General features: G+C 55.6%; 47 protein-coding genes and 4 pseudogenes (1 of these 51 running past the window's edge). 31 read left to right on the plus strand and 20 right to left on the minus strand.

Annotated elements, in window-relative coordinates; all coding sequences use genetic code 11:
* Together Poly41_RS34530 and Poly41_RS29655 are read left to right on the plus strand one after the other, a co-directional pair.
* A pseudogene (locus Poly41_RS34530) lies at positions 1-334 on the plus strand (OmpH family outer membrane protein); the annotation flags it as partial.
* Positions 335-1,049: 715 nt separating this feature from the next.
* A complete protein-coding gene (locus Poly41_RS29655) occupies positions 1,050-2,627 on the plus strand; it encodes a carbohydrate porin (protein WP_146531001.1) in 1,578 nt (525 codons plus the stop codon).
* Between the two features lie 618 nt (positions 2,628-3,245).
* Here the strand turns inward: Poly41_RS29655 and Poly41_RS29660 are convergent.
* On the minus strand, positions 3,246-3,614 hold the full coding sequence (locus tag Poly41_RS29660) for a hypothetical protein (protein ID WP_146531002.1): 369 nt from the start codon (positions 3,612-3,614) through the stop codon (positions 3,246-3,248).
* A 193-nt stretch (positions 3,615-3,807) separates the two neighbouring features.
* On the opposite strand from Poly41_RS29660, the gene Poly41_RS29665 reads away from it, so the two are divergent.
* From Poly41_RS29665 to Poly41_RS29680, 4 genes are all read left to right on the plus strand, one after another.
* Positions 3,808-4,329, plus strand: a complete 522-nt coding sequence (locus Poly41_RS29665; protein ID WP_146531003.1) for a TetR/AcrR family transcriptional regulator — start codon at positions 3,808-3,810, stop codon at positions 4,327-4,329.
* A gap of 210 nt (positions 4,330-4,539) precedes the next feature.
* On the plus strand, positions 4,540-6,048 hold the full coding sequence (locus tag Poly41_RS29670) for a DUF1254 domain-containing protein (RefSeq protein ID WP_231616055.1): 1,509 nt from the start codon (positions 4,540-4,542) through the stop codon (positions 6,046-6,048).
* A 102-nt stretch (positions 6,049-6,150) separates the two neighbouring features.
* Positions 6,151-8,541: an arylsulfatase gene (locus Poly41_RS29675; protein ID WP_146531005.1), complete on the plus strand. Its 2,391-nt coding sequence runs from the start codon at positions 6,151-6,153 to the stop codon at positions 8,539-8,541.
* Positions 8,542-8,642: 101 nt separating this feature from the next.
* On the plus strand, positions 8,643-9,578 hold the full coding sequence (locus Poly41_RS29680) for a DUF1254 domain-containing protein (RefSeq protein WP_231616056.1): 936 nt from the start codon (positions 8,643-8,645) through the stop codon (positions 9,576-9,578).
* A 686-nt stretch (positions 9,579-10,264) separates the two neighbouring features.
* Here the strand turns inward: Poly41_RS29680 and Poly41_RS29685 are convergent.
* Positions 10,265-11,599, minus strand: coding sequence for a carcinine hydrolase/isopenicillin-N N-acyltransferase family protein (locus Poly41_RS29685; protein WP_146531006.1), 1,335 nt, complete (start codon positions 11,597-11,599; stop codon positions 10,265-10,267).
* Positions 11,600-12,047: 448 nt separating this feature from the next.
* Between Poly41_RS29685 and Poly41_RS29690 the strand changes: the two are divergent.
* A pseudogene (locus Poly41_RS29690) lies at positions 12,048-12,797 on the plus strand (reverse transcriptase domain-containing protein); the annotation flags it as partial.
* 86 nt (positions 12,798-12,883) lie between these two features.
* Here Poly41_RS29690 and Poly41_RS29695 read toward each other — a convergent pair.
* The 4 genes from Poly41_RS29695 to ltrA all read right to left on the minus strand — a co-directional run bounded on the left by Poly41_RS29695 (position 12,884) and on the right by ltrA (position 16,827).
* Positions 12,884-14,401 (minus strand): arylsulfatase, encoded by a 1,518-nt coding sequence (locus Poly41_RS29695; protein WP_146531007.1) that lies wholly within the window; start codon positions 14,399-14,401, stop codon positions 12,884-12,886.
* Positions 14,398-14,871, minus strand: coding sequence for a DUF4345 domain-containing protein (locus Poly41_RS29700; protein WP_197231826.1), 474 nt, complete (start codon positions 14,869-14,871; stop codon positions 14,398-14,400). Before Poly41_RS29700 ends, Poly41_RS29695 begins: the two co-directional genes overlap by 4 nt.
* 89 nt (positions 14,872-14,960) lie before the next feature.
* Complete coding sequence (locus Poly41_RS29705; RefSeq protein ID WP_146531008.1) at positions 14,961-15,203, minus strand: hypothetical protein; 243 nt, start codon at positions 15,201-15,203, stop codon at positions 14,961-14,963.
* Between the two features lie 307 nt (positions 15,204-15,510).
* The gene (gene ltrA, locus Poly41_RS29710) at positions 15,511-16,827 is read right to left on the minus strand and encodes a group II intron reverse transcriptase/maturase (protein ID WP_146531009.1); all 1,317 of its coding nucleotides are present in this window, start codon (positions 16,825-16,827) and stop codon (positions 15,511-15,513) included.
* A gap of 443 nt (positions 16,828-17,270) precedes the next feature.
* On the opposite strand from ltrA, the pseudogene Poly41_RS35220 reads away from it, so the two are divergent.
* From Poly41_RS35220 to Poly41_RS29725, 3 genes and pseudogenes are all read left to right on the plus strand, one after another.
* A pseudogene (locus Poly41_RS35220) lies at positions 17,271-17,474 on the plus strand (AAA family ATPase); the annotation flags it as partial.
* Between the two features lie 219 nt (positions 17,475-17,693).
* The gene (locus Poly41_RS29720) at positions 17,694-18,377 is read left to right on the plus strand and encodes a ThiF family adenylyltransferase (protein ID WP_231616057.1); all 684 of its coding nucleotides are present in this window, start codon (positions 17,694-17,696) and stop codon (positions 18,375-18,377) included.
* 43 nt (positions 18,378-18,420) lie between these two features.
* A complete protein-coding gene (locus Poly41_RS29725) occupies positions 18,421-18,888 on the plus strand; it encodes a hypothetical protein (protein ID WP_146531011.1) in 468 nt (155 codons plus the stop codon).
* An 814-nt stretch (positions 18,889-19,702) separates the two neighbouring features.
* Here the strand turns inward: Poly41_RS29725 and Poly41_RS29730 are convergent.
* The 8 genes from Poly41_RS29730 to Poly41_RS29765 all read right to left on the minus strand — a co-directional run bounded on the left by Poly41_RS29730 (position 19,703) and on the right by Poly41_RS29765 (position 28,449).
* On the minus strand, positions 19,703-20,101 hold the full coding sequence (locus Poly41_RS29730; RefSeq protein WP_231616058.1) for a carboxypeptidase regulatory-like domain-containing protein: 399 nt from the start codon (positions 20,099-20,101) through the stop codon (positions 19,703-19,705).
* A gap of 26 nt (positions 20,102-20,127) precedes the next feature.
* Positions 20,128-21,153 (minus strand): DUF1559 domain-containing protein, encoded by a 1,026-nt coding sequence (locus Poly41_RS29735; RefSeq protein ID WP_146531012.1) that lies wholly within the window; start codon positions 21,151-21,153, stop codon positions 20,128-20,130.
* Positions 21,154-21,229: 76 nt separating this feature from the next.
* On the minus strand, positions 21,230-22,864 hold the full coding sequence (locus tag Poly41_RS29740; RefSeq protein WP_146531013.1) for a permease: 1,635 nt from the start codon (positions 22,862-22,864) through the stop codon (positions 21,230-21,232).
* Positions 22,861-23,211, minus strand: a complete 351-nt coding sequence (locus Poly41_RS29745) for a hypothetical protein (protein ID WP_231616059.1) — start codon at positions 23,209-23,211, stop codon at positions 22,861-22,863. Before Poly41_RS29745 ends, Poly41_RS29740 begins: the two co-directional genes overlap by 4 nt.
* Positions 23,212-23,408: 197 nt before the next feature.
* The gene (locus Poly41_RS29750) at positions 23,409-24,350 is read right to left on the minus strand and encodes an AAA family ATPase (protein ID WP_146531014.1); all 942 of its coding nucleotides are present in this window, start codon (positions 24,348-24,350) and stop codon (positions 23,409-23,411) included.
* Entirely contained in the window at positions 24,347-26,653 is a 2,307-nt protein-coding gene (locus tag Poly41_RS29755; protein WP_146531015.1) for a transglutaminase-like domain-containing protein, read from the minus strand. The genes Poly41_RS29750 and Poly41_RS29755 overlap by 4 nt, the downstream gene beginning before the upstream one ends.
* Entirely contained in the window at positions 26,634-27,929 is a 1,296-nt protein-coding gene (locus Poly41_RS29760) for a DUF58 domain-containing protein (protein WP_231616060.1), read from the minus strand. Before Poly41_RS29760 ends, Poly41_RS29755 begins: the two co-directional genes overlap by 20 nt.
* A 52-nt stretch (positions 27,930-27,981) precedes the next feature.
* Positions 27,982-28,449 (minus strand): DUF2946 family protein, encoded by a 468-nt coding sequence (locus tag Poly41_RS29765; protein ID WP_146531016.1) that lies wholly within the window; start codon positions 28,447-28,449, stop codon positions 27,982-27,984.
* A 331-nt stretch (positions 28,450-28,780) separates the two neighbouring features.
* Between Poly41_RS29765 and Poly41_RS29770 the strand changes: the two genes are divergently transcribed.
* From Poly41_RS29770 to Poly41_RS29840, 15 genes are all read left to right on the plus strand, one after another.
* On the plus strand, positions 28,781-29,212 hold the full coding sequence (locus tag Poly41_RS29770; RefSeq protein ID WP_146531017.1) for a DUF2946 family protein: 432 nt from the start codon (positions 28,781-28,783) through the stop codon (positions 29,210-29,212).
* Between the two features lie 431 nt (positions 29,213-29,643).
* Positions 29,644-29,991: a class III signal peptide-containing protein gene (locus tag Poly41_RS29775; RefSeq protein ID WP_231616061.1), complete on the plus strand. Its 348-nt coding sequence runs from the start codon at positions 29,644-29,646 to the stop codon at positions 29,989-29,991.
* Positions 29,992-30,079: 88 nt separating this feature from the next.
* Entirely contained in the window at positions 30,080-30,505 is a 426-nt protein-coding gene (locus Poly41_RS29780) for an A24 family peptidase (protein ID WP_146531018.1), read from the plus strand.
* A gap of 19 nt (positions 30,506-30,524) precedes the next feature.
* A complete protein-coding gene (locus Poly41_RS29785) occupies positions 30,525-30,989 on the plus strand; it encodes a hypothetical protein (RefSeq protein ID WP_146531019.1) in 465 nt (154 codons plus the stop codon).
* Positions 30,986-32,029, plus strand: coding sequence for a TadE/TadG family type IV pilus assembly protein (locus tag Poly41_RS29790; protein ID WP_231616062.1), 1,044 nt, complete (start codon positions 30,986-30,988; stop codon positions 32,027-32,029). The genes Poly41_RS29785 and Poly41_RS29790 overlap by 4 nt, the downstream gene beginning before the upstream one ends.
* Positions 32,030-32,105: 76 nt before the next feature.
* A complete protein-coding gene (locus Poly41_RS29795) occupies positions 32,106-33,878 on the plus strand; it encodes an RcpC/CpaB family pilus assembly protein (protein ID WP_146531020.1) in 1,773 nt (590 codons plus the stop codon).
* 299 nt (positions 33,879-34,177) lie between these two features.
* Entirely contained in the window at positions 34,178-35,353 is a 1,176-nt protein-coding gene (locus Poly41_RS29800) for a pilus assembly protein TadG-related protein (RefSeq protein WP_146531021.1), read from the plus strand.
* Positions 35,350-36,588, plus strand: a complete 1,239-nt coding sequence (locus tag Poly41_RS29805) for an AAA family ATPase (protein WP_231616063.1) — start codon at positions 35,350-35,352, stop codon at positions 36,586-36,588. The genes Poly41_RS29800 and Poly41_RS29805 overlap by 4 nt, the downstream gene beginning before the upstream one ends.
* Before the next feature lie 5 nt (positions 36,589-36,593).
* Positions 36,594-37,994, plus strand: a complete 1,401-nt coding sequence (locus Poly41_RS29810) for a CpaF family protein (protein WP_146531022.1) — start codon at positions 36,594-36,596, stop codon at positions 37,992-37,994.
* Positions 37,991-38,884, plus strand: coding sequence for a type II secretion system F family protein (locus tag Poly41_RS29815; RefSeq protein ID WP_146531023.1), 894 nt, complete (start codon positions 37,991-37,993; stop codon positions 38,882-38,884). The genes Poly41_RS29810 and Poly41_RS29815 overlap by 4 nt, the downstream gene beginning before the upstream one ends.
* Positions 38,881-39,804, plus strand: coding sequence for a type II secretion system F family protein (locus Poly41_RS29820; RefSeq protein WP_146531024.1), 924 nt, complete (start codon positions 38,881-38,883; stop codon positions 39,802-39,804). Before Poly41_RS29815 ends, Poly41_RS29820 begins: the two co-directional genes overlap by 4 nt.
* Entirely contained in the window at positions 39,801-40,136 is a 336-nt protein-coding gene (locus tag Poly41_RS29825; protein WP_197231829.1) for a DUF192 domain-containing protein, read from the plus strand. Before Poly41_RS29820 ends, Poly41_RS29825 begins: the two co-directional genes overlap by 4 nt.
* A 152-nt stretch (positions 40,137-40,288) precedes the next feature.
* On the plus strand, positions 40,289-42,295 hold the full coding sequence (locus Poly41_RS29830) for a type II and III secretion system protein family protein (protein ID WP_146531103.1): 2,007 nt from the start codon (positions 40,289-40,291) through the stop codon (positions 42,293-42,295).
* Between the two features lie 7 nt (positions 42,296-42,302).
* On the plus strand, positions 42,303-42,860 hold the full coding sequence (locus Poly41_RS29835; protein ID WP_146531026.1) for a hypothetical protein: 558 nt from the start codon (positions 42,303-42,305) through the stop codon (positions 42,858-42,860).
* The gene (locus Poly41_RS29840) at positions 42,860-43,591 is read left to right on the plus strand and encodes a tetratricopeptide repeat protein (protein WP_231616065.1); all 732 of its coding nucleotides are present in this window, start codon (positions 42,860-42,862) and stop codon (positions 43,589-43,591) included. Before Poly41_RS29835 ends, Poly41_RS29840 begins: the two co-directional genes overlap by 1 nt.
* A 118-nt stretch (positions 43,592-43,709) precedes the next feature.
* On the opposite strand, the gene Poly41_RS34535 is transcribed toward Poly41_RS29840, so the two are convergent.
* Positions 43,710-43,865 carry a hypothetical protein gene (locus Poly41_RS34535; protein ID WP_197231849.1) on the minus strand — a complete coding sequence of 52 codons (156 nt, stop codon included), beginning with the start codon at positions 43,863-43,865 and terminating at the stop codon, positions 43,710-43,712.
* Between Poly41_RS34535 and Poly41_RS35840 the strand changes: the two are divergent.
* A pseudogene (locus Poly41_RS35840) lies at positions 43,833-44,078 on the plus strand (ATP-binding protein); the annotation flags it as partial. The gene Poly41_RS34535 and the pseudogene Poly41_RS35840 sit on opposite strands and share 33 nt — an antisense overlap.
* A gap of 52 nt (positions 44,079-44,130) precedes the next feature.
* Here Poly41_RS35840 and Poly41_RS35555 read toward each other — a convergent pair.
* From Poly41_RS35555 to Poly41_RS29870, 5 genes are all read right to left on the minus strand, one after another.
* Complete coding sequence (locus Poly41_RS35555) at positions 44,131-46,059, minus strand: alpha-L-fucosidase (protein WP_146531028.1); 1,929 nt, start codon at positions 46,057-46,059, stop codon at positions 44,131-44,133.
* A 46-nt stretch (positions 46,060-46,105) separates the two neighbouring features.
* Entirely contained in the window at positions 46,106-48,247 is a 2,142-nt protein-coding gene (locus tag Poly41_RS29855) for a beta-N-acetylhexosaminidase family protein (RefSeq protein WP_146531029.1), read from the minus strand.
* 60 nt (positions 48,248-48,307) lie between these two features.
* A complete protein-coding gene (locus tag Poly41_RS29860) occupies positions 48,308-49,774 on the minus strand; it encodes an alpha-L-fucosidase (RefSeq protein WP_146531030.1) in 1,467 nt (488 codons plus the stop codon).
* 126 nt (positions 49,775-49,900) lie between these two features.
* Complete coding sequence (locus Poly41_RS29865; RefSeq protein ID WP_231616066.1) at positions 49,901-52,723, minus strand: glycoside hydrolase family 95 protein; 2,823 nt, start codon at positions 52,721-52,723, stop codon at positions 49,901-49,903.
* A gap of 128 nt (positions 52,724-52,851) precedes the next feature.
* Positions 52,852-53,181, minus strand: a complete 330-nt coding sequence (locus Poly41_RS29870) for a hypothetical protein (protein WP_146531031.1) — start codon at positions 53,179-53,181, stop codon at positions 52,852-52,854.
* A gap of 688 nt (positions 53,182-53,869) precedes the next feature.
* Here Poly41_RS29870 and Poly41_RS29875 point away from each other — a divergent pair.
* The 5 genes from Poly41_RS29875 to Poly41_RS29895 all read left to right on the plus strand — a co-directional run.
* On the plus strand, positions 53,870-54,721 hold the full coding sequence (locus Poly41_RS29875; RefSeq protein WP_146531032.1) for a hypothetical protein: 852 nt from the start codon (positions 53,870-53,872) through the stop codon (positions 54,719-54,721).
* A 124-nt stretch (positions 54,722-54,845) separates the two neighbouring features.
* Positions 54,846-55,091: a hypothetical protein gene (locus Poly41_RS29880; protein WP_146531033.1), complete on the plus strand. Its 246-nt coding sequence runs from the start codon at positions 54,846-54,848 to the stop codon at positions 55,089-55,091.
* Between the two features lie 385 nt (positions 55,092-55,476).
* A complete protein-coding gene (locus Poly41_RS29885; protein ID WP_231616067.1) occupies positions 55,477-56,034 on the plus strand; it encodes a response regulator in 558 nt (185 codons plus the stop codon).
* Between the two features lie 35 nt (positions 56,035-56,069).
* Positions 56,070-56,459 (plus strand): flavodoxin family protein, encoded by a 390-nt coding sequence (locus Poly41_RS29890; RefSeq protein WP_146531035.1) that lies wholly within the window; start codon positions 56,070-56,072, stop codon positions 56,457-56,459.
* Between the two features lie 63 nt (positions 56,460-56,522).
* Positions 56,523-57,671, plus strand: partial view of a Gfo/Idh/MocA family protein gene (locus Poly41_RS29895; RefSeq protein WP_146531036.1) — the 5' portion only. Its footprint extends 222 nt past the window's final position; the window shows 1,149 of its 1,371 coding nt (coding positions 1-1,149); it begins with the start codon at positions 56,523-56,525; its stop codon lies off the right edge, out of view.

Raw genomic sequence — 57,671 nt, forward strand, 5'->3', positions numbered from 1 at the left:
GAATTTAGAATCACAATTGCGGTTGCCCCGGGTTCACAAACATAGAGAGCTGAGTGAAGCCGAGGCCAGAATCTATTACGACAGTTATCATCAAATTGCTGCCGCGTTGCGGGCCGTCGCGACCGATAATAACATCCAGCTCGTGCTAAATTTTAGCAGCGAAGAAATGGATTTGGAGCAAAACGATTCCGTCTTCCGTGGTGTCATGAGGAACGTCGTCTATCACGACAGCACAATTAACATGACCAACACCGTGATGCGGTATTTGGAAGAACAGACGAACACGTCGCAAGATGCAACCATTGTCAACACGTCGTCGAACATGAACCGTTGACCCCATTTGCGAAAAGCTCTTGAAGCAATCCGCTTCGCCGCTTCAGTGTGATCAGCGCTGTAAGTTAGCAGATTCAGCGCAGTTTTTTTGGCTCATCCGGCGGAAGCGTGCGCAGGAGGTTTTCGAGGCATCTCTCCGGTGTCCCATCATTGCTGGCAGGAGCTATTTTCACTGGTTATCGTGCAGTTTCCGGGAGAAACGGAGTCGAGCTCTGCAGAGGTGCAACTTGACAAGGGATATCCCGGTCGATGGTGCGCCAAGGGTGCTACCGGTTCCCGGCGGACGACCGTCCGTCGGGGACTCTTTTCTAAGACATCATTGGACACCGGAGCCATACCTCCAAAAAAACCTCGAGTCTGGGTTCCGCGCGCTTCTGTCGGATGAGCCGTTTTTTGTCGGGTAGTCCTCGATTTCGGGAAGTGTGCATCGAAGCAATCCCGCGGACTCGCGTCGGTCGATGACAGAGATTAGTGCCACCCATCAATCGAGGGGCCGCTCATCGAGCCAATTGATAACCTTCTCCGCCAATCAGAGACGGATTTGGTGGGTGGCACCGCGACAGGAATGCTAGCTAACCATCGTGGGCTGCTGCGACGATTGGTGATCTTGACCTTTCTGGTCCGAATTGCGTACCGAATGTACTTCGCGGTAGACGGGATTTTCCCAACTTTCGAGTAGCTAGCCACACGAGGCGGCTATACCCGAGATCACGACCTTGCACGCACCTCTCGACCGACGAGCCCCATCTTGCGCGCTTCGCGATTGGCTTCCCAGCTGGCGTGGCCTCGCTGCCGGTCTGCAACAATCGGCTGCTATCATCCCGTCGCCCCGCTGGATGTGTCTCGTTCTGGCGATCACGCTCGCGACCACCGGCTCCGCGCAAGAGGACTCCGCCGCCGATTTTCGGTTGGAGCTCGACCGAATGCGTGAGGACTACGAGACGCGCATCGCACGGATCGAGGCGGATCAATCCAACTTCTCAACTCAGAGACGAACCGAGAGCAACATCGATGCCCAAACTGAGGCATTTCGTCGGCAACTGGAGCTGCGAGTGCCGGGCTATACTGCGCTGCCTGAGAGCACCGAGCAGGCGTTACTATCCGAAATCCGCGACCGACAAGTCCTGCAAAACCTGTTCACATTCCACGGGTATGCACGGAGTGGCTTCGGAAGCAGCGGCAGAGGCAGCGACCAAGAAGTGTTTCAGGCACCCGACGCCCCAACCAAATACCGCCTGGGTAACGAAAACGATACCTATGCCGAGCTAGCGCTCGAGCGATCTCGCGAACTTGAAAGCGGCGTGATGGTGCGGGGCGAGCTGATGCTGGCGATGCAAACGCTTCAAAACTCGACGTTCGATCCGTCCGACAACTTCTTGCTGAGACAGGCATACCTCGAGATGTGGCGATTGCCGATGGTTCCTGAATGGAAGTTCTGGGCCGGAAATCGCTACTACGATCGTCACGACATCCACATCATCGACTACTTCTTCCTCGACATGAGTGGCTACGGGGGCGGAATTCAAGATATCCCTTTCCACGGCGCCAAGTTGGCGGTCGCCTACCTCGGTGGCGCTCTCGAGTTCCCAGTCACCGACCAAGGACGTATCGCCGACCACAACGTTGACGTCCGAATCTACGACATCCCTGTTCCGACCGGCAATATGCTGCTGTGGGGCGCCGGTTCCTACGAATCGGGCGGCACGGCAACGGACAACAGCAATACAGAGAATGTCAAACGTGGGTACGCCGTCGGTGCGATCCATGTTACAGAAGAACTTCTTGGCGGATTCGCAAAGTCTTCCGTCCAGTGGGGTCGCGACTCGTCGGCTAACTTCTCGTCGTCAGTCAACATGCCGTTCACCGATTTCAATCTCGACTCACAACTGCTGTTCACCAACACCGTGACCGTGCATCTATGTGACTGGTTTACGATGCAAGCGATCGGAATCTACCGGCGCACCACTGCGCCGGATCAAACCGACCCCAAAACCGAATGGGTGTCGGGTGGCTTGCGTCCGATTGTCCACCTGACTCAACATGCCGCCGTTGCTGTTGAGTACGGCGTTGACTTTGTCGAGAGTGGTCCGTTGCAAGTGGAAGGAACGGTGCAGAAGCTAACGTTCAGCCCCATGCTGAGAGCCGACACCAACTTCTTCTCGCGTCCGGAATTGCGAGCCTTCGTCAGCTTTGCCTGGTGGGGAGACGAATTCCGTGGTCTAGTCGGCGGCCCGACATACATTGACGAAACCAATGGCGCGTCTTTTGGCGTCCAAGGCGAACATTGGTGGTAACGGATTTGCTGCGAACAGGCGGCGCTCTCGTACGAAAACAACCGCAGCATCTTAAAAACCATCGCGGTACGCCGAGTAACCGAAGTCCACGGAAACGTCATCCACGACACCTTGGCTTAACGCAGATATAAGAAACGCGGTTGAGCACGTCAGGGGAAAACCTGCTGTACCCATTCCGATGGAAACAGCGATTCATTTTTAATGCCGGCGTCGGCCGTGTCGGAGTGAATCGAGATTGTTGACCAGAAACGCCGGTTCGGTACATCGAATGCGGTTCGGATGCATTAAATAGAATCCGGTGAGGGGGGCTCGCCCAGCTGGATCCGGGACAGAGCCATCCTGCGGCAAGAAAATTCACCTCGCCCGCCACATGCATTCTTACCCCAAGCGCATGGAGACATCGGAGGGCTTCCCAGCTTGATGCTGTCCATACTCTGTCCCTGTCAATTGCTCACGATGGTTAACCAACCACATCCATAGGAAGCCGCTTCCTGTGCTCTCCCGTTCGCTCAAAAATATCGGTGCGGTTCTGAGCATCGATTGGGCGTTGAGTGCGAGGGAAGGCAAAGGAAAGGCTTTCTTGAAGAACTCCTTCGGAGAGCAGTGCGACGCAATTCCCTACAGCGGTATCTTCAAAATACCGATTGTTGAATGTGCACGGTACCTGGCGAACCGGAGTACATAGCGTGAACGCGTCCCGACGATGCTGCCGTACTTGAAAATCAGAGTTTCTGCGCTGCGTGAATCGATTCGTGAATAAGGGTTTGCTGCTCCGGTCGATGAAGCCGGAACACTTTGGGTGAGGGCCATTTCGGCGCGTCGGTGCAGGAATTCTGACGACACCGACGCGTGTTTCACCCCGACCGAACTCTGTTCGGTCGATGCAACCGCCTTCACGAAGAAGACCGCAGAACTCGCGTCGGTCGCGTTGACCGAACGCACGAAGCGAAAGAGCCGAGGTGTATCCATCCAAATTTCATCAAGCATCGTGCGCCCTACACGCCACTGAACGCGAAACAAGTATCATCCCAATCCCCAACGACGGCACTCGCGAGGACGTTGGGCACGATGAGCTGATGGCCTGACCCGATCAATGACAAAGAAGGGAATGTAATTCCTCGGTTTTGGCGGCGAGCCGGGCCCGTAGATTTCTGATGCGCAGACTGTAGAATATGACGGTATGTCAGAAACAAAGTCATTAACCATCCGTCGTCGCAACGACCCACAGGATCGTTCTGTGCTGCGAAAGTCGGAACGGACTCGGCAGTCGATTCTCAATGCGGCGGTTAAATTCCTGTCGACCCATCCGTTTCGCGATCTGACGGTGGCGCATTTGATGTCGCTGGCCGGAACGAGCCGATCGGCATTCTATCAGTACTTCGGGGATCTCCACGATTTGATGGAGACGCTGATGCAAGGACTGGAAGAGGACATTTTTCACGTCGCCGCACCCTGGTTTCAGGGTGATGATGATCCAACACCACTTCTCGAACAGACGATGGCCGGTTTGGTGCAGCTCTGCTACCGGCAGGGCTCCATCCTGCAGGCCGTGGCAGATGCCGCACCAATGGATGAGCGGTTGGAAAAATCGTGGATGGATTTCCTCACAGCCTTTGACGATGCCGTCACCGATCGAATCGAGGAGCATCAGGCAATTGGTATGATCGAACCGTTTGATGCCCGGCCTGTAGCAATCGCCTGAATCGCATGGATGCGTCGCTGCTTATTCACCACTTTGGGCGTCGGCCGAGATCCCAACAGCAACCAGTCCGCGAGGCGATCGTGCGGATATGGACATCCACACTGTACCCAGAACTGATACGGAGCGGTTCTGCTGCTTCACGCTCCAGAGACCGCAACAAGTCAACCGCAAGAAAAGCATAGCAACCGCACCCGAATGAAAGGTCAAGCCATGAATCTTCGAGTCACAACGTCGTTTGTCATTGGGCTGTTAATCGCTGACAACGTTTGTCAGGCCCAGCCTCCCCAAATGAAGATGACCACAAGGATTCCGCCAGGAATCGCCACGCCGGACAAGCTCGAAACGCCCGTGGGAACGCTGCGTTCGGTGGACGGTGTTCCTGATGCAGAGACGACCCAGCGGGTATTTGATAACCTCGATTTTCAACGCGCGACGCAGGCCTATCTGTCGACCATCCAAATCTCCTCAATGAACGGGATGCGGAAAGGGTTGCTTTCTTTCGGCCCGGCGAATCGCACCGCTTTGCTGTTTGAAGATCTGATGGATTCCAAGGCACTCTGGCTGACCCCGAACACTGTCTCTGTCTATATGGCGATGTGGTTGGAATTGGGCGATGAGCCGATGGTGTTGGAGACGCCTCCCAACGTGTTGGGATTGATTGACGATGCGTGGTTCAAATACGTGGCAGACTTTGGAAACGCCGGCCCCGACAAGGGGAAGGGCGGAAAATTCCTGATCCTGCCGCCCGGGTACAAGGGCGAAGTACCGGAGGGTTACCACGTCGCTCGCTCGGAAACGCATGGCAACTGGGTGTTGTGGCGGGGCTTTCAGGTTGACGGTTCCACCAAGTCGGCAGTGGATGCGACGAAGAATCGGTTTCGAGTCTATCCGCTTTCTCAAAAAGATGATCCGCCCGCGATGAATTTCCTGAATGTCTCTGGCAAATTCCACAACACGATTCACCGCATGGACTACGGGTACTGGGAAGAGCTCAATGAAGTGATACAGCGTGAGCCGGTTGATGCATTGGATCCCGAGATCCTCGGTTGGCTGGCAACGATTGGGATTGAGCACGGGAACGCTTTCGATCCTGATCCACGGATGAAAAAGATTCTCACCGATGCCGCGAATGTTGCGGCTGTGACTGCCCGAGCGTTAACGGCGCGTCCGCGAGACTCGCGACTGTACGTGTATCCCGGAGAGCGAGTTTGGACGAACCCTTTCATCCAGGGCCGTTATGACTTTTTGCTTGACGGTGTTCGCCTGATTGACTCGCGGATTTATATGCATTTCTACGCGACCGGTATCACGCCGGCGATGTCAATCAAGAATGTCGGCAAGGGTTCTCAGTACCTGATCGCGTACCTGGACAAAAACGGCAACGCCTTGGATGGCAGTAAGACGTACAAGATTCATTTGCCGCCCAACGTGCCAGCGAAAGACTTCTGGTCGTTCACGATTTACGACACTCAAACTCGATCGATGTTGCAGACCGACCAGCAGTTCCCTGGTCTGGACAACAACCAGGAAGGATTGAAGAAAAACGCTGACGGTTCCTACGACATCTACTTCAGCCCGAAGCCTCCGGAAGGATTGGAGAACAACTGGATTCAATCTGTGCCTGGCAAAGGGTGGCACACCATCTTTCGCCTCTACGGTCCTCTGGGACCCTTCTACGACAAGACTTGGAAGCCCAGCGATCCGGAAGTGGTGGAGTAATCGTGGCTGGGGCTTCTAGCCCCAGTATTCAAATTCAATCTCCTGCGGCTGGAAGCCAGGCCACTTCAACCCGGGACCCTATTCTTCACTGAGGACAAAAAGATGAAACAACAACTCTTCACACCCGTTCTGTCAGTTGCCGTGTTTTTGCTGGCTTACAACATCCAGTCTGCAATGGCACAAGATGACACGTCAACGGCCTACAAGATGGATCGAACTGTTCTGCCGATTCAACCACCTAAATATGCACCCATTGAGGTCTTTGACGCGAGGGACGCCACCAAGCCTCCGATGTTTCAAATCAAACCACCCGAAGGCGCTCCCAACGTCGTCATCGTTTTGATTGATGACATTGGTTTTGGTGCGACAAGTACTTTCGGTGGAGCCATTGAAACCCCCACATTTGATCGTTTGGCCAAAGGCGGATTGCGGTTCAACCACTTCCACACGACGGCTCTCTGTTCGCCCACGCGAGCCTCGTTGCTTTCCGGTCGGAATCATCACGAGGTCAACGTTGGCTGCGTGATGGAAATCGCCACTGGCTTCCCGGGCAATCAGGGCGAGCGTTCCAACGATGCTAAATATTTTGCGGAAACCCTTCGGCACAACGGTTACAGCACCGCTGCATTTGGAAAGTGGCACGAAACACCGACGTGGGAAGTCTCGGTTTCCGGACCGTATTTCCGCTGGCCGACGCATTCTGGCTTTGACAAGTTTTATGGCTTCATCGGTGGCGAGACCAACCAGTGGGACCCCGTGATTTTTGACGGAGTCACGAAAGTCGAAAAGAAGGACGATCCCGAATATCACTTCACCGCAGACATGACCAATGAAGCCATCAACTGGATGAAGTTTCAGCAGGCGATGACTCCAGACAAACCCTTCTTTATTTACTACGCACCGGGAGCCGTGCATGCCCCGCACCATGCGCCAAGAGAATGGATCAAGAAGTACGACGGGAAATTTGATTCCGGCTGGCTCAGGTATCGCGAAGAGACGCTTGCTCGCCAGAAGGCGATGGGCATCGTACCGCAAAATACGAAGCTGGCACCGATGCCAGAAGACATCAAGGATTGGGAAAAGCTAAGCGACAAGGAACGTGAACTCTTCGCGCTGCAAATGGAAGCGTTTGCCGGTTTCACTGAACACACGGACCACGAAGTTGGGCGACTGGTCGATGCGATCGACGACATTGGAGCATTGGACAATACGCTGTTCATCTACATCATGGGCGACAACGGCTCAAGTGGCGAAGGTGGCCTGGAAGGAACTTACAACGAGCTCGTCCATCTGAACGGCATCTTTGATGCTGAGACCGTGGACAGCATGCTGGCCCGCGCCGATGACTGGGGCGGACCCAATTCATTCCCGCACTTTTCGGCTGCATGGGCGGTAGCAACAGACGCACCCTTTACCTGGACCAAGCAGATGGCCGCCGATTTTGGTGGCACTCGCAATAGCATGGTCATGCACTGGCCAAAAGGATTTGAGTCCAAAGGCGAAATTCGTGCGCAGTGGCACCACGTCAACGACGTCGCAGCGACCGTTCTGGAAGCGGCGAAACTGCCCCAGCCAACGATGGTCAATGGTGTCAAGCAAAAGCCGCTGTCGGGCGTCAGCATGCTGTATGCGACGGATGACGCGAAAGCAAAAGACCGGCATACGACTCAGTACTTTGAGATGTTTGCGAACCGGGCAATCTATCACCAAGGCTGGCTGGCTCGCGCAGTTCATCGCGCCCCATGGAATAACACACCATTCCACACTTTGCAGAATGACGTCTGGGATCTCTACAACACCACGGAAGATTTCAGCCTGACAAACAATCTGGCCGACAAGCATCCTGAAAAACTGAAAGAGATGAAGGAATTGTTCAAGAAGGAGGCCATCGCCAACAGCGTCTACCCTTTGGATGATAGAGCTTATGAACGCTTCAACGCCGCCATCGCTGGTCGCCCGGACCTGATGGGCGATCGAACCAGCCTGACCCTTGGCCATGGCATGACGGGGATCCTGGAGAACACGTTCATCAACGAGAAGAACACGTCCAAGACGATCGTCGCAAACGTTGACCTGAGGGGAAATGATCGCGGAGTCATTCTTTGTCAGGGCGGCAAGTTCGGCGGCTGGGCTTTGTACATGGATCAGGGCAAGCCTGCCTACACCTACAACTGGTTTGGCTTGAAGAGTTATACCGTCGCATCCAGCAAAGCGATCGATAAAGACAAGGCCGAGATCAAATTGGTCTTTGACTATGAGGGCGGCGGTACCGGACGAGGAGGCCAGGCGACGATCTTTGTCGATGGTGAAAAGGTCGCGGAGGGCCGGATCGACAAAACCCAGCCAGCGGTTTACTCCGCCGATGAAACGGCAGATGTTGGCATCGACGAATCAACGCCAGTGGCTGACAAGGTCTTTGAGGATGTTGAGGACTCGGAGTTCACCGGTCGGGTCAACACGGTCACGATCAGCATACCGAAAAGGGAGAAGTAGAAGACGTGAACGATGTATGAGGGGCATGAAGCATGACCCTTGATATTCGTCGTTGATTGACTCGCTCGGCGGCTGTGAACTCCCGCCGAGTTGATAAAACGATGATCCCTAAAGTCGGCAACAACGCCGATTCAGTGGCGGGGAGCTTTTTCGGCAACAGAATGGATCGTTCGGTGATTGAAATGCAACGACTCTTCCTAGCAATCGTGTCGTGTGTGGCGCTGACTGGATTGACCGATGCGGCCAACGTCCTGGGGCAGGAGCTTACACCGGTGGAGGCTCAGACGATTGCTCGTGAAGCAACCATTTACGGTTACCCGATCGTAGAAAGCTATCGGACGCTGCATGCCTTTGCGATCGATCGCGAGGGCGACGAATTCAAAGCGCCACTCAATACGCTCAAGCACGAGGCCAACGTCTTTACTCCTGCTGAAAACGGTGTGGTAACAGCTAACGCCGATACGCCCTATTCATTCTTGTGGATGGACTTGAGGGATGAGCCCGTCGTGCTTGGTGTGCCGGCTATGGAGGAGGGACGTTACTATTCAATCCAATTGACAGACCTCTTCAAATTCAATTTCGATTACATCGGTTCCAGAGTGACCGGCAACAGCGCTGGGCAATACTTGATCGCGGGTCCAAGTTGGACGGGAGAGACGCCTGCGGGCATTAGCAAAGTCATTCGGTGCGACACCGAATTTGCATTTGCCATCTATCGCACGCAATTGCTCGGGCCTGATGATCTTGAGAACGTCAAGGACATTCAGAATCAATACACCGCAACGGCATTGAGTGAGTACGCAGATAGAGCGAAAACGGACGATGCGCCGGATACTGTTTTCTCAACTCCCATGCCCGCCGAAGACTCGGATCTCGCGTTCTTTTCAACACTCAATTTCGCGTTGCCGTTCTGTCCGTCTGATGAATCGGAACAGGAACTCATGACGCGACTGGCGCGGATCGGAGTCTCTCCGATTCCTATAGGAACTGCTTCAGTGATTGCCACTCGGTTGGTTATCCATCGCATAGGAATGTAGCGTGGAGGGACGTAGCGATCAGGGCCAACCCGCAAGCCCTGTAAGAGCATACGATGGTGACAGCGACCGAGCAAGCAAGTTGCGTAGCTGGTAGAAACAATCCGTTCAATCAACACGAATTCCGCGAACCCAGGGAAAGAGCGCAATACGAAGACCAACAAGGAGGATAAAGACCAAAGCAGTTACGGCAAACCCAAACGCCGCCACGCCACTACGTTGTGAGAGAACGAGATAGGAACCGGTCCACAGTGGCCATGGGGCACGGTATCGGCGTCGATAGTTCCCAGCCGGACTTTCTCACCTCGCCACGATCATCGAATCGCATCTGCTGACCGCAACTCGCTCCCGAAACCACGTAAAGAAATGCCCAACACGACAATGTAGAAGAAACTTTGAAAAGCAGCCAGTCGCCACTGGTCAAACCACGGACTTCAAAGTCGGCCGCCATGACCCAGTAGCTGAGATTGTTGTTGATGCAATTAAACGCTCGATCGGCGACTTGGGTTCATGGCTTGGTTCGACCGAGTCCTGTTTCTCACTCACCCAGTTCGACCAAATGACTCTCAAAATGGTTCAATATGCGATCAACCCACTTAGCCGTTTGTGCGGGCGGTTCAATCCCCTGAAAAGCGCAAAACGCATTGGTGAAACTTAACGTGTGCTCTCGCGAAGTGTCGCGGTTGTATTCAAAGAACTTGCGGTGGATCACGCCACGATCGGGCGTCTGGACAGAAATACATCGCGGGCGATCGATTCACCCTAAAATCAATGCCATCAAATTCAATTCTGCGTCGTTGCGTGTGTAGCCGAGTTTCAAAATGGATGACTCTAGTTTCGGTGTCGAAAACAACGCTCCACTGTGTGCGGAACTCACCTTCTCGATCCGGGACTGGGAACTTGGCTTTCTTGAGTGTATCGAAGGCAAACTCCACCGGGTTTTCGATTTCGTGGGAGCGCGTTCCCAAGACTTCCCGCAGGATGCAATAGCGTTCCAGAGAACGAGTCCAATCGTCTGGCTCAATCTCAAGTTGCCTCCAGCGATCTGTTGCCGGAATTCCAGGCAGTTTGTTCTGGACAGTCCCATAGGTTTGGTTGGATTCAGCAAATGTCGAGTTAGTCAATACGCACGAATCTGCTCCTCCAATCGAAATAACCATTCGACCGTCGACCCACTCGACGATTGCCGTTTGTCCGGTCGCATCAGCGAAAAGGAAATGGCTGAATCCATCCACGGTAAAACGTTGACTGCGACGGCAGACGTCTCCGACGTCTGCACAGGTATCGAGAATGAATTGAAGCCAAACTGTCGATTCAATGTGGGGTCGACCAGCGACATTTGGCGTCCTCGTTTCCTTCAGCTCCATCGTTGCTACGGAGAGACCTTCGGTGTTCATTCCCGCGCTAACCATTTGGAAGCCGGGTAAGTTAAACGTCACGCTACCGTACCTTGACGTCCAACGCTCTAGCTCGGAAGCTGGGTCGGCGCTCCATCCCTGCATGAAATTTGAACGCCATGCACGCTTTGTTGCCACGGGATGATTAATGAATAGAAGTCCGTCTTCAATCTCTTGCGGGTAATCAAAGTTGTGCGCAAGGATTGTTCGGTTTTCGGTCTTGAAGGCAAATGTCGAGCATTCAGCGTGAGCACGTGTCGCAACATGTCCGAGTGCGACGTAAAGAAACCATAGGGCTACGTTGTGTCGAAGTAAATGAATTACGTGGAAAGTCTCCCATCTGGGCGAACGCCGGACAGCACCGAGGACGCAAGAAAGACTCTTCCATTGCCAAACCGCTTGGATCGCGTCCTTCGCTGCAGTACGCCCAACGATTGGCGTGATCTTGTGGGGTGAAAGTCCCCTGTACTTAGTTCCGGTTTTCTTTATGGGAGTCATGATTCCAAATGGATAGCTCGTAAAGAACAGTACGAGGCGAGGGCAACTGTGGCGAGGTGACAGACCGTGGAGAGGAAGCCTGCGAATGTCTGCGTAAGTGCCGACCTGTTTGACGCCGTCGGACCACATTCAATCGCCAAGACCTGCGTTTGTGACGAACAGAAACCACATAGAGGCCGACGGCTCCAGATGAGCTGGCTGCTGACAGCGAAATCGAACCGGAAGAGTGAGCGGAGGTAGATGTGGCACTTGGGCAGAGACAGATCACGTGTTTCTAAGGCACAAGCAGCCTTGAAACGTCCCTTATTTGGGGAGGGCTCAAAGCGTACCCGTGAGTAGGGCTTGCCCGAAAGGCGATCCCGGATGCGGTAACGCACCTCCGTGCTGCGAGCAGTCAGCAAACGTCATAGTACCGATCTGCCAATCTCCAATGGCAACGGGAAGGACTGAACGTCACAAGACAAGGAACAAACCACCGATGACCTCAACCAAGCCGAACGACACGTATCGCCAACTCAACTTCTTTGAAGAAGAGCAAGACGATGCATCGCAAAACATCCCGACGGGTGATTCGACAATGGCGGTCATCGAGAAGTCAGCCTTGGGCGACGACCATTACGAAAACTCTTTGATAGAAGAAATTGTCAGCGATCTCAACCTGGAAACCGCTTGGGCACGAGTCAAAGCCAACCGTGGAGCCCCAGGCCCCGACGGAATAACGGTGGACGACTTTCCCGAATGGTTCCGCCCACGTGGGCAAGAGATTCCTAGACAATTGCTTGATGGTACTTACCAGCCTTCACCGGCACGGCGAGTCACCATCGATAAAACCGGTGGCGGCACGAGAAATCTCGCAATTCCAAACTTGATCGATCGTGTTATCCAACAAGCTACCGTTTTAGTCCTCACACCGATCTTTGATCCAGACTTCTCTAAATCGAGCTTCGGTTATCGACCTTACCGCCCGGCTCAAGGTGCAGTCAGGCAAGTTCAAACGATCATCCGCAGCGGTCGCCGCTGGTGCGTCGATATGGATCTTTCGAAATTCTTCGACCGAGTCCAACATGACGTACTTATGTCTCGCGTGGCCCGCAAGGTCCGCGATAAGCGACTGCTGAAACTGATTGGGCGCTACTTGCGAGCCGGAGTCATGGTCGACGGTATTTGCCACCCTAGCAACGAGGGAACGATGCAAGGTGGTCCGCTTTCACCCTTACTTTCCAACATCTACTTAGATGACTTGAACAAAGAACTGGAGAAACGCGGGCTGCCATTTGTGCGATACGCTGACGACTTTGTGATCTTCACAGCGTCCGAAGTGGCCGCACATCGCGTGTACGCCAGCAACGCACAACACAAACAGGGAAAGCGTCCGGAACTTCTTCATCCTGATTTCACGGCGGTGGCTGCAGGTCAACGGCGGCTGTCCATGTCCTCGAGAGACCGCTCAAGCTGGGCTTGGTTGGAGACGGGCGAAACTGGAGGCCATTGCTGGAAGGTGGCCAGGTGCTGCTTCACAATCGCCTGTGCTGGGCCGAAGGCCCACATCTTGTTACCCAGCCAATTCACATACATTCCAGACTCCTCGGCGGCTCGTTCGAATGGATCTCTGCGAAGGTTGAAAAGCAGCGGAGCGTTGAGGCGTTCCTTTGCGCCGCCCCAACCGTGTGGCTGGACGATGAAATGGGCCTTCCAGTCACCGTAGCGCACCGCCTGCAACTGGGTGCGTTCGTAGTAGATGATCTCCTCACGGCTGGACTCGCCTTTGCCAAGGAGTAGATCCAATTGGTTGTAGCCGTCGAGGTGGGCCTTGTGGCCCTGGTAGCCTTTGAGCAATTGCTCCTTCAGATCACTTGGTCCGCCGGCTGCAGCCACCAAGGTCGGCAGCCAGTCCTTTCCATCAAACAAACCGTTGTTCATAATCCCCGGTTTGATCTTGCCGGGCCACGAAACAATCATGGGCACCCTGACGCCGCCCTCCCAGGTGGTGCCCTTCTCGCCTTTAAATGGCGTCATGCCGCCATCGGGCCACGTCATGATTTCCGGCCCGTTGTCAGACGTGAAGACGACGATGGTGTTGTCTGCCACACCCAAATCCTTCAGCGCCTCCAGGATCTCGCCCACATGGTCGTCAAGGTCCTTCATCACCACCTCCTGAAGTCCCCACCCGTTCTGGCCCAGCATCGCTTCATATTTCTCCGAAAGATGGGTCCAAACGTGCGCCCGAGAGGGGCAATACCACGCAAAGAAGGGCTTTCCGTCCTCCACTGATCTCTTCAGGAAATCAATCGTGTGCCGGTTGACCTCATCATCGAGTGTCTTCATGCGCTCCGTGGGAAGCGGTCCGTCATCTTCGATTTTCTGGGTGCCATCCGGTTGTGCCCAGGCATGAATCACGTTGCGCGGCGCGAAGCGCTGGAACGCGTCGTCCTTCGGCCAGTCGGGATCCTCGACATACTCCATCGCGTTGAGGTGATAGAGCCAACCCCAGAACTCGTCGAAGCCATGCATCGTGGGCAGAAACTCGTCACGATCACCGAGGTGGTTCTTGCCAAACTGGCCGGTATTGTAGCCTTGCAGTTTCAGCAACTCGGGCAGCGTTGGCGTCTCCGGAGTCAGGCCCTTCGGGTCTCCGGGGAGGCCGACGGTATGCATCCCTGTTCGCACTGGAAACTGGCCGGTCAGGAAGGCTGAGCGTCCCGCGGTGCAGGAAGGCTCGGCGTAGTAGTCGCTGAAGAGCATTCCATTCGCGGCAATGCTGTCGATGTGCGGCGTGCGCGTGCTCATCATCCCCCGCGCATAGGTGTTGATGTTCCAGATGCCGACGTCGTCGGTAAAGATGACCAGGATGTTGGGCTGTTCGGCGGACCGTAGCGTTGCGCCGGCGGCCAGCGATACGATGAAGGCGAGGAAGACGGTGATGTGTTTCATTTTGCAGACAAGGCTCGGTCGGATCTGGTTCGAGATTGGTAGAGAAGGACGGCAACCGCGCCAAGCACGATTTCCAAAACAGCGTAGACGATGAGTAACCAGTGCGGCATGCCGTCGAGGACAAAGCTCAGCAAACGCCCCGCGGCAAGTCCAAGCATGAACACCGCACAGGCGACAAGAGCGGGCCCGGCCATCGACCGACTAAACGCACCCCACAACCAGATCACGACCATTGCGAAGTAGAGCCCCATCACGGCGCGCATGATGTGGGTGAGATTGGTCGTATCGACGGTGATGCCGAAGAGGGCGTCCAAGCTGGCTGAAGGCATGGCTCCGTAGCCCAGCGCGATCGGGACCAAGCCAACGGCACAGAATATCAGGAAGGCGCGTGTTATCATTTTAGAGCGAACGTCTAAAATCACCCGGTTGCCGCCAAGTGACGTTGATTTCAGGAAACGCCCGATCGGCAACTCGGGTGCATTTTTTGGTTCGCCGATTAATTGGCGTTGTTGAGCAAGGCCACTGCGACCGAGCAATCCATCTTGCGCGGTTCTGTGCCTCACGTGGCTGTGTTGTCTGGCGCGGGACTCGGTGCGATCACGTGTCGTGCCGCAGCGACGCCCAGAGATACTAATGCGATCAACCCGATCACTCCAGCGGCGATGCAAAACCCGCGAGCCATCGTTGATTGTGGCCAAACGAGCATTGGCAGTAAGGCAACTGAGAATGTGATTCCAAATACGAAGAAGGCGATGCGGTGCCATCTCTCTGTCAAGCAGATTTCTTTTGCGTTCAGGTTCATTGTTTCACTCCGAAGATTGAAGGGATTTGAAGCAAGGTCTCAGAATAGGTGACTGGTCTGCGAACGTTGCCCGTCACCGGGCCGGAAAAGTTGATTGTCCATTTGTGAAAGCTCGCAAGCCCGGCTCCGGGCGAGTAGAACGGAGTCTTTCGAGTTTAGCATAGCGTTGATTTTCTCCGTTTCCTAGCGGTTTCCCGCATGAGGTGCCATATCAACCTATCCTTGCCCAATTGATCACCGAACCCTCTCAGAACCGGACGGGCGCTGTTAACGCATCCGGCTCCCAACCGACACCTGTCACCCGACATTACTTCGACCTCGTCATAGCGATCAAGTCCGTGATTTGACCTGGATTCGGCAAGGGATGCTGCTTGAGGTAACGCTCGTAAGCCTCCCAACTCAAGTCGCGGCCCTTCTGGCTACGACGCCGCATCCAACGTAGACCTAACCGACGGGCAGCCTCTTGGTACTTCATCAGCATCTCCCAATTGTCATTGACATTGAAGTACTGAAAGTGACCTTGAAGCTTACGCACCAGCGTTGGCCATACTATGGAGATTGGTGTCGTTAGCTGAGTCCGAAACCAGTCTTTCAGCTCACCTACCTTCGCACCAAATTTCTTTGCCGATGTTCTCCGTTTCAACTTGAACTTGCCGCTGCGACTGGTGCCGCAGTAATGCATGAAACCAAGGAAGTCGAAAGTGCCCGGGGCCCCTTCACCCAGCCGCTGGCAATCGCGGCGGGCAAAGCGACCAAAGCGGATCAGCTTCGTCTTTGCCTCGGCTAACTGTAACGAATAACGACCAAGACGCCTGGACAACACTTCCGCGAAACGCTTTGCATCCGATTCTCGCTCGAACGTGCAGACAAAATCATCCGCAAAGCGAATGATCGAAGCCTGGCCTGTAAGCCGTGGCTTCACCTGTTGTTCGAACCACTCATCCAGCACGTAGTGCAAATACACATTCGCTAGGAGTGGAGAAAGAACCGAACCTTGCGCAATACCTTTGGTCGTATCGTGCCGCGTGCCTTGAATCGTCACGCCAGACTTGAGGAACTTCGTGATCAGTCGCAGCAGGCGTTGGTCTTTAAGTCGATGCCCGAGAAGCTCAACGAGTTTCTCATGACAAACGTTATCAAAGAAGCCAGCGATGTCGGCGTCATAGACAAAGTTCACTCGCTCGCGGACAATGATCTGGCCTAAATCGGCCAGCGCCTGGTGGCAGCTGCGTCCTGGTCGATAACCATACGAAGTGTCGCAAAAGTCCACTTCATAGATACGTTCCAAGATCATCACGATCGCACGCTGTACGATCTTTTCTTCCACGCAGGCGATTCCCAATGGGCGAGTTTTACCTCCGCTTTTGGGAATCTCTCGTCGTAGACTTGGCTGAGGTCGATAGCTGCCGCGGTGCAGACGATCTTCGAGGCTCTGCAAGTTTTCTTGCAGTTTGACTTCGTAGTCGTCCACCGTGACTCCATCGACTCCCGGTGCCTTGTCTCGTTTGAGTCGTCGAAAGGCGTAGAACAGTAGCTCGTTGTTGAGCAACGTGAAGACGTTGTTGAACGTGGCTGCTGCATCGCCTTTCGCTCTCGTGGTGATGCGATCGAGTCGCTCGTTCACCGACGTTCCACCGCTGAGTGTGGTCGATGTTTGACTCGATTCGCGTGCCGGCCTGACCGCTTCCCTCGACCGGCATTACCCGGCGTCAACGGTACTATGCAGTCATCCGACTCCCAAAGCGTCATTTGCCTTTGTTGCTTTCTCCGCTTCGCAGGCATACTCGATTCGTCGTGATTGGAAGTCATAATCGGATCAAGGACGTTTGGGTCTCACTGGTTGCCATGAAAACGCTGTGTAGAGCGCGAGTGGATCTTCGACTCCGGGACTCTCGATGCCGCTCGCCAAAATGCGGCGACAAGTATTGCCTTCCAACATGCACAGGCCTTGGGCAGTATCCAACAGGAACCATGTTTTCGGAGCTCAATCTCGTTCAGGGTCCGGCAGCCAGCCGATACCTTTCACCCTCACTACCTTTCGTGTTTACGCATCAACGCTGAACTTCGACGGATGTCTTCGTTGTCTTGACCGCGAACGCCGTCCGGAAACTACCACCGGAGCTTAGCCGGGCCGAACGCTTTGACGGTGTGTTCTTCCTGGACCTACCGAGTCGGCAACAGAAGGACGAAATCTGGCAATTGTATCGCGACCGCTATGGGATCAGCGATGATGAACCTTGTCCGAAGGATGACCTTTGGACTGGCGCGGAGAGCGTCTACAAGCCGAAACCACCGCGGTACGGCTGCACATTCGCTGGCCAGGTGTCCGCAAGACACTCAGCAGTGATCAGACTCGGCAAGCTGCTGGCACGTTCGACGCCGACACCAAGTCGGTCTCAGCGTCCAAGAAACTGCTCGACACCAGCCACAGTCCACCATCGACGATCCGTTTGCTCTGGAGTGCGATCCGATGGAGATTGACGCTTTGGAGTGGCATGCGACTCAGTGGGTGGCATCATGACGGTGGCTCAAGATCGTTTTGTTCGCCAATCGGCTCTCGTCCTGGCGAACCGCCTGTCAGGGCTTACAGTCACAGTGATCGGAGTCGGAGCCATCGGACGCCAGGTTGCGTTGCAGCTGGCGTCGATCAGCGTTCGCCGGATTCAACTGGTCGACTTCGACACGGTTGAAAAGACCAATGTCACGACACAAGGCTACCTTGCGTCCGACACCGGCAAGACGAAAGTGGCGGCAACGTCACATGCGATCGGGCAGATTGATCCGGCGATCAAGATCGACAAGATTGTCGACCGCTACCGAGCGAAGCAGAGCACCGGTGACGTGGTGTTCTGTTGCGTCGACTCGATCACCGCACGCTCCGCCATTTGGCGGTCTGTGCGGGGGCGAGTCGAACTGTTTGTTGACGGACGCATGTTAGGCGAAGTCATTCGCGTACTAGCCGCTCACAACGTCCCCTCGTCGGATCACTACGCAACCACGCTGTTCGCCGCTGTAGACGCTCAGCAAGGCACCCGCACGTCACACGGCACGATCTACACCGCCTCGATCGCCGCAGGGCTGATGGCCCACCAGTTCACACGCTGGTTACGGAATCTGCCACTCGATCAAGACACCACGCTGAATCTGCTCGCCGGTGAGCTCGTCGTTCACTGACGCTTACAGCCTTTCAAATACACCTAGCATGGAGAACCTCAGAATGTCGACCCGAATTACGGTTGGCCTAAACCGAAAACGAGGCCAGCCTGACTACGGCAGTCACGGTGCAAGCTGCCATATCGACTTTGAAATCGACGGCGACTCGCTGTTCGGCCAAAGCGATCAGTTGGCTGTACGCATACAAGAAGCCTACCGACTGTGCCGGCAAGAAGTGGAACGTGAGCTTGGGGGTGATGCACCGAGTGCGACAACGCCCTCGTCGCGTCGTGCAGCAAACGATGTTCCTCGGCTCAACGGGCATACTTCAGCCAAAGGCAACGGACAGTCGCGGATCCGTGAAGCAACCGACGCTCAAATCCGAGCAATCCACGCGATCGCATCGAAAGCGAACGTGCATCTAGCGAGTCAACTGCAGCAGGAGTTCGCGGTTTCATCACCCAAACAACTGACCATCCGCCAGGCCAGCGAGTTGATCGAATCGCTCAAAGGACGGCTCGAAGCGAGCTAACGCTTGGGCCATCATAATCCATTGATTACGATGGCCCTTTTCTTTAGCCCCCGGTGAATTCACTGCCGTGGAAACGCGGTGACGAGTTTCGCGACCCGAAATCGAAGGCAGTTATCGATCGCTGACGTAGGGCTGAATCGGCCTTTCACCAGCCAAGGTGATCAAGTTGGTCAAAGTTGGTCAAAGTTGGTCACGCGTGATGACTCGATCAACTTGATCATCTTGAGTTCCATGTCTCGCGTTGTCGGTCCTTGTCCCACCTGTCGCAATACCTTTCAAGCCACAAACCCTAGCAACATCGAACTTGACGACGGAGAGAATTCGGCGACGTGTGTTACCTAATGACCAGCTTGGCACATTGCCCGGCAGTCGTCGGTTCGAACCCGAGTCCCAAAACTTCTCGGAACGATCAAATTCGTTTCCGACCCTGATGTGAAGAAAGGTCGGCATGGTTTCCATGTCGGCCTTTCTTCATTGTTGCTCACGTTTTTCGGTGTTTGCGCGGTGCCGCGTTTGCCGGACGCGTTCTTCGTTTCTTTCGTCCTGCCATTACCTGGGTTATGTGATCGGGGATGGTTTTAGCTCTCGGGGCACGATTTCCCTTTTTTCCCGTTTCTCTGCCGGTCTGGGTTAACAAACGCCTTGACCGTTCAGACGGTTCCAACGTGAAAAGGGCTTGGCGTTGCAAATCGCTGGATTCTTGAGAAGCTTGGTCTAACAACCCCTAAGAAGAACGGGTCTCTTCCAAGATCAGCCGAGAACGCCAGGTAATGCCAAACTGAGAAACAGAGATGACGGTAAATTGTGAAGTTAATTAAAGATCGCTCGTTTCCAACGTGACCCGAACGGGAGAATCGGACTGTTCCGGAATCGTGATCCGCAGGCCGCTAGTATAGTAGTCGGCGTAGCGGCGTGGGACAGTTCGACCGTGCTCGTGTGCTTCGGCGGCTAGGTCCTCGGTCAGGACAATCTGCACCACAACGACCTCGAACTCTCCTGGTGGACAGCCCATTTCGCCGTCTTGGTCGGTAAGCGCGAAGCTGCCATCGGTGGCGATGCGGCTGGCGTAGCGAGAACCATCGGCAAGCGATCGGAATTCAACACTACCCGATCGCACCGGAGTGCCGTCGTCGAAGAGAACGATTCCTTCGTGCGTGCCGCTGGCTCCGCCGCAACCGCTAACCAGAAAGGCGAGCACAGTGGCGACTCCCAAGGTCAGACTCCGTGGGCAATGCATTTTCAATTTTCCAGTTCCACCACACGCGCATCACAGCGATTGGCGAGCGATCCCAAGACTTGGGTGTCCGTGTCGGGGCTAAATAGTCGAACACTTCCATCGACAAGCGCGAAATGAACACCGGCGGGATGCCAGCTCCCAAACGAAAACATGTCGGCCAGCACGTCGCTGGGGCCATTTGCCAATCGAAGGCCAGGGCCAGCCAAGCGGCAAGACGCGGGTAAGTGATCGCCGTCGTAGGCGGGCGAATCTTCGGGGAATTGCTGCAAACGATCGAGCGAGACAAATTTTTCCCCAAACAGGAATGTGCTGGATGTTCCATCACTGACCGACGCCAATCGAATCCGATCCGATGGTGCAATCGCTTTACCGTCTTTGCAGTCAGGGCGCACGCTGATGATGACGCCGGTTCCGTTGCCGCCGAAATAGAAATCCGTCGGCTGGCCAGTCGCCCCGGGGGTCAGGTCGCCGTGGTTGCCGGCGTAGTCGCTCAGGGCGCCTTCGACGTCGAGTGTCACGTCGACCGGACGTGGCGGAATCGGACACCCGCACGGCAGGCGACCACCACCACCAGTGACGGTGGTACGCAAATTACGAGTGCCAATCGGACGAGTGCCGCTGCGCCGCGACGGGCAAAGGAAAATGTCGGGTACGACCGTACGAACAGCCTCGGGATGCTGGTGCCAAGGCTTTGAAAAATCCCATTGATCGCCCAACGCAACCTGTTCGATGTACGGCATCACACGAGCGAGCCATGTCGGTGTTTCCAATCCACATTGGTCGGCAGGATCGGCGTCGGGACGCGATTCATATCGGGCTGGCGGGAAGTATCCAACCGCGTCATGGTGCAGGTGCGTCGCGAGTGCAAGCTGCCGAATACGATTCTTGCAATCGGTGCTGCGTGCGGCTTCGCGTGCCGATTGAACGGCAGGCAAAAGCAATGCGATCAAAATGCCAACGATCCCGATGACCACCAACAACTCGATCAACGTGAAGCCACGCGAATAACGTCTTTTTAATACTAACATGAAACGGATTATCCACGTAGAAGTGCAATCAATCCGGTCCGACCGCCATTAATTCTACATGCTGTGAAGCCCCGAGTCACTCTGACGGACGAAATGAGCGTACCCAACGTGAATTTGTGGACAGAATATCCCGCACAACCCGCTTCGTCTCGTCTGATTCAAACGGGTCGTGCTCGAGTTCATGCTCCAGGTTCTCCAGCTTTTTCCGGATCAGATAGCCTTGCATTCGCTGATACGGACGAATCTGGCCAGAGCGGATAAACGTGCCGACCTCCAGCCGCCGGCTCCAGTCTTCCCAAACCGGCAGCCAAAATAAAGCATGATCGATCTGCCCACTGTTGGCCGCCGACAGACACTCCGCCCGCGCCATGCTGATTTCGTCCAGACACTCCTTCGGCGATGGATAGTAAGCAAAACAGGCGACGACACTCAGCGCGACCAAACCGGCCAACATGGTCGCGCCAATGACACCGGGCGGAACAACCACGTCGAGACCCTTTCGATTTTTCGCCTCGTCTGAAGTCAGTGATGAAGCGAACGCGTTAGCCTTGGCGGTCTTCATCAACCAAGCTTCGTCGATTTTCAACAATCGCAATCCGATCCCGATCAATCCGATAACGCCCAGTACTGCGAGCGAGACGACGACGCTGATGTCGAGGTCTTTCACCACCAAGTCACGAAGCGTTCTCATATCAAAGTGGTGGTACACCGAAATCGGGTTGGCATAGATGTCGAAGGCATGCGTGTGACCAGCAGGCTCAACGCCGGGCGGAACGAGCGGCCGATTGATCGCGTAGGAGATTCCCAATACGATCACGACAAGCGAAACCATCCAGAGCGTTGTCGCTTTGAAGCCATAGTGCTTCCCGAACCAGACCGGCGTTGCTAAATTCATGCCAGTGCCTAGGATCAACAATGTGAACGCGGCGCCAGGAGAATTGGCATGCTGGAACATCATCCCGAGTTGGCTCATTGCCAGCATGGGCGTTGCGTAAACGGGAATCGCTACCTCGAGCATTGTCAGCGGTGCAAACCAGTCGTCACGCTCGACGGAATGCTGCATCGCGCCGTAGGGAAGGACGGCTGCCAGAATCGCTAGGCCCGATAGTGCCAACACGGTCGTGCCAAGACTGACACCGGTCAGTTCGCGAGCAATGTGAACGAATGTGGCAGCGAGTCGTCGAAGACTAATGAGGTGGTCGCGAGTTTCCGGCTCACCCTTCCCGACCGCTATGGCGCACGACCCTCCCGCAAGCAAGAGGGTGTTTTTCGTCGGCTCACGAAACTTCGCCATCGCATCCCAAAATAGTCCCAGCGCCGTTACGATGACCAACGATCCAAACGCGAAAAGTATGATCACCATCGGTCGGCTGAGCGTCAGTCCGTACAGCAGCGAAAGCGGGTTGAATAAGGGTGCCGACAACGCGAATGCGGACATCGCACCAGGCTTTACACCCGCCCGACGCATTTCTCGCAATATCGGCAACACACCGATCGAACAGACCGGCAACAACATGCCGACTAGCCATGATTGTGGCAAAGATCGCAGCGAATCGCCGCCGAACAAACGCCGCATGCCCTTGTCAGCCAAATAATATCGCATGATGGATGCAATCAACAAACCAACCAACAGCGTCGGCGCGGCGGCTGCGAAGCCTTGCAGGACGCGAATCAGTCCGCCCATCAACATGATCGAGAGTGATTGGTTCATGACGTGGGCGTTCTCAGGTCGGGCAGTTGTTCGGGAATTTTTGGAATCGTATCGTCGATCAGTTGGCACAGCGATTCGAGTTCGCGAAGTTGCTCTTCAGTGAGATCGCCACGGTTGGCCTTCAAGTTTGCCGAAACCGATTCGCTTTTTTCGTGCAGCGGAATCCAGTCGGCTTCGGAAAGGTTCGTGTCCGCAGCGATTTCTGCGACCCAATCGACGAGGTCTTCGATCTGGTCACGAAGTGGGACGGGGGCGTGTTCGTCTCCGTGCCTGTGCTCATCTTCGTGTTCGTCCTGGTGTGTATCTTTGTCTTCATGAAATTGCGCGCCACTTTTAGCGCTCTTCATGCGGCTACGTAGTTTTGTCGACAGGTCTGCCAGACCGTTTGGCCAATGTGCCGCGATATGATGATCGTGCTCAAACAAAGACGCCTTGGATGGCTCGTCGGTACCGCAACCGACGAACAGCAAGAGTAGGAGAGGCGTGCAGGAAGTCGCTCGCCCTTTTTGCCTGGCTGAAAGCCTTGCCCACGGTAGATTCATTATCATTTGTATTCCGGTGCAGGGACTTGTTTCATGATGCGGTCAACGACGGAATCAACATCGTCCGTCGTGGTTAGCAGTCGAACCGTCAAGACGGGATGAGCGACTTTGGCGACGTCACTCGGCGTCACGAAGTCGCGGCCTTGCAGGACTGCCCAGGCTTGAGCGATCCGCTGCCAGTGCAACATGCCTCGGGGGCTGACGCCGAGTTGAATGGACACATCTTCGCGTGTCGCATCGACCAAATCGACCAAGTATTCGCGAACTCGAGGATGAACGGTGACCGTCTGTACGTGTTGCTGCATCCGACGCAATTCAGCCAGCGGTAGCGAGCTATGAGTCTCTTTGTCGGGGCCAACCGCCCGCGAAGCGTTTTCCAAAATGCCAAGCTGAGCCGCACGGTCGGGATAGCCAATTTGCAGCTTGATCGTGAACCGATCCAGTTGAGCTTCCGGCAAGGGATAGGCGCCGTGAGAATCGATCGGGTTCTGTGTGGCGATGACGAAAAACGTTTCGGACAAAGGATAGGGAACCGCGTCAATCGTGACTTGCCGCTCAGCCATCGCTTCGAGCAATGCACTCTGTGTGCGCGGAGTCGTACGGTTGAGCTCGTCTGCCAGCAGCACGTCGGCGAATACCGGCCCGGCGTGGAACTCGAATTCACGAGTCTTCTGGTTGAACATATTGAAACCGGTCACATCGGTAGGCAGCAAATCGGGCGTGCACTGAATCCGTGACAGCCGACCACCGAGGCACTCGGCGAGGGCTTTGGCGAGCGTCGTCTTCCCAGTGCCCGGCAAATCGTCGAGCAACAAGTGACCCTGCGCGAGCAAACACGCGATCACCATTTCGATTTGGTCCGACTTGCCCAACAGCACGCGACCGAGTTGGTCACGCATGGCCTGTAGCGCCGTATGCGTTTCGTTTTCCGTTACCACACTCATGCCGTCGCTTCCCGTGTTGCTAGTTTTAGTTGTTTTGTGTTCAGTTTTCGAACAACCGAGCTGAGTCGGCGACGGTCGATCGGTCCGCTTCCGCCAAAGATCGCTTGATCGGCCACATCACAGAATTGCTTTACATGATCTTGCAGCTGGACATCGCGGTTGACCAAGGACTCCAACCAATCCCGTTGCGGTTTTCCCTGCGGTCGAGCACTGCCAAGCAGTCTGGCTCGAGTTTCCACGATACGCATGGCAAGTCCGATTTGATACTTCGGTCGCAGCCATCGTGACAGCGACCAGATGCCCCCCAATAACCACTCGGCCCAGACCAGCCGCGTCCGATAGAGCAGTCCACAGATTGCGAGTGCAAGCAGTCCGTGAATCCAATGCGCCGCAGCAAACCGCTTGCGGACCAGCCACCACGAAGGCGTGTAAACCGGCTGTTGATATCCTGGCGTCGGTTCGATCTCGAACCATCTTCCGTCGTCAAGTTTGATTTCGACCCAAGCGTGAACGTCATTTGGCGTGATGTTGGCATGCCCAGCGGAAATTTCGAATGAGTCGGGGCGAACGTAGAAGCCGGTGACCAGTCGCGATTGGAGTCCAATTTCGCGAGCTTTCAATGCGGCGACGGTCGCAAACAGGTGATCGCCCCCACGTCGAGTTTTCAAGAACCCGTCCACTGTATTTTCGCTGCTACGATCGAAAGTGAATTCCGTTCGCAAATAGTTGACGATGGATTGCAGTTGCTCGTAGGGCGACCTAGCGTCCCCATTCACACTCCCGCTTGCGGGAAGGTCGGACGCGGTAGCGGCCGGGGAGGGTTGCGTGTGCCCGCTCCGGCCCTGAGAGGCCGACTCTCCCCGAGGGCGAGTGAAATCAAAAAATCCGCTACGGCGTTGCCCGGAGGCAGGGTCAGACTTCAGCTCAACCAGCTCGTCCTCCATCACATTGATCGAAGCCAAGTTCACGACCGTCAACTGCGGAATCTTTTCGCGTCCGGGCATGAACAGCGATCCGTCGTTCTTGATGCCGAAGAAATCTTGACGATTCACATCCTTGATATGCAGTCCCGCTGTCATCATCGGAGATGGGAATCGAGTCGAATCGAGCCGCAGCACTTTCAGCAAATTGACCGACACCGAGTCACTGTCGGAAATGGCTTTGGATTGCAGCTTGGGATCAAAGAACCAAACATGCTGGTCAATCTCTTGTTGGTTAAGTTCTTCGATGGAATGGTCCGCCGAGTTTGTCCAGTCCACTCCATCGAAGGCATCGTATCGTTCCATCGCGAGTCGGATTCCGGTTGGTCCGTCCCACTGCAATACCGCGTCGCTGGTGGCATCGTCGAAATGATGGTGTTTCTTAGGCTGCATGCGATCGATGCTGAACGATGATCCGCCTTGTTCCGATTTGGAGGCCCGCTCGTGCATCGGGATCACGTTGTCGCTGCCCATCGCCTGGCGACGCTCCCATTTGTTCTTCTTTTTTGGTTCCCCGAACATGTCGTTGGCCATGTCGAACAACGTCGATTCGGTAGACTCCAAAAAGATCTCGGATTCGACCGCACCGAATGATTCAGCGTGATCCTTCGCTGCGATTGCTGCGTCGCCGGTTCCGATGCCACTGCGTGCCGCAGAGTCCGACCACTTCGATCCGCCGCTGGTCGGCATGAACCCGAAAGCCATCCGATTGGAGCCGCCAAAACGATCACGGACGACTAGGCCACCGATGATGCACAGCACAGTCGCCGCCAGCACGCTGGCCGGGCGAATGCCGACCGCCGGACGCACCGACTCGGCCAAGCAGACATCGAGTTTTTCCCAGTGATTGGCGACCAAATGCCAAACACAGCCGCTCATCCAAAGCACGGCCACCCAGACGGCTCGCGTGTCATCGGAAATCGATGTGGCGAATAGAACCAAGAATCCGCTGGCGACTAGCGACATCGCTTGGTTGCGTTCGGACGTTGCCGCCATCGCGATCGCCAGCGACATCGCACCAAAGGTCGATAATCCCGACATTTCAAATGCAATCGGCGAACCGAACATGCGGGCAAAAACCGCAAATGCGATCGGCGTCGTCGCCAGCGCGACCGTAGCAGAACTCGCCAATCGTTTCGGCTTCCGCGTTTCATGACCAAAGGTCTTGGCGACTTCCGCTACACAGAACAGGAAAGCCAAAGTTCCCATCTCGGCCAAAAACCAGAACCGCGACTCCACAAAGAACCGCAATGGCAGGACCGACACGATCGCAAGGATCGCCAGCAGAATGGTCTCGATTCGTTTACGCGGCGACGTCGGCATCTCGCACCTCCGTCCAAAATTCGCGAACTTGATCCGTAAGCGTCTCGCCCGACGCGATCAACTTCGTCAGCGATAGTCCGCCGGCTCGGCGTCCGCCATGCGGATCAACCAGGCGAACCACTTCACGCCCTTGCGAGTCGCTCAAGAATTCGATCGTTGCATGTTTACTGGACTGTTCAGGCTGGATTGACGAGTCCTTGCCATCGGCCGGAACATCCGCGAGTGCATCCAGAATCTGACGCCTACCTTTGACGCCCTGTGCCAGACGCAGACGCTTTGATCCGACCGTCACTCGCATCGGCACGCCCGATTGATGCAGGTTGATCAGGACGCTGGCCGCCATGCGCATGCGCTCGGCCAGGTTTCTCCTTTCACCCTCCCTATCAAGAAGGGTTGATCCTAAGCGAGGGGAGAAAGCTCTTTGGTCGCCCGCTCCTCGCTGACGCTCGATTCTCCCAGCGGCAGACTGAATGCGCGTGTCAATGAAGACATCCAACTCCACCGATTGGGGACCGCCGCGTTCGGTAACGACCAACGTGTCTACTCTTGCAGACGCGACCCAGTTGATGTGTTTCGCCGAGTCGCCGCGACGGTACGCTCGCACGCCAACAAAGTCGCCGCTACGGCCACCCCGATTTCCGTCGCCATGATCCGCAGGGGTCAGACCGACGATTGGGCAGACACCTTGCACAGGGAATACTTTCGGCCAAACCGTCAATGATTCTGTCGTCGTTAACTTGCGACGCGCCGTCCAAATGCCGAAGGGAAAAGAGCAGGCAACTCGCGGTGTTTGAATAGGGTAATGTCCCCTTAGCGGCGGCTTCACCGTGATGCCGAATTCACTGATGCACAACGGCGGAACGCAAGCCAGTCCGACTGTCGGAAGCAGCTCATCCCCTTCGCAATCCAGATAGCCTTCGACAGCCAAGCCCCAAACGGGAACAGGAACTCGATTGCGAACCGAAACGACGATCCGGCATGGGGCGTCTTCGTGAACGCGGTCAACCTCGGGGCGCAACTCACACGTCGTGACGTACACCGCCACCAGCGGCCAAGCCATGCCGACGACCATGATCGCGGACAGCGATGCCGCCAGTGTCCAACCGATCGGGCTTAGATAGAGCCCGACCATGACGCTTACAGCCGTCGCCAGCACGAACCAGCCGATGGGTTCTTTGAGCCAGTAAAGAAAACGATTCGCCCAGGGGCAAAAGTCGGTCGTCATCACGCGAGACAACCAACTCGCCAATCTAGGCACTTCATGGGCAATCGCCATGGGAGCGCACCTTCGGTACGGGAGGAAAACAGGGGAAAGAAAGACGCGAGCGTTAAACGCTCGGCGGTCCCCGTACCGTGTGGCTGGAGGAGTGATGGCTCGGTGCGAACACATCCCGTACGAACACGACATCACCGGCAACGGCCAGCGATTCAATGACGCCAGCGGCATCAAACAGCATCACCGCATGACGCGAAGCAAAGAAGCTTTGGCAAACCGCACATTCGTTCGAATCGTGTTCGCTGGCCGGCGATTCCGACTCAGATTCGTCGGTTGTTGATTCCGATTTCTCCGGCGACTTGGCATGGCAAGAACTGCCGTGATCGTGATCGCAGCAGCGATGACCGCGATGGTCGTACTGGGCCGATTTGCTGGCAGCCACCGAGGCACTTGGACGGCAATCCGCGTGATGGCGGGAGCATCCAAAGTGAACCCAACCCGCCGCATTGCCAAACAGCAATGTTGCTAGAGTCAAGTAAACGGTTAGGACTCGGAGCGACGTCAAAGGATCAGTTTCCAACGTTAATTTATGAGACAACCCCGAATCACGCCTGCAGCGTTTATCTCGAAGGTGCAAAACCAACGGTCCGACCAAGGATGTGAAGATTGTGTCAGACCAAGCTACGTGATGTCAATTGCTAGGGTTCGATCGAATCGCATTCTTCATGGTCGATTCATGAAATCCACTACAGAACCGGACTTGCCGGTTTCTGACGCCGACTTATGTTAACGTTACAAAATAAGTTTGGAAGTCTTGACGAACCGATTGCATGTGGTCATCGTAAGGGGAAGCAATCGTCTTTGGTCGGGCCATTTTGCAACTCAACCTTCTTCAATCGAACGTCTTTTTGATGTCTTCGTTGATCAGACCTATTCTAGCTAGCCTGCTGTGCGGCGTGATCGTTCTCGGTCATGCTCCTGTCTGGCTGCACGTGGGTCACTGCGAACATCATGCTCATGTCCAATCCGGCGTAGCGTCTGACAAGACAGCTTCCGTCGTGATTTATTCGCATGTCTGTCAGCACCACGCACCGCCGCAGGAAACCGCCAAGACGGTTTCTGACACGCACGATGCTCCTGTTTCGGGCGGTCAGCACGATCACGATTCCGACACGTGTGTGATTTGCCAGTCGTTGGCGAGTCCGGGTGGTGTGACTTGGGAATTGCTGGTTTCACTCCCGTTCGAGATTATTTCCAGCCCGGTCTTTGTTGCCCCTGAACCCGTTCTTGCGGCAACTCTTCTTTCGATCCCGCAGCCGCGCGGGCCACCGGTCGTCGCGTAACGGCTTTCGCTATCTGCGCGTGGGATAGGCTTTCAGCCTGTTATTTCCACAGTTGCATGACATGCGGGAACCCTTTCACACGATTGTCCCACCACGTTTGGATTTGATGCTCAGGCTGTGTGCTTGTTGCGTCAAAACAAATGGACTGCCGACATCATACGTCCCGCCGCGTGCGGTGTGATCGGTCAACGGTCCGACCAAACCCGATCGGTTGTGCTCACGCGGTGGGGCTCCTTAAGAAATCAAATCCGTAGTGGACGAGGTCACGAGTCCGGCGGCATGGGACTCGTCGCCTCGTCCACTACGAAAACAAAACAAACGTGTGCGGTCTGTTCGTCGCCGCCGCACGCGCCTGCATTGGTCATGCGGAACCTTTGGTCAGGCGGCAAAAGTTTTTTCAGTAACTCGTTTTCTAGAAAAGGAAAACAAACATGCGTAAGTTTTTGAACAACAAGAAGGGCCAAGGCCTGGTTGAGTACGGTCTGATCATCGCCGGCGTGGCATTGATCTGCGCTGCAGCGATTTCCGTCTTCGGTCACAAGACCAGCGACTTGATCGCATCTGTGTCGGCAATTCTCCCGGGGGCGCACGCCGATGATAACGGACCTTTGGTCAGCGGCAAACTGATCGAAACGACTGGTGCGGATACGGGCGCAATCGCCTTGGACGCTGCAACGATTGTTGGCAACACCGACACCGGTCGTTTGGACAATAACGTCTTCGGTGCGACCACGGCTGCTGGTGGCGACGGCTTCGGCGGTTTGATTCTCGAGCCATAAGCCGGACCGATTTCCATATGGACGCTTCAGCCACCTATGGCGGAATTTTCCGTCATGGGTGGTTTCTGTTCTTCAATGAGATCGCTCTTTGTTTCTCACGCTCGCCATCATCACGACTGCCTTGCTTGCTATTGCAACGACATTCGATTTACGAACTCGCGAAATACCAGATTGGATTTCGTTAGCGATCGGAGTCACCGCCGTCGTTGCGTCACTGATAGGCTGGCTCGGGATGTCGATCGCTTGGGTGTCGGCCGGCGGAATCGTCGGACTTGCCATCGCCTATGGACTGTTTCGCTTTGCGAAGCTGGGTGGCGGTGATGGGAAGCTCATCATCGCGCTGGGGATGTTGGTCGGACCCGTTGGGATTTTGATTGTGTTGTTTGGAATGGCGATCGCCGGTGGCGTGCTTTCGTTGATCGCGATGCTTCGCGGTCAACGAGACTACGCCTACGTGCCCGCCATCGCGGCGGGATTCGTGGGTTATCTCGGTTTCGTTTATTTCGTCGTCTGACTCGAAAAGGATTGGTTTCATGTTGAAGATCGCACTAGCTCTGATCGTTGCGTTTGTCTCGCTCGCCTCGAATGTTGTCGCCAACGCCGATGACCATGCGGGCATGAAGAAGGAACACGAAGCCGCTCACTTGCAGCATGACAAATGGGCTTCCGAACATGCCAAATGGCGAGCCGAACACATGCGAGCGTTGGCGATGATGGCCAAGTTTCAGGCAAAGATTTATGAACACGAAGCCGAGTTGATCGAGCACGATGAAGAAATGCGGGCTCATGAGGATCACGCCATGCATCACGGTGAAGAAATTGCCCACCATGAGAATGACGGCGATGCGACGGATCACGAAGCACTGGAGGCGGAACATAAGAAGTTCTCCTCCGAACATGAGGCCATGGCGAAGAAGCATGATGCGGTGAAGTCAGGTCACGAAGAGCTACACGAATTGCTTCAGAAACTCTTTCAGATCATGAAAAGCGAGAAATGATGCGAACGCGCCACCATCAACGCGCCGGTCAAGCACTCGTCGAGTTTGGGCTCGTCGCGCTGGTGCTGTACATGCTGGTCGGTGCTGCGATCACGTTCGGAATCTGGATTTACGCAGCGGGGCAAATTCAACAAGCGGCCAATGTGGGCGCCCGAGAACTTTCGCAAACGCCGCTGCCCTTTGATGAGACGTTTGAGGATGCGCTCGATCAAGAGGTTGTCCGCAAGCGAATCTATGACGATCGCTGGTTGGTCATCGATTTGACTGAGCTGGAACAAGAGCACCCAGACTACAACTTCTTTACCGATGTTGTTCCACGAATGCCGTTGTTGAATCAGCAGTTGGCGGTGCTTTACATTCGCGACGATGTTCTCGATCCGCGTTTCGAGACACTCGAGAATGAAGAGCCTGGCTATCGACGATTGATGCGGTATCCAGGTGCGTTGCTGGAACGCTCTCAAGATACCGCGGATGATTCGGGAATCGAGTATCCCGATTATGTCGCGGACGATTACGTGGTTCAAATCCCTCTCGTCGTTGAGAGAAAAGAGGGTCACAACAACGGCGGCGGTGGCGAGCGGATCCGGTGGGTCGACGTTGTTGAGGAGATCGATGATCCAGACACGAATCCTGATCCCTTTTCGCTCGAAAACACAAACGAAGATAGGCGTGGCGTCGTTGCGTTGCGTGTCCACTACCCGGCCCAATCGAGTTGGTTGAGCAGTTTTCAGGATCGAGGAAGATTCGTGCCGAACGGGGGCGATCCCAACATCGCTGATGACGATGCGGTTGAAACAATCGACGGAACCAATCTTCGCGGAAGTTTGATCAACCGACCACTCGTGTTTGAGAACTCGCTTGGCGAGTCGGTCTACGCAGGAACTTACGGGGGTAAGTATGGGCTTGGCATTCATGGAGCGATGACCAGTCCCGAATTGACAGGCAGTGCCATCGGCATTCGTCCTTACCGACGTGTACTCGTGTCACATGCCATTTTTCGCAGGGAAGTGTTTTTACCCTCCACTGAAACGACTCCATAAATAGTGTGTTGTTGATGGCAGCGTCGCATAGCGATCGGACTCGTTGCCTCGTCCACTACCATCGAAGAATTCCATCATGCGAAAACAAAAATCATCCTTCGGACTATTCAAAATCGTGCTGGCGTTGCTGCTGGTCTTTGTGGTTCTCGGCGTTGGACTGATCGCTTCACTGTGGGCATCCGGAGTGCCCATGGAACGACTCGCGTTTTGGCGGGTCGAAGAGTCTCGCCCCGATTCCATCTCTCTGCCGATGAACTGGCAGACGATTCAAGCTTACAGCAAGGTCACTCGGAACGACTTGTTGGATCCCCGCACCGGTAGCATTGCTGGTGTCGAGATTCCGCTGACGGCGCTCGGTGGGATGAGTGCAACGATCGTGGATGGCGATGGAGCATTGGTCGACAAGCGAGTGGAAGCAGCACAGCAGACCAACGATGGCATTGTCTTACAATTAGAAGATGGGACCATCGTCACCGACCGCCAATTGGTCAAACTGGGTGGAGCGTTCACGCAAGCGACTGATATCATTGGACGGGTCGTCAAGAGCGATAAATCGTCCGGCTTTGCGTTTGCCGAGTTAAACTTTTTCGAGCGTGGGACGCCGGCAGGCTTGGCGGGTGCGACTCCGCCGGGCATGCGAGCGATGACGCTGGAAGCCGCGCAGCTTGCTGGCGTGCACCGCATCAGCATGGGCGAACAGATCGACTTGGTCGCCAACATCCCGCTGCAAAAACTCAGCCGCTTTGAGTTCTCGACCGGCAGTCAGTTGCCGAGCGCGGACTTGGTGGTCGATTCCGGTCGATCCAGTCGCGACCAAGAAAATGAGACGACCGCCAGACTCGTCGCTCGCCAAGCGATCGTGTTGACGCCGGTGGTCAAGCGAGTCAGTACGGAAACATCGGCTTCGCTATCACAGGGCAAGCGACTGTTAAGCGTGCCGGTTGAGGAAGTGGTATTGGCGGTTGCAGCGGAAGACGTCTCTGCGGTCACGTCTGCATTGGAACTTGGGGCAACAGTGAACGTTTTGGTTCGCAGCGGACGACCCGAGTCGGACGAATCGTCGACGGATGTTCCCGACGGTAGGGTTGCCGTTCCGATTCCGGGCCAGACCTTGTTGGCGTACCAAACCATTCGACCAACCAGCTTTGAAGATCCCGCGACGGCATACGTGCGAACGATTCAGGTACCCATGGAAACGGCGAGCCAGTCAAGCTGGATCACTGAGTTGTCGGATTTAGTTGGGCGAATTCCCCGTCACGATCTTCCGGCCACCGTACCGATCCAAGAAGGTGATTTGATGCCCGTGGGAACCATGGCTGGATTGTCCGGTGCAACCCCGCCTGGCAGGGTTTTGTTTTTCTTGGACACCGAGGGACTCATCGGAGGCGATGCGTTCGAGTTCGGTCAGCATTTGGATCTCGTGGCCAGTCGAACGGAAGATGAGCCGCGTGGAGGCAATCGAGGCGGCTTTGCCAACGTGACACTGACGGATGCCCAACGGACTCGCGTTGAGCCAATTGCGGACGACGTCATCGTCGTCATGCCGACTCGATCCCCCGGCAATCCGACGGCCAGAAAATCGAAAGACTCGAAGGATGGTGAGACGCCGAAGTTGATCGTTGCAGTTCGACCTGATCAGGTCGCCCAATTGGAGTACGCGGTCGCTGTGGGATCGAACTTACGGGCGACGGTCAGGTCGGGAGGTTCCCCGGTCGACGCCAATGAGATGGTGACCGACACACCGCAACGAGTGACCGTGATGAAGTTTGATCCGCTCTCGGATGCAAAGCGAACGGACATCTTCGTCGGTGGGTCGAGAGAAGCCCAGTTGTTTGGGGCGGGAAAATGAGCGTCCATTTTTTTAGCAAGTCAGCGTCATCCGGTGACGTAGTGGACAAGGTGACGAGTTGGCGATGTCCGATAAGTTGTTCAGAATCTGAAGAGTTTATCCTCACCCACGCGAATGACAAATGCACTGGCACCCTTCTCCCCCGGCTTTGCGGGGGAGAAGGGCTGGGGATGAGGGGGCCTGCCTACACGAAGATAGCGGCCGAGCCCCTCACCCCCAGCCCCTCTCCCCGAAGCGGGGCGAGGGGAGCCGTTATTCAAGGTCCACTACGATCACATGACCATAAGAATGGTGCTGTCATGATCTTGGTCGTGATGTTGTTGTTCGCGCTGATCGCGATCGCGGGGTTGCTGATCGATATCGGAATGGCTCGTCTGACTCAGGCTCACATGCAATCGGTTTCCGATGCCGCTGCGATCGAAGGTGGTTGGCATTTGGCGATCGGGGCTGGGGCTGATGAGATGGCGACACGTGATGCCGTCGTTCGTCGCGCGGCCGAGATGTCCGAGAGTTGGGGCCCGCATCGCATCGAGCTCGAAGACGGTTACGATCTCAATGATGATGGCAAACCGGAGAGTGCCCAAACGATCAACCGCGACACGCTCGGCGATCCCGTTCGCCCGATGCTGGATCCCAATGTCGACAACGACATCGCGGGCGACATCGTGCTCGGTGAGTATGTGACTGGCAAGGTGCCTGACGATTTACCCGGCCAGCCCATTGGATACGACCGCAGTCCGGCGTTCGAACCAAGCGTTGATGATCCGAATTCGATTTTGGTTCGCCTTCGTCGAACCGGTGAGGAAGGAATCGCTGGTGGCACTTCGGCTGAGAGACTGACGTACCTGTGGAGTCGCGGTTCGCTACTCGACTTTGGATTGAAAGGTCGGGGTGTCGCCGTTCGTAGTGAGTCGATCGCGAAGATTTTACCAGTGGTGGCAATCGGCCGAGAGTTTGAGAATCCAGTTGGATTGCCAGCAGCAAACCAACTGGCCTTCGACTACACGGAGTGGGAGGCTTCGAGTTTTGCGGATTCTTTCCTAGTGGAATCGTTGAAGCAGCTTGAAGAATACGATTCAGAATTTGAAAATGGCAATCCGCTGTCGATCGGTCACCGAGTCACCAACGCGCCTGATTCGGCGTTGCCAGACGAATCGCAGATCTACTCAGTTAGTGCAAGATTTAAAGATAGTGATGGCGACATTGTCGAGGTCGTCGTCGGGTTCGTCTTTGCGAATGTTGTAGAAGAAGGGGACGGATTTCGAGTTGACATTTTGCGTTTTGAAAACGCTGACGGTGACGTCAATTTCACGACTGACTTCGATGCCGCTTTTCCGACGTTGCATTATGACACTCGAGCTCGTGAGCTCGCATCACAGGTGACCAGCTTTTGGTTGACGAATCTAGGGGAAAGGCAGGTGGTTCGTGCCCCAACGCTTGTCCGCAGCCAACAGATCCAAGGAGTTACCCCATGACGCAGTTTCTTGCCGTCGTTCAATCGGACTCGCTCGAGGTCGAACTGGAAGCGGCCGCTTCCGCCCTCGATGGTGATGCTTCTGTCGATTTTTGTTCCGATCTGTCATCCGCGATACACCATATGCGGCACGATGCACCGAATTTGTTGCTCGTCGAGTTGTCGGGATCACGCGAGTCGCTTCACGCCTGGCAACACGCGATCGAAGTGCACGAAATCACTTGCCCCATCATCGGTATCTTGGATGACGATGCGGACCCCAGTGATGGGGTGTTGGTCGAAGCCGTTCGGATCGGGTTTCGAGATTTTCTGCGGCGTCCGGCAAGTGCGGGAGAGCTGGCCGGTGTGATTCGACGCGTTGTTAAGTCTCGGCCGGAATCGGGGCGTCGCGGAAAGCTGTTGGCGGTCGCCAGTACCAAGGGAGGTGTCGGAAAATCAACGATCGCCATCAACACCGCCGTTCATTGGGCCGCGACGACGAACCAGCGAGTCTTGCTGGTTGACGCTTCGCTGCAATTGGGGGTCGCGGCTTCGTTGTTGGACCTGACGCCAGACATGACGATCGCCGATGTGGCCGCGATGCGGGATCGACTGGATGCCACGATGCTGCGGGAAGTCACGACGCGGCATGAATCGGGGTTGCACGTTCTGGCGGCTCCGCCGACGCCAGCCGATGCATCGGAAGTGGACGACACTTGCATGTCGATCATTCTAGGCGTCGCAAAAGCAGCGTTCGATGTGGTGATCGTCGATTCGTTTCCCCTGCTGGATGCGACGACGTTGGCCATTTTCGACCGAGCGGATCATGTCGCTGTGGTGACGGAGAACGTTGTCCCAACGCTGACAGGAACCGCGGCGATGCTGAAGACATTGGACCAGTTGGATGTCCGCCGAGATCGCCGCTCGTTGATCCTGAATCGGTTTCAACGTTGTGCGGGCAGTTTGTCCGCTGCCGAAGTCGCTGAGCAACTCGGGGAGCCGGTCGCTGCGATCATCAAATACGATCGTCGTGTTCTGGAAGCCGCGAACCTGGGCCGCCCCGTGATCTTGACGCGTGGATGGTGGGGCGTTGGTGGAGCGATGCGAAAGTTGGCGGATGAATTGCGCAAGCGTACGGGCACTGACGCTTCGGCGGTCAGGCCGACGGTTGTCCAGCCCAATTCACCTGGAACCCGTTCACCCGGCACCCGTTCACCGGGAACCAAGGAGGAACCTGCGTCATCGGCCGCGGGTTGATTGCGATGGATGATTCGAATCTAAGAGCTCGGCTGGGAAAGGTTGGACGTCCGACGCGGTTGACGACCGGCAAGTCGCAACCGGAACGACTCAGCGAGGATACGGCCAAGCAAGCCACTGATCCGGCACGTCGTGGTCGAGCGGTGACGGTGAAGGGGCGATTGCATGGTCAGTTACTTGATGATCTCGATCGACGTGGGTTGTTGACCGCTGACAACGAACAACTCAAGCAAGAAGTCGATGCCTTTGTGGCAGACATTGCTGCCAGCGAGCAGTTGCCGCTGAACGATTCGGAACGGTCACGGCTGGCGGACGACTTGTTGGAGGAAACGCTCGGGCTGGGGCCGCTGGCGCCGTTGATGGCTGACCCGTCCGTCACCGATATTTTGGTCAACGGTCCGCATCATGTTTTTGTGGAACGTTACGGTAAACTCGAGCTCACCGAAGTCGAGTTTCGCGATGATGACCACCTGACGCGAATCATTCAGCGGATCGCGACCCGCGTGGGACGTCGGATCGATGAGTCGCAGCCGATGGTGGATGCACGACTTCCTGATGGTAGCCGCGTCAATGCAACACTGCCTCCGGTGACCTTGGACGGGCCGACGCTGTCGATTCGTCGATTCGGCCGCCGTCGCTTGCGCGGGGAGGAATTGCAACGACTGGGCATGTTCAATGAAACGATGGCGGATTTCTTTGCTGTCGCCGTTCGGTCCCGCTTGAACATACTGATCAGTGGCGGCACTGGCAGCGGCAAGAGTACTTTTTTGGGTGCGATCTGCGAGAGTATCCCTGATGACGAACGTGTGGTGACAATCGAAGACGCCGCGGAATTGGTGCTGGATCAACTGCATGTGGTCCGCATGGAAACGCGACCGGCGAATGTCGAAGGGCGTGGCAAGATCGCGGCTCGCGACTTGGTCGTCAACGCATTGCGGATGCGGCCTGATCGCATCATTGTCGGCGAAGTTCGCGCCGATGAAACGCTGGACATGCTGCAAGCCATGAACACGGGGCACGATGGTTCGTTGACGACAGTTCACGCGAACAGTCCTCGCGATGCGATCTCGCGATTGTCGACGATGGTGTTGATGAGCGGCATGGAGTTGCCGCCGACCGCAATTCGTGAACAAATTGTCTCGGCGATTGATCTGATCTTCCACGTCCGACGCTATGAAGACGGTGTGCGACGCGTTGAGTCCGTCGATGAATTGGTGGGGTTGGAAGGCAACACGCCACAGTTACAACAAATCTTTCGGTTCAACGTCTCGGGTCGCAAAGGAAAGCGTTTGCAGGGCACGCACGTTGCAACGGGAACCGTACCGCGTTTGGTCGAAAAACTGCACGCCCGCGCGATCGATGTGCCGACCTCTTGGTTTGAGGACGGGGGGCGTTCGACGTCATGATGGTGCTGCTGATCTTGGCGGTCACGCTGTTCGTGCTCGCGGGTGCGACGCTTGCACTGCGTCGTTCACTCGCCGGTGCCTCCGCAGGCAATCGGCTTGGTGATAGCATCGCGTTGCTTTCGCCGACGAACGTGGCGTCGCAAGTCGAGGCGAGTTCAGCACGTGCGGACCGTCGGCAGATCATTCAACCGCTCTCGCGTCCACTACGCTTTTTGCCCTACATGGTTGGTGCGTTGATTTCCTTGACGCTTGGTCTGTTGACTTCGATTCCCATCTCGATTGTCGTCGCGATCGGAATGGTGATCGCTTTGTTGCTGGCACAACTTGAATCCGGGTGGCATGCTTGGCGACTCAGCCGGATCGAACGGCAGTTGATTGATTTACTGGACATGATGATTCCGATGCTGCGCAGTGGAGCCGGAGCGTCGGCGGCACTGGCGGCTGCGTCCGAGGTGACTGCGTCGCCTCTGCGGGATCAAATCAATTGGTGTGTGCGACGAATCCAGCTTGGCGATTCGGGAAGCAGCGTTTTTCGTGAGCTATCGCGACGGATGCCGATCGATGTAATGGAATTGTTCGCCACGACGATGAGCGTTCACTGGGAAACCGGTGGATCGCTTGCTCCCGTGCTGGCTTCCGTCGGACGAGTCGCTCGGGACCGGCAAGAGGTCGCTCGTCGGATTCGTAGCAATATCGCACAAAGCCAATTCTCGACGATCGCGGTTTTGTTGCTGATCTATTTTGTGGCGTTGGTGTTGTGGCTGGACCGACCGGATGTGATGAAAGAATTCGCTAGCAGTTCGCTTGGTTCAGCAGCCATCGCGGCCACGATCGTGTTGCAGGCCGTTGGGATCGTTTGGATGAACGCAATCAGTAGGCCAAAAGCATGAGTGTTCAATTCCGAGTCATGATCGTCGTTGCCCTATGGATGGGGATCGTACTGGTCTGCTATGCCGTTTGGCGAAGGTACCAACGGCATGGCGAGGCGATTGACCGTTTGCAGCGGGAGATGGCTCGCTCTGACTCTCCTGAAATGGATGAGAGCCGAATCGGTTGGCTGAAGCGGCGCATGATGCTGGCCGGATATGGGGCTCCTGCTGCGGGCACGTTGCTGGTTGTGTTGACAATCGTGATGCTTGTGGGGGGGATTCTCTGCGCGTTGCTGTTTCGGTGGTCAGGTCTACAGCGAGTTTTTCTAGAAGGGATCGAATCGGTTCCCGGCGGCCTGTCAGGGATGCTGGCTCCGGTGGTGATTGTTTCGCCCTGGCTGATCGCTGTCATGGTAACTGCACTGCCAATTCTGGTCGTGCGTGCATCTCGCCGTTCTCGGATCGCTCAGGTGTCGCGTGACCTGCCGCTCGCAATGGACCTGTGGGCAACGCTCTCGGAAGGTGGACTCGGGTTCGATGCGGCATTGGATCGTTGGCAGAGGACTCAACGACCGGATCGTGTGTTGGCGAGCGCGTGTCGAGGCTTTCAACGTGATTTGCTGGGTGGGATGCGGCGGAGTGTTGCTTTTCGCAGGTTGGCAGGTCGGCTCGAAGTTCCATCACTCACTCGATTTACCGCCGCGATGATTCAATCGGAACAAATGGGAGCCAGCGTATCAGAGACGTTGCGATTGCAGGCTGAAGACGTCCGAGCTGAGCGTCGCGAAAAGTCGATGGCATTCGCTCAGTCATTGGCGACCAAACGAGTCGTACCGTTGGTTGTCTGTTTTCTGCCCGGCCTGTTCGTTTGGCCTCTTGGTCCTTTCTTCACTCAGCTATTGCGAATTGTCGATTCGTTGACGGGCGGTGGAGGATCGTGAGCAAGCTCATTGATGTTGAGACTGGCGAAGTGCTCTTCGATCGACTGCTTATCGCGGACACGTTCCGATCTCGCGCAGTGGGGTTGCTTGGGCGAAGAAAAATGGGGATCGACGAAGCGATACTCATTCGCCCATGCAAGTCGGTTCACACCTTCTTGATGCGTATGAGCATCTCCGTCGCATTTGTGGATCAAAGTGGGAAAGTGTTGTCTGTCGTCGATCACCTGCCACCGTGGCGTGTCGTAATGGGGCCGCGTGAGGCCAAATTTGTGCTCGAAAGCGCCGCAAACTGTAGGAAGCTTGCGATTGGTCAGCGAGTCGCGACCATCTGAATGGCTCAAGTTGTCTTCCGATTGTGCCGATTGTAAGGATTGTCCTGTGGTCGGACCCCTCCTGCTGATGCTACGTCGATTGGGGCGAGCTTTTTTGGCAGATCAACTTGTAGTCCATTCACGGAAGACGTTTCATGACCCCTATGTCGGCAATGCCGCTGATTTCGCCGCTTTGTCGCGTTGTGGTGGCGCTGATTGTGGCGTGGATCGTGATGTCAGCGACGCGGTCGTTTGCCCAAGATCGCGGGTCGGTTCGATTGCCGGAAAACAATCTGCAAGCCAATGGCCCCGGACCAATCAGTCCACCGTTGGGAGACCCTCGTGGTGATCGTGCAATTCCGTGGCGGCCGATCCCGGATGTTGGGCCTTCCCGAATTCAATCAGGATTGCCGTCCGAATTGATTTTGCCGCCGCCCAGCGATGCGGCCAAGCGACGAGCAAGTCGCTTTGTGGAATCTGAAATCGATCCCGAGATACCACTTTCGCTGGTGCTCGGTCGTCCGAAAGTCCTGCGACTTGCCGATACTCCGGCGCGAATCTATGTCCCCGACGAGGACACGATTCGCACCGAAATCATCGACCAAGAAACTGGACGTGAACTGGCTGTGACAGGAGTTCAGCCGGGGACCACGACGTTGATGCTGTGGTTCGAAGACAACGATGCACCAAGCGGTCAAAGCGTCGTCAGCTACTTGGTGCGGGTCTATGAGGATCCGATTCTTGCCAAACCGGTCGGTGACCTTGAAGCGGAATTGAACGATAAGTTTCCGAATAGCTTTGTCGAACTCGATGAAATCGCCGATCGCTTGATCGTTCGCGGGCAAGCATCCGACGCGATTGAAATGTCGCAGATCCTGCAGATTCTGACCGGAGCTCGTGGTGTCAGTCCCGGGATCTCACCGACCGTTCAGCAAACATCGCTTTTGCAAGCCGAAAACTTTCAATCGGCGGAGGCAACGGCATTGTACGAAACCGACGATGCTTTTGTGAAACGTATCATTGACCCCATTGCTCTGGCTCAAGCCGGCATCATCAACCAAATGAAGATCGTCGGCGAGCAACAAGTGATGTTGAAAGTCACCGTTGCGGAAGTGAACCGAAGTGCCGCTCGCAGCATTGGGCTCAACTTTGGCATCGACAATGACAATGGCTTGACGGTTTTTCAGTCTTTGACCGGCAACCTCGTCAGCACGCAAAACCAATCCGGTGCGAACATTCTCGCGTCGCTGGACATGGGCCAAGTCCGGTTGGCCATTGAAGCACTCCGGCGGATGAATCTTTCTCGAACGTTGGCGGAGCCGAACTTGGTTGCCATGAATGGCCAGCCCGCCGATTTCCAAGCCGGTGGTCAGTTCCCCATTCCGATCATCAGCAGCGGCGGAGTCGGCAACAATCTGCAAGGCGTCTCGTTTGTTCCCTTCGGTGTGCAATTGCAGTTCACTCCGTTCATCCAGGATCGGGACGTGATTCGATTGCGGATGAACGCCGAGGTCAGCACTCGTGATGAGTCTTTGGGGACAAGCATCGGTGGCGGAGGCGGTGGGACCCAGGTTTCGGGTTTGAACAGTCGGAACTTTTCGACGACGGTGCAACTCCGAAGCGGACAAACCATTGCGGTCGCCGGACTACTGCAAACCAACTACGGAGCCAGTACCGATCGCGTTCCGTTCTGGGGCGACTTGCCCATTATCGGAGCGACAGGCGGGGTGAACCGTAGCAGCAGCGGTGAACAGGAACTGGTGATCCTTGTTACACCACACTTGGTCGCGCCCGTTGACGCTTGCGAAGGCCCGGCACTACCCGGCAGCGATGTTCACGAACCCACCGACATCGAATTCTTCATCGCCAATCGCTTGGAAAGTCGCCGCTCGAGGGATTATCGCTCTTCGGTTCGTACGGACTATGCCCGACAGAAACGAGCGGAACACTGTTGCCCCGAGCTCTTCATGATCGGCGAAGTCGGGCCGACCGATCGTTGCTGTCCTCGACCAGCACCGGTTCCCCACACGGCAACACGCTCTGGTCAGCAACCCGCAATGCCAACCACTTCCGTCGATTCGATGCAACCGATCAAAATGGGCGAGCCGATCGGGGCAGACGGATCGATGGACGGTTCGTCGCTTCGCAAAATGATTCAGCGAGGTCCTCATGTTCAATAGTATCAAGATGATTCGAATTTCAGTGTGTGGCTTAGCAATTGCTTCGATGACAGCACTTGGTTGTGCCTCGCGTGGCGGAATCCTCGGTGTTGATTGTTGTGCCGACGTTCCAGCGGGGGCCATTCCTGAACCTGCAGGCGCGAAAGTTTGCGATTGGCAAACGGCCGGAGTCAGCAGTGCGGTCGCCGATCAGACCGTGCTGTATCAAGCCGACTTCATCGGAACGAGCGCAAATCTGTCACCGGGCGCGGGCGACCGGATGGCTCGCAATGTCAACAGCGGTTTGGCAGCCAGGCAAACCGCGTTGATTGAACCATCGGGTGATGCTGCCCTGGACGCCGAGCGAATAGACGCCGTTAGTGTTCAACTGGCATCCTTTGGCGTCGCCTCGCCGATGGTCGAAGTCGCCACGCCCGCGGCACTGGGACTACGAGGCCCTCAAGCCGAACGAGTCGCAGGCGGATTCGGAAACGTCCGCGGCTCGTCGACGGGCACGGGAGCACCTATTTCGCGACCGTCCGGCCAGGGCGGCTTCGGCGGCAACTTGCCGGGAGGCATCTTTTGATGAGAATGTGCCTCAGCAAGAGCCGCTGGTTTCGTAACCTGATCTTTTTTTCGTTAGCTCTTCCGCTATCGAGCGGATGTGGCGGCATCAAAAAGAACCGCGAATCGGCCTTTTTGAAACCGCTCGCGGCTTCATCGCAAAGTGAAGCAAAGAACAGACGCGAAGCGATTCCCAGTGAAAGATCGCTGTGCCTCGAAACCGCCAAGACCGTCGCCTCGCAAGGCCACGCCACGGAAGCCATGAAGCTTTACGAACGTGCCGAACAACTCGATCCAGCTGCCGCGCCGTTCGATGCGGAACTTGCACCCTTGTACGCAGACGTCGGCAATCAAGACGCTGCGATCCAGCGATACCAACGATGCGTCACCCGCACGCCAGACGATATCGAGCTATCGAACAATTTCGCTTGGACCTTGATGGAGGCCGGTCGTTTCGAAGAAGCAATCACCGAGGCAGAGCGAGGATTGCAAAAAGCTCCCGACAATGTTCGCCTACGAAGCACCCTCGCCATGATTCATTATCGGCAAGGCGACCGCGCAGCAGCGATGCAACAGTTTCAACAAGCCCACGGCCGATCCGCCGCCCATCACAACCTCGCGATCCTCGACATCGACGCCGGCAATCTTGACGCGGCCGAAACGCATGTTCAAATCGCAAAACAATCCGCTGAGCCGAATTCCAAGACCCAGTTGCTCGTATCAGCACTCGAATCGCAAGGCTCAAGCCGATAGCCCGAAAACTCGGCCCCCAAATGGCAGCGGAACGTGATTGACCAATTGGGAACCAAAAAAAATTGCTGCATTGGATTGTCCAATGCAGCCGTGGCGCTAATTCGATCGGCGACCAAGGTTATTCGACTTCGTTGGTTAGCGGCCAAACATCCAAGATGCCGGTGTAGCTCGGCCAGTTCTCGCCCCAATCGCCTGGATGCACGACAGGGTAGTCGGGCGTGCCGGGGTAGGCTTTGCCAGGGTGACCGGGCGGCCCGGCGCCGGGAAAAGTCACGCACTTTGTGCACTTGCGAATCAACTCGTTCAGCAGGGTCGAAGCATGCTACTGACAACGTGCCGCCTGTTAGTGCAACAGCTACTGATCGCCAAGCGGGACCTTCGGCTGCAAAAGTTCATCAAACAGTTGTCGCGTTACGAAGGCCTGATGATCGACGACCTGGGTTACGTGCAGCAGAGCCGGGAAGAGATGGAGGTGTTGTTCACGTTATTGGCGGAACGATACGAGCGAGGCAGCGTGTTGTTGACGAGCAACCTAGCGTTCAGCAATCCGGATGGATGGAGTGAACCGCATTGGCGACGGTTTTCAAGTATTCATCGCAGCGCTCGTAATGCAGCCTCTGCCATGCGGGCCAGTCGGGATCATTGGGATTTGTTGGGACAGCGGTCTTTCCGGTCTTCAACTCCCATGCCTTCTTGCAGTTGTCGCACCAGCAGATATTGTCTCGGACCGTCCAGTCGCCATCGACCCAGATGCCATCCGGCTCGTAGCGACTGACCATCTCCTTGATAAGGGGCAGGAAATAGGCTTTCAGAAAGCCATTCTCGTCCTGGCTGCTTTTGACGCACATGCGAGTGCCTACAGCCCAGTGACCATTTGAAGTATAGGGTTGCCCATCCGCCTTTCGCCTCACCCATCCCGGATTCTCATTGTTGTCATTCAATCGCAGACCAAGAGAATTCACGTAGACGCAAAACCGTTTTCCAGAAGCTTCGCACGCCTGCTTCCACGCGCCCGTCATGTCCCAACCCTTGGGGTTGGGGAGTATCTCGCTCGGATGATGAACGTCTACTCCCTCGTTATTGTGGGCCAGATAGTAAACAGCAGTTACAGCCGGAAACTCACTGAGCAAGTTGGAAAGCTGGTCGGAAGTGTATTGTTTGTCCGTGACGTTATGATTTGCAACGAACAGATTGGCGCCGGATTCCCAGTACCATGCGTTGTGCCCGGGGCTTGGCGTAGGAGAATCCGCTGCTTCGGTCTTGCCGATGAACTGCTGGTGAATTCGCCAGTTGTTCTTCCGCACCCAATCCACGCACTCTTTGTACGGCGTTCCATCCGACTGAAGCAGCCCCTGCTTGAGTTGCCCGCCATTGACCGTCTTATCGATATACTGGCATCTGGAGTATCCGATCAGATAGGACGTGGAGAACGCTTGGTCCAAGTAGGCTCCTTGCGTGCGGCCTGCGCCGGCGGCATCGGGTAAGGAGTTCCACATGACGTTCGAGTGTTCCTGCGTCATGAAGCTGATGTTGTGATCGCAGATCATGATTGGCTTCTTTGTTTCGCGGTACAACCGCTCGAAGTCCTGCGCGGGGAACTGGGAACCGCCGGGCTGGACGGACACGACGTCAACCCACGGAAGCTCCTCCTGGATCACTTCCCAGGGCAATGCCCAGCCGGCGTAGCGTTCGCCGAAAACGAGCGCATCCGGCGCCAACTCCCTGGTAATCGGTCCGAGCGTGGAGTAGAGTTCCCTGGCGATCAGCACTAGGAACTTTTCATCCGACGCGTCCGCTCCGTTCTCACGAAGAAACCGCTCGTAACGCACCTTGCCCGGCGCATCGGCCGGAAGCTCTCGGATGGCGTCCACCCATGTTTTTCCGAGCATGCGTTTGGCTTGCTTCAAATCCCAGAGGGGGATGTCGTCCCAGTAGACGCCGATCAAGTTCGGGTCTTCGCTGGAAGTTCTCAGCATGTTCTCGACGTCTCGACGCGCCTTCTTCTTCCAGACATCGCTGAACACGTCAGGGAAGCGAACCTGTTTCCCCCGCCACGAACTGGTCCCGGTGGGAAAGCAATCGGCGAAATAGGGGAGCACTTCGCGTGTGCTTTTATGCCCGCCGTAACCGAGGCCGTTATAGCCCCACTCGCGGAACTGTGTGGTGAGTTCACCGTTCGCGATCTCCAAGTCGCTGGCGCAATGCTCTTGGAAATACTCCTGGCTCCGCGCGATTTCCCCCGTGTGACACACTCCTAGCGCGATGTATCCGTGACCTTCTGGCGTGACCAGGAAATGCCGGTCATTAATGGTCTCCAGATGGAACCTTCCGGTCGCTTCTCCCTTGATGTTGAGATAGCCGCCGTAGGCGTCGAAGCCTGGCTTGCCGGGAAAGACTTGAGCGGACGCCCTGCCGAAGATGAGACAGGTGATCACAAGCAAAGCAACAAGTCGTTGTGCCTGCGTCATACATCGCACTCCATCATGTTCTGGAACGGCGGATCAGCGGGCCGCATCACTTCACCTCAATCTCGTTCGCGAAACCGATGTCAAGCATGGCGTCTTCGATCTGATCCTTGAAATTCAGCGTGCCGACGCGGTTGAACCAGACCTCTTTGGTGTGATTGGCCGTCACCAGGGCGACATAGGCCTTGTAGTGATCCGCGGCCCGGGTCAGTGCGACGACCGCCTTGTCCTTATCGACCTTGTCCTTGCTTTCGCGAGCTAAAGCGACGTAAGTCGCGCCGCGAATTTTGTCGGCATAGTACTGCCCCATCTCACAGACGGTTTTGATGTCATCGATGGTGAGACGGAGTTCCTTGTCCTTGACTTCACCCAGTTCCTTGAGTGTCTCCTCCGCCGCCTCGACATCTCGCTCAATCAGGTCGGCGAGCGACAGCGGCGTCTGTCCTTGCGCGTCCTTGCCGGCGACGAAGTCCTGGATGGATTGAACCCCCGAATACTCATGCGGCGGAATATTCAAGAAGGTATTCACATCATGGAAGCCCGATTGAGTCCGCGCGCCTTTCTGGCGTGCGTACCCACTGCTTCCACGCATCCCTTCGATGTACCACATGAAATCCAAGCTGCCCCAGTGGAATCCGGTAACGCGAGGGTAGACCATGGAGGCCTTTTGCCAGGCGTCGAGCAATGCGGCACCGTCCACTTCTGGATATCGCGCGTTTAGCAAGGCGATGATTCGGTCATTGGAGTAGTCCGGGTTGTAGGCCATGCGGCCCCAGAGCATCCACTGGAGCCAGTGTTTCTGCACTTCCAATTGGCGCGGCGATTCATGGTCGAGTTGCGTGAATTCGCGGCCGTTGATGAAGCCGTCGTGACCATAGTAATAGCCTTGCGAAACATCGTAGGGAATGTTCTTCACGAACTGGCGGACGAAATCCGGAGCGCCCCAGCGGAGAAGGTACACATCGTCATTCCGCAGCGTCCAAATGGTCTTCACCTTGCCTTGGATGGTCGGGACAAACTCTTCATGGAACGGCTGGCGCGTCGCGGAATAGACGTGGGCCTTGGCGTACTTGAAGCTGAAAATGAAATCCACGTCGGGATGCTGGATCAGAGGCTGCATCTTCTCGAGCACCATGTCCGCTCCGGTCATGTGCTGACGGTGAATGAAGCGGATCTTCCTGCCCGGTTGCGCTTCGAGTGCGTCCAGCGTCCCTGCTGCGTAGGTCTTCACCATCCAATCTTCGCGGGCTTCGGGGGACAGCTCGCCTTGCTTGCGAGGAACGCCCTTTTCTGCCATGTTTTCGCCCGTTGTGATTCCGATCCCCGCCAAGTCCGGGTAGGTCAAAATCAGGGCTTTGACGCTCTGCCGGAAATAGTCGATCGTTGTCTCATTCTCCGGGTCATCGTCGATCCCGTACTTGCCGTTGACGCCGTAGTCGAAGATGTTCCAGGTGACGATGTAGAAGTCGACGTTTCGCGACTTGCCATAGGTCATGACCTGCCGCCAAAATTCAATCTTCTCCTCCATGGTGATCTCTTTGACCGTCTCAAGGTTGTCCTCTTGAAACTCCGGGCCGGTCCATCCCACGCCTAACCCGCTGTAGTACTCCTTGAACGGTCCGCGCGAGCGTTTGACGTCGTCAAGCGCCACATCCGGATACTCAGGCGTCTTGACCAGACTTGGAAACGGGTGCATTGACCAAAGCGAAATGTAGTTGTACCGATACTTGGCTAGCGTATCGATGTACGACTTCCAAAATTCCATGCTCCACATTTCGGGAATGTTCTCCTGCGCCGCGTCGCACACATCGCTATAGCTCGGCGTACGAACATCTAGCGGGATATTGAATTTGACGCCGCGCATTTGCATATACGGATTCTGGGTCTTGTCCTTGACTCCGGCCAGACCTTCAGAGCGAATCGTCTCCGCCAGGTCCAGCCCGCCATACATGGCGCCGCCCGCATCTTTACCAGCGACGACAATCGCCGCCCCGTTTTTGCGGATCATGAATCCTTCAGCTTGGAGGTCGAGTGAGTCGTCGACCCGAAACACGACTTCTGCTTCTTCCCCACGCGTCGCTAGAGAAGCCTGGATCTCCTCGTTGGCAAATTCCAACTGAGGCTGTAATGCACCGGAGGCGGTTCCGGTGCTGATCAACAGTAGCGTGCAAAGAATCGTGTGAACTCTCATCAATCTCTTCCTTTCAACTTGTTGTGATTAACTGCGAAAAATCCTGAGGATCCCTGCTTTCTATCGATTCACCTTCAAGACAAAACCCAACTCAGACTTCAAGCGAGCGGGTAGAGTCGCGGTTAACCCATTTTCATCCTGGCTGAAGTCCACCTTGCCGTGCCCCAGCAGTTCAACGGACTTCACCTTCCCAATGCCTGTGTCAAAAGACTTCACTGTTACTGTCTCTTTCGCAGGGACCAACGAGATCGCGTACAGTGAATCATCCTTCTGCGTAAACCAGAAATCCTCGGCGGTGAAATCAAACTGAAACCCGCGTTTTTCGCGGTCCCCCGTTCCTCCCATGCTGAGTTGAGTTATTCCCTCCTTGGTGAGCTTCCATTTGCTCGTTCCGTAAACGGCCTCGCCGTTGACATCCAGCCACGCACCGACGGCTTGCAAATTGCCAACGCTCTCGGTGGGCACACCGCCCAAACCGGTCGGCCCAATGTTCAGCATGTAGTTGCCGCCCTTGGAAACGATTTCGATCAACCAAAAGAGGATTTCCTGAGGTGACTTCCAATCCTGGTCATAACCGTTGAACCCCCAAGAGTTGTTGAACGTGCCAACGGTTTCCCAGGGTTTCTTCAGATCATCCAGGTTTTCAGGAATCTTGTTATCACCTGGAATGGTGTAGTCGCCAAATCCGTTTCCGATTCGATGAGTGATGATAATCTGCGGCTGGATGTCATACACGATCTTATAGAAATTGAAGCTTTGCTCAGCGTCCATGCGCCAGGGCATGTCATACCAAAGACATTTCATGTCCGGGTAATTCTCCATCAATTCCTTCACTTGTGGATACGCTTTGTTGTCCAGGTATTCCTGAAACGTATTCGGGCTGGGGTCCCATGTGTTGGCACCGAAGGCCAGGTTTTGATTCTCGATCGTCCACCCCTTCTCCTTGTATTCTGCTGCACGGCAGTCGGAACCATCCGCCCAGTCAATGTTGTGAGAGTAATACACACCAAAGGCCAGGCCCTCCTTCTTACAGGCGTCATGCAGTTCCCTGATGATGTCGCGTTTGAAAGGGGTTGCGTCCATCACATCAAAATCGCTGACTCGCGAATCGTACAATGCAAAACCGTCATGATGCTTTGCAGTGATGACGAGGTATCTCATGCCCGCGGCTTTCGCGAGCTTGACAATCGCCTCGGCATCAAAATGGATGGGGTTAAACGACTTCGCCAACTGCGCGTATTCCGCCCGAGGAACCTCCGCTGCGTGCTGTATCCACTCTGCGACATGTGGACGTCGCATCTCATGGATCTTTTGGCCATCCCAGACCCCACCTGGGATCGAATAGAGGCCCCAGTGGATAAACATTCCAAACTTGGAATCTTTGAACCACTGCATGGTCTCGGCCTTGGACTCGTTCATCGCCTTCCATTCTTTCAGGTGAACTTCAGGCAGCTTATCCGGCGGAGCGGCGTAGCTGAATTGTGCGGCGCACATGAGGACAAGGGGGAATAGTATTCTTAGTTTCATCGAATGGTCCTTTATGTTTGGTGTTTCTCGTTTTCGAATTTCGTGCAGGTCTACTGCTCTGTTTCTTATTCGCGGTTGTACACTCGCCCACCTCTTTCACGCGACTGCTAAGCAGTTCACCAGGAATCATCGGGTATTGTTTATTTCACTCTCCCGCAAGCGGCAGGGTGAGTCTGTGTCATCATACTGTAAGGCTTGACGCCTGGGTCGGTCCAACAGCCGAATCACTGTTGCTCCCTGGTTGCTCTCGCGGCCATCAGCATGCACCGCGGTGACCTTGATCGTCATCTGGTCGACTTGTTCTAGGTCGGCGGATTTGTAGACGAAATCGGTGACTGTGATATCGGAAGCGATCAGCTCATAGTCCGGTGCGTTGCCGACCGCGCGGTACAGCTTGTACGACGCTGCATTCGCGGTGCCCGTCCAAGAGAGCTGGATCTCATCTATTGCAGATTCCTTGTTGATCTTAAGGTTCGTGGGCGCGATCACCGGAATGCAGACCGGGATGTCGGTGACTACATAGGTCTGGCCCTTGGTGGTTTTGATGCGGACTTGGTCACTGCCCTTGGCAACGAAGTCGACCGCCTGACCTTCCGCGGTCTTGATCATTGCCTGGGCGACGTTGGGGTACCTCAAGTCCAAGTCTCCGCCGGATTTGGACAAGACTTCCAACTGACTAGCGTGACCGCCGGTCCACTGTGCCGAGACCTCGAAGTTGCCTCGCGCCAATAGGCCTTGGTAGCTGCCCTGCGACCATGCCGCGGGCATTGCGGTCAACGGGGCCACGACGTGATCCTGGCTCTGGAGAAGCATCTCGGCGACACCGGCCGTGGCGCCGTAGTTCGCGTCGGCCTGGAAGAGCGGGCCGCCCCGGTGGTCGTTGAATAGGTTGTGCAGATAGTTTCCGCCCAACAGCGCCTCGTAGAACGAGTAAGCCTCCTCGCCATCGTGAACTCTGGCCCACATGGCGATCCGCTCGGCGCGTGACCATCCAATATTGCTCTTATTGGTGCGTTTGGTCAGGCTGACCTTGGCGGCATCCAGCCAGGCCGGGGTCGTGTCGTTGATCAATTGGCCCGGGTACAACCCGAGCAGCATGGAGGTGTGCCGATGGGCGGGGTCGCCAATCTCACCGTAGTACTGCTCCTGACGAAATTCCTTGATCTGCCCTGACTTGCCGATCTGGATCGGGTCCAGCAGCGGTAGCTGGGTCTTGAGTGTGGACAATCGGCTATCGCTACGTCCCAGGATCTCGGCCGCCGTCAAGGTGTTGTGGTGGTTTTCGTAGAACATCTGCTGGTCGAAGGTGGTACCAACTGTATTCCGCAGTTTTTGTTCCGGGGACGAGGAAGGGTTGGCCAGCAGGATGCCGTCAACGTCTTTGACGAACCGGGATACAAAGTTGGCCTGGTCGTACATCACGGGATACACCTTGTCCGCCAGCAGGGACGGATCGCGCGTGTAGTCGTAATAGTCCCAGAACATTTGAGCGATCCACGAACCTGTGCCGAAGCCTGCAACGATTGACCTCCCAGGCACGTTGTACGGGTTGGTCCAGAACGGTCCTGCCCAGCCGTTGTCTCCACCTGGGTCGAGCTGCGAGGGATTGAACTCCTTAATGTACTGCGTGGCGTGCAAGCGCTGCCGAGGCACGAAGGCGTTGAAGTAGCCCAGATAGCATTCGAACAGCTCCGGCATGTTGGCACAGAAGGCTGGCGCGTAGGCCATCTGCAGGTTGGTGTCGTGCAGGTACTGAGACGCCCACGGGGGATCGCTATAGACGTTCCAGATTCCCTGAAGATGAGGCGGGAGCGTGCCTGCCCTGGAGGAGCAGATCAGCAGATAACGCCCGAATTGGAAAGCGAGTTCTTCAAGGTAGCGGCTCGATTCGCCATCGGGGTAGCTATCGATCAGCTCGTCGGTGCAGATTGTCGGTTCCGCGGCACTAAGGTCAAGGCTCACCCGGCCGTAAAGCTTCGTGTAGTCTGCTTGATGGTTTGCCAGCAACTGCTGGTACGACTTCGCCGCCGCATCGCCCAGGTACCGAGTCACTTTGGCGTGGGGGTGGGGGAAACTCGATAGTTTGTCGGCGTTCTCTGTGGTCAGGAACACTTTGGGGTCGAACTGGTAATTGGTTCCGACCGCGAGCAGAATCACTGCGCTGTCGGCATCCGAAACGGTGATGGTTCCTTGTGACTTCGTATTGGCGGCCTTCATCGTCCCACCGGCAGGGATGACCTTAAACTGGCCCTCATACTTCACGTTGAAGTAGCTCATGACGCCGGAGAGCGTGATCGTGTCGTCCTTCGCGACAACAGATCCGGACTTGCCGGATCCCAAAAAGGGGATGGTCGGGCGCAGTGTGAACGACAACGTTCCCGCCTTCGATGCACTCAAGCGGATCGCCATCACCTTGTCGGGGTAGCTGGTGAAGTATTCTCTCGAGTACTCCACACCGTCCTGCTGATACCTCACATGCGAGACGCCTTCGCTAAGGTTTAGTTCCCGCTCGTAGTTGCTGACGTTGTTGTGGCCGAAATCGAGAAAGACCTCGGCAAAGTTGTTCAGGCCTCCGTGGCGAAGGCCTCGGCCTTCCGTCGAGTCGTACAGGCTGTTTTCGGTGATCTGGATTCGTTCGCTTGCCGTGCCACCAAACACGTTGGCACCCATGTAGCCATTGCCCATCGGGATTGAACGATCGACCCAGCCAGCATTGCTGTCCGGGGCAGGAGCGTCGTACCAGAGCCGCAGATCCTTGCCAGGCCCCTCTGCGATCAACCCAGAGGAGGACTCCACAGCGGAAAGCTCCGGGGCGAACGCGATGCCCGTCCAGGCCAGCGTGAATACGGCAAAGGCGGCTGTCATTGACTTGCGTACAAACATCATTTCTCCAGAAAACTCATTCTGACTCGGTGTCCAAAGTGTCATACTAACAACGTCCTGAATCATGGTGCAGAACCCTGGCCTTGGTATTTGCGTGACTAGGCCGTCTGTTGGTCCAGACACTTCTGGCTTGTTCGTTCCTCTGGTTTTCACAGGAGTGAAGATGACTGCGCAATAGGCAGTGAAGCTGTCTTTCACGAACTGCTCTCAGCGCCGTCTAGAATGACCTTGTGGCGATCACACGATTGGCTGCGGAGTGTGACGTCGTCGGTCCTCAGCTCGAAGTAGCGTGGCATCATGTAATGTCCGTCCGCGACGAGGATAGTTCCCCCAGGCCGGATGTCACTTGCAGCCTGGAAGAGTTGGTCGACCGTCGACACCCGAATCACCTGCCCTTCAGGCGGTGGGAGCTTGGGAGCCGAGGGCAGCCAGGAGAAATCGGGCGGGGCTGCATCAACTGGAGCGACGAGGAACAGTAAAGCAGGAACGAGTGCGGCTAGGGCAGGGCGTTCTAGATTCAACATGGTAATTCTCTCTGTGGCTGATGAACTTCGCCCACGGTAACAAACGAGAGGTGAGTCAGGATCAAGAATTAGGCTAGGACGGACTCCCATTCCGTTATTCCGATCAACAAAGAACGGCTCATCCGACGGAAGCGCGCGGAACCCAGGCTCGAGGTTTTTTGGAGGTATGGCTCCGGTGTCCAATGATCTCTTAGAAAAGAGTCCCCGACGGACGGTCGTCGGCCGGGAACCGGTAGCACCCTTGGCGCACCGTCGACCGGGATATCCCTTGTCAAGTTGCACCTCTGCAGAGCTCGACTCCGTTTCTCCCGGCAACTGCACGGTAACAAGTGAAAATAGCTCCTGCCAGCAATGATTGGACACCGGAGAGATGCCTCGAAAACCTCCTGCGCACGCTTCCGCCGGATGAGCCCAAAGAACGGACTGGAAGTCCGTTCGACAAATTCGCGGCGACCCCGAGAATAACGAGTTGACGCGCTACTGGCCTGCAAATTCCGATCGCGTGCGAATGGCAGGCAGGATGGCGACCCCACGTCAGGCCGGATGCTTACGCCACGTTTCTATGTGCCGATTCGATGGAAAGAGAGCGATCACGGAACATCACGAGTACGGTGAGTGTTTTCGGGTAAAACCAGACTCGCCTTTCGACTAGGATAGACTGGGAATAGCTAACCGTACTCGATGTGAGATGCTCGTCGCCGCGGCTAACACCGTGATCTACAATGGCCAATTTGAGTTTTTCAACCACACTTCCGCTGATCGCTTCACCTGCGTTCGTACCATCCGTCCGTTCGCAGCATTCCTCGCGATGACGATTGTGCTTGGAGGATTCGGAAGCGAAGCCAGCACGCAAGAGATTGGTGAGCTTTCGATTCCCACGCTCGTCAACGAAGCGGCTGGAACTGCGGAGCCAGAAAAGGAGTTGGAGGAGGCATTGCGAGAGCTTGACTACCAGTTCGATCGTTGCTTTGCGTGGTGGGGCGAAGTTTACGACCCCGAAAGCGGTGGCTTCTTCTATTCCATCAGCAGCAAACGCAATCCACACTACGGCCCGTTTATCGAAGCGACGGCCAAGGCGATCCATGTCCTCGAGTGGACGGGCATGATGCAGCAGACTTCGCCAAAGTTCCGAGCGGGTGTGATTCGTTATTTCCAGAGTCGCCAAAACATGGAAACCGGCTTCTTTCGTGATCCCGACTACCAAAACACAATCGTCCTCTACAACACCGCCAATCTGCTGAATATTATCCAGTGCAACGGCGAGACCTTCAACCTGGAATTGCGAATCAAGATCGTACAGCGAAGCACGGAGATTCTGAGCACGATGCATGCCCAAAATGGCGGTTTTGTGACTCAGATCGGGAAAGCATCGCCGAGCCAGAATGGGATTCGTCTGGCGGATGACGTGCTTGAATCCAATACAAACGCAACAGGCTTAGCGCACAAGGCTCGCAACCTACTGATTCAATTGGCAACTGGCAAAGACGAATCTTACCTCTATCGGTACAGTGACGACTTTTTAAAGGCGTTGCCGAAATAGAAATAGATGGGTTAAAGCCGTGCTTTGTCGTATCGAGAAACGCCAAGTCTTTCGGCGATACCGTGGATGCCGAAGCTCTTGGTGAGTTTCGTTACCGTACGAAGCAAATTAGCGAAGGCCAATCATGTTCGCGTTCTCCCATTGCCCACCGTCGTTGCTTGCCCAAATCGTATCCGGCGATCACAAAGGCACTGTCGAGTCGATCGAAGCTCGTGCGTCAAGCGAGGAAGCACTTGATGATGCCGGCATCGACATGCCATATCCGACCAACGTGATGTTGTTCCACTATCAAACCCAGCAGACCGGTGGCGGATGTCTTGGCGGTTGTGCAACTTCAGGTCGTCAAACTTCGCTTTCAGTTGTTTCGTGATAGCCGTTATAGCACCGCCTCGATGCATCGCCGGTTCGCGGCACTTGTCTTTCACGCGGTTTTCAATGTCAACTTCGAGACTCCTGTCATCCATGCGAGCGTAGCTACTCATTAACAGGGTTTTCAGCAGCTCTGCGGTGGTTTCGTCTTCGATCGTCGGCGAGGAAGCATCGGCTCCGAGCTGCGCGCAACAACGCCGCGATGACGAAGAGTTGCGTGTGGGGCGCTCGGTTGAATGTGATTGGTTTGTTCATAATAAATTGGTAGGCAATCGGCGTGCCAAGTGGCATCCGCAGCTTGCGTCTTTATTGCAAACGGCCGTTTCGGCACAGAGATTGCACCTTTGAAATTGACCCTTGACTTCCTTCTCGCCGATTCGCTGACGATGCCAAATTCTGCCCCACCCAAACGATGCGTGATTGCTGACGATGTTCGTGCTTCGCGTGAGATCGTTGGCAAATGGCGTCGCGCGTGCGGGTTTGAGTGCCGAGTCGCGGAGAACGGCCAGGTCGCCTGGGAACTGATTAAAGAGCAGCCATCGGACCTGCTGGTGACCGACCTTGAGATGCCGGAACTGTGCGGACTTGAACTGCTAGAAAAGACTCGCCAAGCCGGCGATGAAAGCATCCGAAAAATGCCCGTTTTGGTGATGACAAGTCTTCACGATGGCCAGACGCTAAACATTGTCCAGCGGGCCTGCCACCCGACCGACTCGCGCGCAAAGATTGTGTCCCTTACGACAGCGGGAAAACGAAAGCTTCGTAAGCTGTGGAAGTGTCGTCAAACCATTCGCGACGATATGCAGGGGTGCATGACGCCTGATCAAGCGGATACACTGATTCCCCTGCATCAAAACATCGCTTCCACGCTCAATCAGGAAAAATTTCTTATTTTAGGGTCCATCCCTCACAAAAAGCCATTGCATGTCGCTACGTCCCAGTAGCGATAACCTATAATCACGTTTAATCAAAACTCTCGATGATGAAGATCTCAGTTCTCTATCAGTCAAACACAAAGAACACTCAGCGCATGGCGGAGTTGGTTGCTGGGGATGCGCAGCAACTTGACGATGCCGCAGTCCGGCTACCTAGCATTGACGAGGCCGACCACGCCGATCTGGATTGGTGCGACGGACTTGCACTCGGCTCACTGACCAACTACGACTGCGTCAGCTGGCAGATGAAACAATGGTGGGACCAGCAGCCGATTGAGAATTGGGGACAGCGAGACGGCAAAATTGGCTGTGCCTTTTCTTCTGCGGGGGCTTGGGGTGGCGGCCAAGAGTGGACGGCAAGTATGATTCATGGACGCAAAGAGGCGCATCCACTACAGCAGACTTATGAACGATTCAAAGATTTTGGCAAATAGCTCCAGCGTGATCACACAACCAACCGTTAATTTTTTCAACGACTCCTACTCGAAAGTCTCTCAATGTCTTCGTCCAACAAACTAAATCGACGTCACTTTTTGCAGGCCACATCCGCTGCTGCGGCGACCGGCGTTTTCGTAGGTTCCAGCAGTCTGTCTCGTGGCCAAGATTCACCGAATGAACGCCCCGTTTTCGCCACCATTGGGCTTCGGAACCAGGGGTGGACGATCACGGACAAATCGACCAAGTTTGCGGACTTCGCCGCCTTTGCCGACGTCGACGCCAATGTGCTTGGAGCGATCAATGAAAAGCTCGAAAAGAAAACCGGCAAGAAGGCCGACGGGTACAAAGACTACCGCGAGGTTCTCGATCGCGACGACATTGACGCGGTCATGATTGCGGCGCCAGATCATTGGCACACAAAGATCTCGGTCGAAGCGATGCTTGCCGGCAAGGACGTTTACTGCGAAAAACCGCTAACCTTGACAATCGACGAAGGCAAGTTGATCGAGAAAATTGTCAAGCAAACCGGACGTGTCTTCCAGGTCGGAACGATGCAGCGAACCGAATGCGATCATCGCTTCCTCAAAGCGATCGCGTTGATCCGAAACGGCCGGATTGGCGAGATCAAAAAGGTCACTTGTGGAATCAATGGTGCCACAGGCTCGCCGGTGATCCCGGCGATTGATGTTCCCGAAGGACTCGATTGGGATAGGTGGCTCGGCCCAGCGCCCAAAGTGCCATACCGTGCCTTGCCGGAGATGCGGAAAGGTTACGGTGGCGGTGTGCCGCTTTTTACCAATTGTCATTACGCATGGCGTAACTGGTATGAGTATTCCGGTGGTCAAATGAACGACTGGGGTGCCCACCATGTTGATATTGCGACCTGGGCTTTAGGTGCAAGCGATACCGGCCCGAGCAAGATCACACCCGTGAGCTATTCGCTACCGGTGAAATATGAGAATGGCTATCCGACCGTCAGCGATCAATACAATTCGCCAACCAATTTCGAGATCCACGTCAACATGCCCGGTGACATTCCGTTGATCATTACCAGCGAGGGCGACAATGGCATCTTGTTCGAAGGAACCAAGGGGCGCTTCTTTGTCAATCGCGGCAAGTTGACGGGCAAACCGGTCGAGGAGTTGGAAAGCAATCCTTTGCCTGAAGACGCAGTGGAAGAAGTCTACGGCGGCCCAGTCAGCGAGAAT

The sequence above is a fragment of the Novipirellula artificiosorum genome (genome assembly GCF_007860135.1).
GTDB lineage: Bacteria > Planctomycetota > Planctomycetia > Pirellulales > Pirellulaceae > Novipirellula_A > Novipirellula_A artificiosorum.

Coding starts and splice junctions, on each gene's coding strand:
- Poly41_RS29660 (WP_146531002.1), bottom strand. CDS start 3,614: ATGCTTGATGAAATTTGGATGGATACACCTCGGCTCTTTCGCTTCGTG.
- Poly41_RS29665 (WP_146531003.1), top strand. CDS start 3,808: ATGTCAGAAACAAAGTCATTAACCATCCGTCGTCGCAACGACCCACAG.
- Poly41_RS29670 (WP_231616055.1), top strand. CDS start 4,540: ATGAATCTTCGAGTCACAACGTCGTTTGTCATTGGGCTGTTAATCGCT.
- Poly41_RS29675 (WP_146531005.1), top strand. CDS start 6,151: ATGAAACAACAACTCTTCACACCCGTTCTGTCAGTTGCCGTGTTTTTG.
- Poly41_RS29680 (WP_231616056.1), top strand. CDS start 8,643: ATGATCCCTAAAGTCGGCAACAACGCCGATTCAGTGGCGGGGAGCTTT.
- Poly41_RS29685 (WP_146531006.1), bottom strand. CDS start 11,599: ATGTGGTCCGACGGCGTCAAACAGGTCGGCACTTACGCAGACATTCGC.
- Poly41_RS29695 (WP_146531007.1), bottom strand. CDS start 14,401: ATGAAACACATCACCGTCTTCCTCGCCTTCATCGTATCGCTGGCCGCC.
- Poly41_RS29705 (WP_146531008.1), bottom strand. CDS start 15,203: ATGAACCTGAACGCAAAAGAAATCTGCTTGACAGAGAGATGGCACCGC.
- Poly41_RS29725 (WP_146531011.1), top strand. CDS start 18,421: ATGTCGACCCGAATTACGGTTGGCCTAAACCGAAAACGAGGCCAGCCT.
- Poly41_RS29735 (WP_146531012.1), bottom strand. CDS start 21,153: ATGTTAGTATTAAAAAGACGTTATTCGCGTGGCTTCACGTTGATCGAG.
- Poly41_RS29740 (WP_146531013.1), bottom strand. CDS start 22,864: ATGAACCAATCACTCTCGATCATGTTGATGGGCGGACTGATTCGCGTC.
- Poly41_RS29745 (WP_231616059.1), bottom strand. CDS start 23,211: ATGAAGAGCGCTAAAAGTGGCGCGCAATTTCATGAAGACAAAGATACA.
- Poly41_RS29750 (WP_146531014.1), bottom strand. CDS start 24,350: ATGAGTGTGGTAACGGAAAACGAAACGCATACGGCGCTACAGGCCATG.
- Poly41_RS29755 (WP_146531015.1), bottom strand. CDS start 26,653: ATGCCGACGTCGCCGCGTAAACGAATCGAGACCATTCTGCTGGCGATC.
- Poly41_RS29760 (WP_231616060.1), bottom strand. CDS start 27,929: ATGGCGATTGCCCATGAAGTGCCTAGATTGGCGAGTTGGTTGTCTCGC.
- Poly41_RS29770 (WP_146531017.1), top strand. CDS start 28,781: ATGTCTTCGTTGATCAGACCTATTCTAGCTAGCCTGCTGTGCGGCGTG.
- Poly41_RS29775 (WP_231616061.1), top strand. CDS start 29,644: ATGCGTAAGTTTTTGAACAACAAGAAGGGCCAAGGCCTGGTTGAGTAC.
- Poly41_RS29785 (WP_146531019.1), top strand. CDS start 30,525: ATGTTGAAGATCGCACTAGCTCTGATCGTTGCGTTTGTCTCGCTCGCC.
- Poly41_RS29790 (WP_231616062.1), top strand. CDS start 30,986: ATGATGCGAACGCGCCACCATCAACGCGCCGGTCAAGCACTCGTCGAG.
- Poly41_RS29795 (WP_146531020.1), top strand. CDS start 32,106: ATGCGAAAACAAAAATCATCCTTCGGACTATTCAAAATCGTGCTGGCG.
- Poly41_RS29800 (WP_146531021.1), top strand. CDS start 34,178: ATGATCTTGGTCGTGATGTTGTTGTTCGCGCTGATCGCGATCGCGGGG.
- Poly41_RS29805 (WP_231616063.1), top strand. CDS start 35,350: ATGACGCAGTTTCTTGCCGTCGTTCAATCGGACTCGCTCGAGGTCGAA.
- Poly41_RS29810 (WP_146531022.1), top strand. CDS start 36,594: ATGGATGATTCGAATCTAAGAGCTCGGCTGGGAAAGGTTGGACGTCCG.
- Poly41_RS29815 (WP_146531023.1), top strand. CDS start 37,991: ATGATGGTGCTGCTGATCTTGGCGGTCACGCTGTTCGTGCTCGCGGGT.
- Poly41_RS29820 (WP_146531024.1), top strand. CDS start 38,881: ATGAGTGTTCAATTCCGAGTCATGATCGTCGTTGCCCTATGGATGGGG.
- Poly41_RS29830 (WP_146531103.1), top strand. CDS start 40,289: ATGCCGCTGATTTCGCCGCTTTGTCGCGTTGTGGTGGCGCTGATTGTG.
- Poly41_RS29835 (WP_146531026.1), top strand. CDS start 42,303: ATGATTCGAATTTCAGTGTGTGGCTTAGCAATTGCTTCGATGACAGCA.
- Poly41_RS29840 (WP_231616065.1), top strand. CDS start 42,860: ATGAGAATGTGCCTCAGCAAGAGCCGCTGGTTTCGTAACCTGATCTTT.
- Poly41_RS35555 (WP_146531028.1), bottom strand. CDS start 46,059: ATGACGCAGGCACAACGACTTGTTGCTTTGCTTGTGATCACCTGTCTC.
- Poly41_RS29855 (WP_146531029.1), bottom strand. CDS start 48,247: ATGAGAGTTCACACGATTCTTTGCACGCTACTGTTGATCAGCACCGGA.
- Poly41_RS29860 (WP_146531030.1), bottom strand. CDS start 49,774: ATGAAACTAAGAATACTATTCCCCCTTGTCCTCATGTGCGCCGCACAA.
- Poly41_RS29865 (WP_231616066.1), bottom strand. CDS start 52,723: ATGATTCAGGACGTTGTTAGTATGACACTTTGGACACCGAGTCAGAAT.
- Poly41_RS29870 (WP_146531031.1), bottom strand. CDS start 53,181: ATGTTGAATCTAGAACGCCCTGCCCTAGCCGCACTCGTTCCTGCTTTA.
- Poly41_RS29875 (WP_146531032.1), top strand. CDS start 53,870: ATGCTCGTCGCCGCGGCTAACACCGTGATCTACAATGGCCAATTTGAG.
- Poly41_RS29880 (WP_146531033.1), top strand. CDS start 54,846: ATGTTCGCGTTCTCCCATTGCCCACCGTCGTTGCTTGCCCAAATCGTA.
- Poly41_RS29885 (WP_231616067.1), top strand. CDS start 55,477: ATGCCAAATTCTGCCCCACCCAAACGATGCGTGATTGCTGACGATGTT.
- Poly41_RS29890 (WP_146531035.1), top strand. CDS start 56,070: ATGATGAAGATCTCAGTTCTCTATCAGTCAAACACAAAGAACACTCAG.